Genomic DNA, 57,267 nt, shown 5'->3' on the forward strand with positions numbered 1-57,267 from the left:
GCGTCACCACGCAGGGCACCGGTGCCCGGTCAAGTTCGAAGAGCCATCAAAGGTGCTCACAACACACTGTTACGTCCAGATCTCGACCAGCGTCACTTCGCCGCTTGCGGACCGCCCGGACTAGAGGCGCCTGAGTAGTTCGGTCTTCTTATCCGAAAACTCCTCGTCCGTAAGGATGCCTTGGGCGTGCAGCGCAGCTAGTTTCGAGATCTGGTCGGTTACATCGTGAGGACGCGTTTCCTCAGGGGACGGCGACTGCCGGTCACCCTTCGAGAAGGCAGAGAGGGCGAAGTCGGCGATCCTCCCGCTTATGCCTGTCTGGGCGGAGGGCACCTCCGACACCATCTTGTCAGGGGCCTCGGTAGCTGCCTGGCGGTCCTTGAGGAGCACCGAGAACACCATGAATTGCTTCTCGGGCAACGCGATGATCGACTGCTTGCCATCGGCCCAGCTGATGCGCACCGTGTGCCCCGAGTTCATCGCTGCCCCCAGGCCAGCTCCGACGGCTTTGCCGACCCTTCCCGGAATCGCCGCGGTCGCCGCTGCCCGACCGATGGCCCCGCCGACGCCCTCCTTTGGGTCGAGTTCCTCCCACTCGGTGACTGTCTCAGCGTTGATCCTGTGCCGCTTGAACGGGTTAGAGGAATGTTGGATGGAAAGATCGCTGTTCCTGGAGAACCCGGTTGCTCCCCCAACAACGACAGTGCCGCTCGAGAGATGTCCGCCGACGACGCGTCCCTGGCCCGTCAGTTCCTGGAAGAGTGCCATGCGAGGACCTTAGGACACGCCCCCGACGAACCTACCGGCGGTCAGCGCATGTCGGTACTGCTACCCCTGAAGTGTCGTCGGGAACGTGCGCCACCATCAGGGTGTTCAGGTTCGGCCGTACCTGCACGGCGCATTAGAACGCAAGCCGGCCGCGACCGATCTGTGGAGTCCCGCGCCCGACGACCAACGTCAGTCATTCGTCGCGACCATGTAGGCGTCGTGATCGGACAATCGGCGCCCACTGACACTCGCGGATACCCGGCCGGCGCCGAGTACGTCCTAGGCCGTCGGAACGGCGATGTGGTCGATAGAACGATGACCCGGCGTGGCTTGGCGGCCTTCAGTCGTCCCAGGCATCGGCGGCGTGGCCATCGTGATGCATCCCGACGGATCGGGAGTCTCATCGCCGCCTATCGGCTCAGCGGGTTCTGCGGCCCAATGGTCGGCTTCGACCTGATGGTCCCCCGGACGGATGAGCAGATGTCGGTGCTTGCTCCCGGGGATAGGTTTCGTCTCCGAGGCTTGGCTCAGGTCAACGCCCAGGGCAACCCCGGGTGTGGGATGACGGCGCGCGATCGGAGAACTGATGAGCAGGGACGAGCCAAAGGTCGGCCGGGGTGAGCGGCGCTGGCCGATGGTCAGTGCGGCCCTCGCGGCGGGGGCGCTGCACCAGTTGCTGCCCGAGAGCTTCCGCGTCGAACCGCACTGGCTCTACCCGCTGTTCCTGGTGGTGTTCCTCGTGGTGCTCATTGTCGGGGATCCGGGCGTCATCGACCGCGACTACCGATGGCTGCGAGTGACCACCGGCCTGATGATTGGGCTGATCACCGCGGTCAACGGGGTGGCTGCCCTGCGCCTGGTGGTCAAGATTCTCACCGGCGAATCCTTCGGATCCGCTAGGGAACTGTTCGCCACGGGAGCCATTGTGTGGCTCATCAATGTGATCACGTTCGCGTTGTGGTTCTGGGATCTCGACGGGGGTGGCGCCGCCGCGAGGGCGTTGACGAAGGACGTGTCTAGACGGACCTTCGTCTTCCCCGAGATGACTCTAACCGGCTTCGTGTCCGACGACTGGTTCCCGCAGTTTGGTGACTACCTGGCGCTTTCCTTCAACACGGCGACAGCGTTCGGTCCAACCGATGTGTCGGCCGTCCGGAGGTGGGCGAAGATGATGATGATCTCGGAGTCGCTGATCTCATTGATCCTCGCCACCCTGGTCATAGCTCGGGCCGTGAACATCCTCTGAGTGCCCTTGCTACAGGCGTCGATGCAATCCCTCGGCCGCGACACGCGCACGCTGCCCGGCGGGGAAATGCCTGCCCGAGCACTCGGCCACGCCTGCCCGAGCGTCGAATCTCGTACCCCTCGCAAATGCGGTGCGTCTCTGCGGCCGCCTATCCGCCCTCCCGACCTGCGGCATGAGCGGCTGCATTTGGGAGGATGCCGACCATGGAGGTTGCGCGCCTGTCGACACGTCCCGCCGCCGACCGTGGGACCGCCGGGGTCGAAGCCGTGGCACGGCTGCGTGAGCAGCGCACCGTCCTGAGTGCTCGCGTCACGCGGCTCGCCGACGACATGGTGGGCCTGGTCGCGTCTGTTCGCGATTCCAATGCCGATGATGAGCACGACCCAGAGGGCCAGACGATCGCCTACGAGCGCTCCCAACTATCGGCGATCACCCGTCAGGCTCGGGAGCACCTGGCGGAGGTCGACGCCGCCCTCGAGCGCGTTGCGGCCGGAACCTACGGTGTCTGTGAGGTGTGCGGCGAGCAGATCAGTGAAGCACGGTTAGAAGCGAGGCCAACCGCAAGGACCTGCGTCCACCACGTACAGGATCAACGCTAGGCGTCGTCGGTCGGTCAACTCATCGAGAGGGGTTCGATCTCGTCCTGGGGCAGCATCCGAGAACGACCGGCCGCCGGCAGGTCCGGACGTTTCGCAGGGCGAGCATTGAGCCGTCGGGCTTGGGTCAATTCACGACCTCGATGTGAAAGCCCCCCTCGCCCCAGAAGGCGTTGAGCTCACCCTCGGTCGGGAGTTCGACCGCGGAGCACCTCCAGATCAGTCCTCCGGCAGGACCGGGCCAGTAACACACGGCGTACTCCCCGGGCGGCGCCTTGACCCGGAAGTCACCACCGCCGTCGATCGTGGCCACCTTGCCGCCGAGGCGGGTGACCTGTGCCTGGTTGAGTTGCAGGGTGAGGTGGGACCAGGCCAGTGGATGGGCGACCGGATCCTCGCCGGTCGCGTCCCAGAACGGACCATCCACGGCCTCGATAGGGACCAGCGCGAGCACGCCGCCAAAGAGGGCTGGGTCACCGGGCAGACCCGCCACGTCCGACGTACCGGACATGTGTCCGACCAACCCGCCGGAGCCGGCTGGGCTCGGCCCGCAGGCCGATAGGACACCATGGCCAGCGACAGGCCGGCCGCCATCAGGCGGCGCGCAAGCATGCCGTACAGACCAGCCGACCGCAGACTCAACCCGGCGACAGGCATCGAACGCACCCTCAGCAGCGTCCTCATCCCACCCTCCCGATCGGCGCTCAGTGTGACGCACAGAACGAGAATCCGGTTCACGTCGAACGACGTGCGTCGTCGGCAACGCCGTCATCGGCACGGTCGGCGGCAGGTCTGGACGTTCGTGCAGAAGCGCGGCGCTTGGCCACGGGCAGGGCTCAGAAGGTGCGGTCCGCGACCGACACGCGCGTAGCCGCCTCAAGTGCGGAGACCAGTCGAGCGGTCGACGCGGGAGCGGCAGGGGCCTCCATGATCTGGTCCGCGGGCGTGTTCGGGTCAGCGAGGTAGACCTGCGTGTAGGCGGCGGCTTCCGGCTCGAATCGCCAGCTGTCCACCAGTGGCCCCGCGTCCACGGAGTCGAAGCCGAGCCGGTCGAGCAGCCCTCTCACCACATCCTTCGCCTCGTGTCATCCCCGGCGACCGGGAGGCTGTGCGGTCCGTCGCCCCGGAGGACCGGGCCAGCAACGGAATGTGGTGGGCAAGGATGTTGCTAAACGCCTTGACCGATCGGGCACCTTGGAAGTGCCGCTGGACGAGTTCGCTCTGGATGTTCGCCGAGAAGGGTCGCCGCGCCTTCGGGCTGCGACAGGGGGAGCGCGCGAGTCGCGATTCGGTCGAACGTGACGCGCCATGGGGGGCCGCAACGCTTCAGCGCGACTTGAAGTGCATCAGGTCACGTCCGTGCTCGATGACTCTCATGGCCGGCGTACGATTCAAATGTGGCTGAATCAACACCTCTGCAACTGATCACCGCCACCCAGGCCGCGCAGGTGGAGGCATCACTCGCGCTGCTGTCCGCGGCGGCCGACCCGGTGCGGTGGACGGTGCTCCGCCACCTCGCGCAGAACGGCACCAGCTGCGTGTGCGACCTGCAGGACCGGGTGCCGGTGGCCGGCAACCTGCTCAGCTACCACCTGAAGGTGCTGCGCGACGCGGGCCTGGTCACGAGCGCCCGGCGTGGGCGGTGGATCGACTACACGTTGGCCGACGACGCCGCGAAGCGCCTGGCTGCAGCCCTACCGGTGAGCGAGGCGGGAGTCCGGGCATGAGCATCGCCACCCACCTGCCCACCACCCGGACCGGCCGCGGGGTGACCCTGGCGGGTGTGGCCGGGGCATGGGCCTTGGCGTACTGGGTGAACGGGTGGCTCTGGGACGTCCTCTTCTACGACGTGCTCGGCATGGACCCCGGCGCCCGCCTGACCGAGACCCTGCACTTCTTCTTCTACGACACGGTCAAGATCGCCCTGCTGCTGTCCGGGATCATCTTCGTCATCACGATCCTGCGCTCCTACATGAGCATCGAACGCACCCGGGCCCTGCTGGGCGGGCGACGCGAAGGCGTCGGCAACGTCATGGCGGCGGGTCTGGGCGTGGTCACCCCGTTCTGCTCGTGCAGCGCGGTGCCCGCGTTCATCGGGTTCGTCGCCGCGGGGGTGCCGCTGGGGGTGACGCTGAGCTTCCTGATCGCCAGCCCCTTGGTCAACGAGATCGCGATCGGCCTGCTGCTGACCCTGTTCGGGTGGCAGGTCACGCTGGCCTACGTCGTCGCCGGTGTCTCCATCGCGATCGTCGCCGGCTGGGTGCTGGGGCGCCTGAAGCTCGAGCGGTACGTCGAGCCCTTCGTGTTCGAGACCAAGCTCGGCGGGCAGGTCATCGACTCCACCGCCGGGCTGACCTTCGCCCAGCGGGTCCAGATGGGCACCGAGGAGGTCGGCACCATCCTGCGCAGGATCTGGCCCTACCTGCTCGTGGGCATCGGCCTCGGTGCGGTGATCCACGGCTGGGCCCCCGAGGACCTCTTCACCCAGTACGCCGGCGCTGACAATCCCCTCGGGGTCCTGGTCGCCGTCCTCATCGGGATCCCGCTGTACTCCAACGCCGCCGGCATCCTGCCGCTGGTGGAGGCCCTGCATGACAAGGGCCTGCCGATGGGCACCCTGCTCGCCTTCATGATGGCCGTCGTCGCGCTCTCCCTGCCCGAGATGGTCCTGCTGCGCCGGGTCCTGAAGCCCCAGCTGCTCGCCGTCTACGTCGCCATCGTCGGCGCCTCGATCGTCGCCGTCGGGTACCTGTTCAACATCCTGCTCGCCTGAGCACCACCGAAAGGAGGACCCGATGATCATCAAGATCCTCGGTCCCGGCTGCACCAACTGCAAGAACCTCGAACGCGCCACTCTGGATGCCGTCGAGCAGCTCGGCCTGGACGTCACCGTGGAGAAGGTCGAGGACTACCCGACCATCATGGGCTACGGCGTCATGTCCACCCCGGGGCTCGTCGTCGACGACAAGGTCCTCGTCTCCGGCCGCGTCCCCAAACCCGCCGAGATCAAGCAGCTCCTGACCACGGCGGCGGGCTGAACCATTGCCCATGTGACGTGGCAGGAGGCGGCAATGGACGCGCTCGTGGAGGGCCAGACCCACCGAACTCATCGCTTGGCGATGGCGTCAGGCGAAGATCCGGCCGATCTGCTCGAGGCGTTCGGGAACCAGGGCGAACCACGCCTGGTGCCCACGCCGTTCGCGGGTGAGCAGTCCTGCCTCCGTGAGCACCTTGAGGTGGTGGGACACCGTGGGCTGGGCAAGGCCCAGCGCTGGGGTGAGGTCGGCGACGCACGCGCAGCACTCATCAGCGGAGCGGATGATGCTCAGCAGCTGCAGCCGAGCCGGGTCCGAGACCGCCCTGAGCAGCCCAGCCACCTCCTGCGCCTCGGCACGGTCGAGCGGAGCGCGAACCGGCGCACCGCAACACTTGCCGATGGCCCCTTCCAAGAGGGTGGACACGCTCACCCCTCCGTCGGACATCAGTCGTCGACCTCCTGGTTGTCGGATGCGTCTCACAGCCCGGATCGACGCCCCTCAATATTGACACACATCGATTGCCGCTGACAGGCTGATCGGGGGACAACGATGACCAAGCGCCAACAGAATGAGACGGCGAGCACCATGAGCCACCACGCACAAGCCACCCAGCCAGGTGGCGCGAGCCCCGAGGACGACACCGCGCACGTCACGGCCAAGCTCTCCACCCTGGACCGGTTCCTCCCGGTGTGGATCGGTGCCGCCATGGTCGCGGGCCTGCTCCTCGGCCGCGCGATCCCGGGCCTGGACCAGGCCCTGAGCGCCGTCGAGGTGGACGGCGTCTCCCTGCCGATCGCCCTCGGCCTGCTCGTCATGATGTACCCCGTGCTGGCCAAGGTCCGCTACGACCGGCTCGACACCGTCACCGCCGACAAGCCGATGCTGGTCAGCTCGCTGGTGCTCAACTGGGTCGTCGGGCCGGCCCTGATGTTCACCCTGGCCTGGGTCTTCCTCTACGACCTGCCTGAGTACCGCACCGGGCTGATCATCGTCGGGCTGGCCCGCTGCATCGCCATGGTCATCATCTGGAACGACCTCGCCTGCGGAGACCGGGAGGCCGCGGCGGTGCTCGTCGCCCTCAACTCGGTCTTCCAGGTCGTCATGTTCGGCGTGCTCGGCTGGTTCTACCTCTCGCTGCTGCCCGGCTGGCTGGGCCTGCCCCAGGAGACCCTCGACGTCTCGCCGTGGCAGATCGCCAAGTCGGTGCTCGTCTTCCTGGGCATCCCGCTGCTGGCTGGCTACCTGTCGCGACGGATCGGCGAGAAGCGCTGGGGGCGAACGGCATACGAGCGATCCTACCTGCCGGTGATCGGCCCGTGGGCCCTGTACGGGCTGCTCTTCACCATCGTCATCCTGTTCGCCCTCCAGGGCGACCAAATCACCAACAACCCGTGGGACGTCGCCCGCATCGCCCTGCCGCTGCTCGCCTACTTCGCCCTGATGTGGGGTGGCGGGTTCATCCTGGGCAAGGCCCTCGGCATGACCTACGAGCGCACGACCACGCTCGCCTTCACCGCCGCCGGCAACAACTTCGAGCTCGCCATCGCGGTCGCGATCGCCACGTTCGGCGTCACCTCCGGGCAGGCCCTGGCCGGGGTCGTCGGCCCGCTCATCGAGGTGCCGGTGCTCGTCGGCCTCGTCTACGTCAGCCTGGCGCTGCGCAACAGGTTTCCACACCAACCACAGGCCGCGATCCTGCCCCCCAACCAGAGCCCCCATGCCTGAGATCCACGTCTACGAACCCGCCCTGTGCTGCACCACCGGCGTGTGCGGCCCCGAGCTCGACCAGGACCTCGTCCACTTCACCGCCGACGTCTCACACGTCAACGAGTCCGGCGGCCAGGTGGCTCGGCACAACCTCGCCAGCGACCCCCACGCGTTCGTCAACGACGACATGCTCCGCGACTTCATACGCCTCGCCGGTGGCGAGTGCTGCTGATGACCGCCCTGCCGTTCCTCGACAACCCGCCCCGGTTCCTGTTCTTCACCGGCAAGGGTGGGGTCGGCAAGACCTCGTTGGCGTGCGCCACCGCCGTGCGGCTCACGGGTGCAGGACGACGGGTGCTGCTGGTGAGCACCGACCCGGCATCCAACGTCGGGCAGGTCTTCGGTGCCACCATCGGCAACACCATCACCGCGATCCCCGACGTGCCGCTGCTGTCCGCCCTCGAGATCGACCCGCAGCAAGCGGCGGACGCCTACCGGGCCCAGATCATCGACCCGGTGCGTGGCCTGCTCCCCACGGCCGAGGTCGACGCGATGACCGAGCAGCTCTCCGGCGCGTGCACCACCGAGATCGCCTCCTTCAACGAGTTCACCTCCCTCCTGGCGGACCCGCAGGCCACCGCCGACTACGACCACGTCCTGTTCGACACCGCCCCCACGGGCCACACGATCCGCCTGTTGCAGCTGCCCGGTGAGTGGACGACGTACCTGTCCGACGGCAAGGGCGACGTGTCCTGCCTGGGCCCGGTCGCCGGCCTGGACCGCCTGCGCCACGACTACCGCGGCGCCCTGGAGGCCCTCACTGACCCCTCGCGCACCCGGCTCGTGCTCGTCGCCCGCCCCCAACGGTCCGCGCTCGGCGAGGCCGGCCGCACCTACGCCGAGCTGCTCGAGCTCGGGATGAGCGACGCCCACCTCGTCGTCAACGGCGGGATGCCGCACGACGCCGCCGGCGACCCTCTCGCCGCCGCCGTGGAGTCCCGCGAAGCCATTGCCCTGCAGGATCTGCCGGCCAACCTGCGCCCGCTGCCCCGCACGACGATCCCGCTGCTGCCGTTCAACACCGTCGGGCTGGGGGCATTGCGCTCGCTCCTCGACGCCGCCGCACCGCCCCCTCCCGACACCGGCTCAGCCACCTCGGCGACCGTGCCTGACGACTTTGCCGTCCTGCATTCCCTCGTCGACGGCATCGAGGCTGACGGCCCCTCATTGGTCATGTGCATGGGCAAGGGCGGGGTGGGCAAGACGACCGTGGCCGCCGCCGTGGCCCTCGAGCTCGCGCGCCGTGGACACGAGGTGCTCCTGTCCACGACGGACCCCGCGGCGCACCTCACCGAGACCTTGCAGGCCGACGTCGAGCACCTGACGGTCTCGCGCATCGACCCCGAGCACGCGATCACGCAGTACCGCGAACGCGTCATGGCCGGCAAGGGCAGCGCCCTGGACGACGCCGGCCGAGCCGTGCTCGCCGAAGACCTGAAGTCCCCGTGCACCGACGAGGTCGCCGTCTTCCAGCAGTTCTCGCACCTGGTGTTCCAGTCCCGCAGGAAGTTCGTCGTCCTGGACACCGCCCCCACCGGCCACACCCTGCTGCTCCTGGACGCGACGGGCTCCTACCACCGCGAGATCACCCGGCAGATGAGCGAGGGCACCCGCTACACCACCCCACTGATGCGGCTGCAGGACCCGCACCAGACCAAGGTTCTGCTCATCACCCTCGCGGAGACCACCCCGGTCCAGGAAGCCGAGGAGCTGCAGGGCGACCTCGCCCGCGCCGGCATCACCCCCTACGCCTGGGTCGTCAACAACAGCCTCGCCGCTGCCGCGCCCTCCTCTGCATTCCTGCAGGCCCGCGCCCGAGCCGAGCTCCCCTCCCTGGCCCGGGTCGCCGAGCTGTGCGGCAGGGTCGCCATCGTGCCGATGCTCGCCCGCGAACCCGTCGGCACGGCGGCACTGTCCGCGCTCACCCAGCAGAGCGCCACCGAAGCGCAGCTCGCTCATGCCCCCTGAGGTGGCCGTGCCACCACGGCCGGCAACCAGCGCCACCGCAGCGCGTCACCTCCGGACCCGACCTCACCCCCATCCGACCGCAACCCACAAGGAGCCCAACCCCGTGTCCGACAAGCCCTCCGTGCTGTTCGTGTGCATCCACAACGCCGGCCGCTCGCAGATGGCCGCGGCCTACCTGAACCACCTCTCCGGTGGTGCCGTCGAGGTGCGCTCCGCCGGGTCCGCCCCAGCCGATCAGGTCAACCCCTCCGCCGTGGAGGCGATGGCCGAGGAAGGCATCGACATCACCGCCGAGACCCCCAAGATCCTGACCACCGAAGCGGTCAAGGAGTCCGACGTCGTCATCACCATGGGCTGCGGCGACACCTGCCCGATCTTCCCCGGCAAGCGCTACGAGGACTGGGAGCTCGAGGACCCGGCCGGCAAGGGCGTGGACTCCGTGCGACCGATCCGCGACGACATCAAACAGCGGGTCCTGGCCCTGATCGCCTCCCTCGACGTACCCGCCGCAAGGTCCTGACCCGAAGGAGGCGCCACATGGCACCCGACGTCCGCCACGTCATCATCATCGGTTCCGGCCCGGCCGGGTGGACGGCTGCCGTCTACGCCGCCCGCGCCAACCTCGAGCCGCTGATGTTCGAGGGGTCGGTCACCGCTGGCGGGGCGCTGATGAACACGACCGAGGTCGAGAACTTCCCCGGCTTCCGCGACGGCATCATGGGCCCTGACCTCATGGACAACATGCGCGCCCAGGCCGAGCGGTTCGGCACGCAGATCATCACCGACGACGTGCAGTCGGTGCGCCTCGAGGACGACGTCAAGGTCGTCACCGACTCCGAGGGCACCGAGCACCGGGCCCGGGCTGTCATCCTCGCGATGGGCTCGGCCTACCGCGAGCTCGGGCTGCCCGACGAGAAGCGCCTCTCGGGCCACGGTGTCTCGTGGTGCGCCACGTGCGACGGGTTCTTCTTCCGCGACCAGGACATCGCCGTCGTCGGCGGGGGCGACTCGGCCGTCGAGGAGGCCACCTTCCTCACCAAGTTCGCCCGCTCGGTCACCATCGTGCACCGCCGCGACGAGCTGCGCGCGAGCGCCATCATGGCCGAACGAGCCCACGCCAACCCCAAGATCCGATTCGCGTGGAACAGCGTCGTCGACGCCATCCACGGCGCGGACAAGCTCACCGGCGTCACGCTGCGCGACACCATTACTGGCGCCACGCGCGAGCTCCCGGTGACCGGTCTGTTCGTCGCGATCGGGCACGACCCCCGCAACGAGCTCGTCAAGGGCGTCGTCGAGCTCGACGCCGAGGGCTACGTCCTCGTCGAGGGCCGCTCCACCCGCACCAACGTCCCCGGGGTCTTCGCCTGCGGCGACCTCGTCGACCACACCTACCGCCAGGCCATCACCGCCGCCGGGTCCGGCTGCGCCGCCGCCCTGGACGCCGAACGGTTCCTCGCCGCACGCGAGCAGCCCGGAAAAGGCGCGACCTCCGCGACCCCTGGGGTGGCCTGATGTCCGGTTCCATCGTGCGTGACAATGGCTCGGTCTCGGGGTCGGGCGGGGCACGACGCGGTGTGCTGTTCATCTGCGTCAAGAACGGTGGCAAGTCCCAGATGGCTGCGGCCCTCATGCGCCAGGTAGCCGGCCAGGACATCGAGGTGCACTCCGCCGGCACCAGGCCCGGCGCCGAGCTGAACGCGTTGTCCGTGCAGGTCCTGGACGAGGTCGACGCCCCCACGGCGGGCGAAGTGCCCAAGCCCATCGACCCGCACCTGCTCGCGCGCATGGATGTCGTGGTGACCCTCGGTGAGGAAGCCCAGGTCGACACGGTGCCCGGGCCACGCTTCGAGACGTGGGTCACCGACGAACCCAGCGAGCGCGGCATCGACGGCATCGAGCGGATGCGCCTCGTGCGGGACGACATCGCGGCCCGCGTCAAAGTCCTGGCTGTGGATCTCGCCGGCCTGCCCGCACGGGTTGGGGGTGCGCACGGGGACCCGTCACCCGGCGAGACCCAAGGAAGGTCGACATGACCCAGAACCCGCGCCCGGTCCAGGCGCCGCTGGAGTACCGCGTCAGTGCCGCCACGATGGGGAACGGCGGCGCCCAGGTCACGGCGGCCGGGGCAGCGATCCCGGTGGATGTCACCTGGGGCGGTGCGCCGGATGGCCCCGGGCCCGCCGAGCTGCTCGCGGCGGCATTGGCTGCTCGCCTGCTGAGGAACCTGTCGCGCTGCGGAGAACTGATCGACTTCCGGTACGACGGCGCAGAGGTAGACGTCGTGGCTCGGCGGCAGGACAGCCCACCCCGGTTCGTGGAGTTCACCTACGCGCTGCGCGTCTCCACCGACGAGCCGGAGCACCGCGTGAACCTGGCACACACCAACCTGCGCAAGTTCGGCACGGTGTTCAACACCCTTGCCGCCGTGTGCGAGGTGCACGGCACGCTGGAGGCGTTCCCGCGGATGGAGCACGACTGACCACCCGGAGGGTTCGGGCTCGGTTCTCACCCCGGTGAGCGGAGGCGCCGACCCGGCGACCAAGAAGAGAGGAACAGCTCATGAACGACACGAACCCGGAAGTCCGCGACGAGGTGCGGGCCCACTACGCCCGGGCCGCCACCGCCATGACCGCCGCGGACGGCCGGACCACCCTGACCGTGGTGGACACCGACCAGTGCTGCAGCCCATCACCCGGAGCGCAGACCTCCTGCTGTGGGGCCGACCAGGAGGTCGGGCCCGCCTTCGGCGCCGCCCTGTACTCAGCCGGCGAGCACGGCGAGCTGCCGGTCGAGGCGGTCGCCGCCAGCCTGGGGTGCGGCAACCCGATGCTCGTGGCCGAGCTGCGCCACGGGGAGAAGGTCCTCGACCTCGGCTCGGGCGGAGGGATCGACGTCCTGCTCTCAGCCCGACGCGTCGGGGACGGCGGCTTCGTCTACGGCGTCGACATGACCGACGAGATGCTCGACCTGGCCCGCGCCAACGCCGCCAAGGCGGGCGTGCAGAACGTGCAGTTCCTCAAGGGCGTCATCGAGGAGCTTCCGCTGCCCAACAGCGCGGTCGACGTCATCATCTCCAACTGCGTCATCAACCTGTCCACCGACAAGACCGCCGTGCTGTCCGAGATGTACCGGGTACTCCGGCCCGGAGGCCGCATCGGCATCTCCGACGTGGTCGCGCAGGACCACCTGAGTCCGACCGACCGGGCGCAGCGCGGCTCCTTCGCCGGGTGCTTCGCCGGGGCACTCTCCCGCCAGGAGTACCTCGACGGCCTCACCGCCGCCGGCTTCGTCGACCCGGACGTCACCTTCACCCACGAGGCGGCCGACGGCATGCACGGAGCGCTGATCCGGGCCACCAAACCGGAGGACAGGTCCACGCAGGCCTGACCACCGCCGCGACCACTATCGGTGCACGTTGGCCCTGTCGGGAGCGCTGGGCACCCGGGAGTCCCGCTTCGGCCCGGGTTCTGTTCACCCCGGCACCGGTGGGCGGTCTGCCTGCGCGGTGCGCCCGAGGTGATCAGCGCACGGCTTCTTGTGTGACCGATGCGGCCAGCCGGGTCGCACGAAGCAGACTGACCGTGGCGGCCGCGCACAGCATGAGTACTCCGACCAGCGCCGGTGAGTACGAGCCGGTCACGGTGCGCGCGAGGCCGGCGGCGAAGGGCCCAGTGGTGGTCGCGACCGTGGTGAGGACCGTCATCAGAGCGGCCAAGGTCGCGTACCGGGCGACGCCGAACCCGTGCGCCAGCAGGACCGGGCGCGCGATCGTACCGACGCCGAACCCCGCACCGAAGAGCAGCACGAACGTGGCCGCGCCCGCGACGGTCTCGCCCGCGGTCATCAGGACGAGGACGCCGGTTGCCTGCAGGGTGAACATCACTGCGGTCGCCACCCCGACCGGGATGCGGCGGGCCGCCCCGGTCAGGACCAGACGCCCCGAGACCGACAGGGCCCCCAGCGTGCCTGTCGCCGTCGCGGCGAAGGCTGCTGTGTGGCCGTGCTCGAGGAGGAACGGGACGAGGTGCACGGCCACGACGATGACGGCGCAGGCCTGGGCGGCGAATGCCGCCGCGTACCAGCGGAACAGCGGCTGGCGCAGTGCCCATCCGGCCGTGGCGCGCACGCTGCTGCCGTGGTCGGGCGGGCCCTCGACGAGGTGACGGGGCGGCGGATGTTCGGCGCCGTCGGGGTGCATTCCCAGGTCGGCCGGCTCGGCCCGCAGCACCAGCCAGTGCGGAAGGACGGTCAGGGCAGCCAGGGCACCAGCCAGGACCAGGAGCGCGCCTCGCCATCCCAGTGCCTCGATCAGGGCATGCGACGCGGGTAGGGCGATCGTCGAGGCGAACCCGGCGACGACGGTGACGGCGAGCAGCGCCGTGGACCGCTTGGCGTGGAACCACCGGATGACCACCGCGAATGCCGGGTCGTACAGCACGGCGGCCCGGGCCGCACCGATGCCGGCCATCACGAGGTAGAGCCCAGTTACCGAGGTCACCTGGGACCACGCCGCCACCAGCAGCGCACACACGATCGACCCGGTCGTCATCAGACCGCGCGGACCGCGGGCGTCCAACCATCGGCCTACCGGCACCGAAACCAGCCCGGTCAACAGCACCGCCAGCGAGAACGCCCCGCCCAGGACCGCCGGTGAGAAGCCGAGCTCGTCGCCCATCGGCACCTGGAAGACAACGAACGCGTAGTACAGGACGCCCCAGCTGACCGTCTCGGTGACCGCCAACACCGCGACGATGCGCCACCCGTGGAAGACCCGCACCGGCGCCGGCGGGCTCACTGAGGAGTCCGCAGGCGCCGGCGCTGGCGCCAGACGGGTCACCCGCAGCAGCCACCGGAGCGGCTCGCCGAGACGTCGGTGACGGCCACGGCCGGCGCGCCGAACGCCACGGTGCCGGGGTCCTGGACGACGCCACCGACGAGGTCACCGGCTCGCCCGTTGGGCACACCGGTGGCGAACCCGACCCGGAGCCGGTCCAGCGAGGCGACGACGTTCTGCTCGCTGGCAGGGGACGTCACGGCACTCGGGGTGTCACAGCATCCTCCGGCAGCCTCCGCCCCGGCTGCGACCTCGTCGTCGGCCAGGGCGTTGCTCGAGGAGCACACTCCGGTCTCGGGGAGGACGAGCTGCACCTCGTCTGCGGCGGTGTCGTCCCCGGCGAGGTGGGCGGCGATGGAGCGGACCTGCTCGTTGCCCGTGGTGATCAGGAACGTCGGTGCCCTTCCGTAGGACTTCATCCCGACGACGAACAGGCCGGGCTCGTCCTCATGGGCCAGCTCACGCCAGCCGTGCGGGGGCACCGACCCGCACGAGTGGAAGGCCGGGTCGACCAACGGCCCGATCGCGCGCGGCGCCTCCAGGCCCGGGTCGAGGTCGAGCCGGAGCTCGGAGAGCATCACGAGATCCGGCCGGAACCCCGTGGCGGCCGCGATGGCGTGCACCCCCTCGATGGCCCGCTCACCTTCGAACGTGTCACCGACCACGGTCACCGACCCACCCCCGGCGTCGACGTGGACCTGCCTGGTTGCGAAGCCCGCGATGTGCTCGAGCGCACCTGACTCGACGAGGTCCTGCAGGTCGGCGCCGAGGCGGCCGCGGTCGGGAAGCTGGTCGGCGGTCCCTCCACCGAACACGCGGCGGGTGTTCGTGCCGCGGGTCGCCCACACGATTCGCGTTCCCGGCACCTCCCGGGCCAGCTGGGCCAGGGCGACCAGGGTGTTGGCCGCGGAGTGGCCCATGCCCACCACGAGTGTGGTGCGACCGGCGAACCGGGCCCGGTCGCCACCCAGGACGTCCGGCAGGGGCCCCACCAGGAATCCCGCCGCCCGGGCAGCGGGCTCACCCAGGGCAGGCAGGCCGGAGGCGCCGAGCGGGTTGTGCTGTCCCCACGTGCCGGAGGCGTCGATGACGGCTCGGGCGCGCAGGTCCTGCATCGCCCCGTCGGCACCTTGGACCCGCACGAGGAACGGACGCGTCTCGCGCCCCACCGTGCGTGAACGGTCCAGCCCGTCCCGGGAGACGGCCACGACACGGGTCGTGGTCTTCACCGCATCGCCCAGGGCCGCCGCCAACGGCGTGAGGTACCGGTGGACGATCTCGGCGCCCGTCGGCGACCGACGCTCGGCCGGGCGGGTCCACCCGGTCGGTGCGAGGAGCTTCTCCGCAGCGGCGTCGACGATGAACTGCCATGGCGTGAAGGTGCGGATGTGGCCCCACTGCGCGACGGCAGACCCCACCGAGTCCCCAGCCTCGAGGACCAGGAACGGCAGCCCCCTCGCAGTGAGCTCCGCGGCAGCGGCCAAACCGACCGGACCGGCCCCGATGACGACGACGGGCAGGTCAGGGTCCGTGGTGCCGGGGTTGCTGGGTTCGAGGGTCTGTGCGGTCACGCTGGTCTCCTTCGACGACTGGCCCGCACGGGTGCCCTGCGGGCCATCTGCGAACCGATGCTTGATCTTCGACGTTCATCGAACCATAACTTCGATGCTCATGGAAGCATTCCTTCGAACGCTATCGAAACATGACCCTGTTGGAGGTAGCCTGTGGCCATGGCTTCGACCACGACCACTCCCCCCGAGGCAGACCCCATCACCGGCCTGACAGCTCTCGATGCGTGCTGCCAGCCGATCCGCTCGGGCGTGGCCGACGCGTCGGCCCAGGCCCTCGCAGAGATGTTCAAGGCCCTGGCCGACCCCGCACGCGTGAAGATCATGTCGATGCTGCTCAATGCCGACGAGGTCTGCGCCTGCGACATCTCCCAGGGCATCGGCAAGAGCGCCGCCACCGCGAGCCACCACCTGAAGATCCTCAAGGAGAGCGGTCTGGCGATCAGCGAGAGGCGCGGCACGTGGGTGTACTACCGCGCCGTGCCGCAGCGAGTCGCGGCCATCCGCGACGCCCTCGCCCTGGGCGGCTCAGGGCACCGCCTACAGCACCGGAGGACGACGGGTCGCGCCGGTACCTGATCGGCGGCGCGGCCGCCGCCTGCGCGGTCTGTTGCGCGCAACCGCTGATGGCGCTGCTCGGGATCGCCGCCACCGGAGCGGCAGCCACCGTGGCGAGCCTGCTCTTCGCCGGAGCCGTCTTCGCGGTCGTGGTCGCCGCGCTGAGCGTGGGCGGGTTCCTCGCCGGACGCCACGGCTGGCCCCGTCGTGTCCGGGTGCCAGAATCCCGCCATGACGGTGACCCGCTCCCTGACCCTGTTCGTCCTGGCGGCGATCGCTGAGATCGGTGGGGCCTGGCTGATCTGGCAGGGCGTGCGCGAGCACCGCGGCTGGGTCTGGATCGGGGCCGGGGTCATCGCCTTGGGCTTGTACGGCTTCGTCGCCACCCTGCAGCCGGACTCGAACTTCGGCCGGATCCTGGCTGCCTACGGCGGCGTGTTCGTCGCCGGGTCGCTGGCCTGGGGGATGATCCTCGACGGGTTCCGCCCGGACCGCTACGACGTCATCGGCGCCCTGATCTGCTTGGTCGGGGTCGGCGTCATCATGTACTCGCCCCGTACCGGCTAGGACCGGCCAGAGGGCTCACATCGGCCGATGGGTGAGTGGGGTCCCGACTCACATGGGGTTTTGTGCCTCGTTCAGCACGGGCCGTTCAGGGGCAGTTGCGTCCCCCTGAGTTCCAGCAAGAGGCGTCCCATCTACGGTGGCCGGCGGCGCTGCGGCGACGTGGCGTGGCGGAAGCATCTGCACCTGGTTGCTGCTGCGCGAACGAGGTCGTGGATCAGTCGTCGTCTTCCACGAGCTGGCCTTCCCACGCCTCGCGGCCCTCGTGGATGGCGAAAGCGGCGATCACGAACCCGGCCGCGGGATCCAGCCATGCGGCGCCGGTGAGGGCGAACAACCCGAGCCCGACGAGGGTGGAGATGCTGAGCATGACGCAGATTCTTGTCTCGGCTGCGTCAGCGAGGATGAGGCGGTCGCCGCCGAGGGCCTGCGCGACGCGGTGCTTCTCGCGGGCCAGGATCGGCATGACGACGACCGACGCGGCGAGCAGTACCAGCCCGACGACCGAGGTGTCAGGGGCTTCGCCGCTGAGCAGGTCGCGGATCCCCACGATGACGACGTACGCGGCCAACACGAAGAACGTCACGGCGACGGCTCGAAGCGTGCGCCGCTCCTTTGCCTCGTCAGCCTCGCCGTGTCGCAGCCGGGCGGCCAGTCGCAGCCCGACGAGGACGGCTGCGGCGGACTCGATTCCGCTGTCCAGGCCGAAGCCGACCAGGGAGACCAGCCCGGCCATGAGCCCGGCCGTCACGGCGACGACACCCTCGATGACGTTGTAGGCGACGGTGAACTGGGCCAGGCGGAGCCCGCGCCGGGTCAGCGCTTCGGTGCGGGCGTCGGTCAGGTCGGGCGAGGTGGCGGGGTTGGTCACGAGTCATCCTTGGTGACGAGGTTCCGTGTGTGGGGTTGAGCGCGACGGTCTCGTCAGTCAGCCCGGCTGAGTCCGTCGTGCGCTTGTCCTTCGCTACCAGTCGACACCCTGGCAGTGCTTGCTGTCGCTGGTCTCGACCTGCAGGGTGGCGTGGGCGATCCCGAACTGGTCGCGCAGCAGGGCTGTGGCTTGGGCCAGCACCTCGTCGGACTCGTCGCGGACGACGAGGTGGGCGGTGGCGACGTCCATCCCGGAGGTGAGGGTCCACAGGTGCAGGTCGTGAACCTCTTCGACACCGTCGACGGCGGTGAGGGCCTCCATGACGGTGTCCGGGACCATTCCGGCGGGGGCGTGCTGGCCGAGCACAGCCAGCACCTCGCGTCCCAGGCGCAGGGCGCGCAGCAGGACGAAGGCGCCGATGGCCAGGGCGATGACGGTGTCCCAGACCGCCTCCCCGGTGACTGTGATCAGGACGGCGGCAACGATGACACCGATGGACCCGAGGGTGTCGGCGACGACCTCGAGGTAGGCGCCCTTGACGTTCAGGCTCTCGCCGGCGCCGCCGCGCAGCAGCAGCAGCGCGATGACGTTGATCACCAGGCCGATCGCACCGACGACGAACATCGCCGTCGAGCCGACCTCCGGGGTGGACCCCATGCGCCCGATCGCGGCGATGACGATGTAGATCGAGACCGCGATCATCACCAGCACGGCCAAGCCCGACGCGAAGATCTCGGCCCGGTAGGACCCGAACGTGCGACGACCGGTGGTGTCGGGTCGGGCGGCGATCCTGGTGGCCAGCAGCGCCGCACCGAGGGTGACGACGTCGGCGGCCATGTGCCCGGCGTCGGAGAGCAGCGCGAGGGACTGCGACATGATCCCGGCGACGAGCTCGACGCCGAAGAAGGAGGCGACGAGGCCGAAGGAGACGGCCAGGCGCCACCGGTGGCGCCCACCGGCGTGCCCGGGAGGTGGGTGGGAGTGCCCGCCGCTCATCGGGACGTCACAGGTCCCTGGTCGGTCGCGGGCGTGGTGTGCACGACGTGCTCACGGGTGACGTCCAGCAGCATCCGGACGTGACCGTCGGAGAGGCGGTAGTACACGTTGCGGCCCTCGCGGCGGCCGGCCACGACACCGGAGGCGCGCAGCATCCGCAGGGCCTGGCTGACCGTGGACTCCGCGGTGGAGGTCGCGGCGGCCAGGTCGCACACGCACAGCTCACCGGCCTCGAGCAGGGCGTACAACAGGCGGGCACGGGTGGGGTCGCCCAGGAGCTTGAACACCCCGGTGACCGTCGCCAGCTCGTCGCGGCCGGGCGCGTTGTCCACGACCAGCGCCACCTTCTCCGGATGCACGCCGTTCACTGCGCACCCGTCGAGTCCCACCACGTGAGTCACCACGGTCAACCTCCATATCTGAACGATCGCTCAGATGTCAGGGTCGTCCGGTCGACCGGTGATGTCAAGTCGCCGTTTCCGTGCCCCGATTTCAGGACTGCCATCAAGTGCAACGCCGTCGTCGTGGCGGTCGGTATCGCGGCCGTCGTCGGCCTCACTCTCCTGGCCCGGCCTTCCGCGGAGCAGCCCGCGGCGGCCGACCCGCAACGGTCGCCCTCGTCCGCGTGCGCGGACGTCGTGGTCCGCGAGGACAGCCACGGACTGTCCGCCGCCCCGGCGGGGTCCCTGCTCCGTGGAACCGTGCACCCCTGCGTTGACAGGTGACCAATAGGTCACCTATTGTTCGTCGGGTGGATGCGGTGTTCAAGGCCCTCGCGGACCCGACCCGACGCGATCTGCTCGACGCGTTGTTCGTCGAGGACGGTCAGTCGCTGACAGCGCTGGAGCAACGGGTCCCGATGAGCCGGTTCGGGGTCATGAAGCACCTCAAGGTCCTCGAGGAGGCCGGTCTCGTGGTCACCCGTAGACAGGGCAGGGAGAAGCTGCACCACCTCAACCCCGTCCCCATCCGCCTCATCCACGACCGCTGGGTGAGCAAGTACGCCGAGCCGTGGGCCTCGGCCCTGGTCGAGCTCAAGTCACACCTGGAGGACACGCCATGACCAACCCCGACGTCCCCGTCTCGTTCGCACGCGGCACGGCCCCGGTCGCGGACACCGCGGTGTTCGAGATCTTCATCAAGACCACACCCAGCCGGCTCTGGGAGGCCATCACCGACCCGCAGACGCGCGCGAAGTACAGCTTCGGGGTCCAGACGCACTCGGACTGGACCGCCGGGTCGACGTACGAGTCCGGCATCCCCGGCGCCGTCGACATCGCGGGCGGGGAGAACCTCGTGGTCGACCCACCGCGGCTGCTGGTGCAGACGTTCCAGGCGCGGTGGAGCGAGGAGGTGCTGGCGCAGGGCACCACCCGGGTGACCTGGGAGATCGAGCAGGTCGGCGACTCCTGCCGACTCACCGTCGTTCACGACCAGCTGCCGGCCAGCGCCAACGCCGAGCTCTACGGAGGCTGGCCGATGATTCTCTCTGGCCTCAAGACCCTGCTCGAGACCGGCAAGCTGCTGACCACGCCCGGGTCCCTGATGTACAGCCCCGCGCAGGCATAGGCCGGGAAGGACCATCACGCCTTGGCGAACCGCGTGCTGCTCCACGGAGCGGTCGGCGGTGCTGGACGCGACTTCCCGACCGGCGACCGAAGACTGGCTTGAGGGGCCGGCCCGACCCGCGTCACCGAGCTGTTCGGGTGGCAGCGCTGACACAGTGCATCGCGCGGATCTGCCACGGGCAGCGCCCACGCTCAGACCGCGAGCGCCGATCCGAGACCACGGCCGATGGGTCCAACGCGCGATGCCGGCTCCCCAGCCACCGCGCCGACGCGCCGGAGCCGTCAAGCTGCAGCGCCCGACCGGACGAACGACCTCGACGGCAAACAGGCGCCGGCGCACACTCCAAGACGCCGACCCCGACCCCTTGGCAACAGAACGGGAGCCGCAGTGACGCAACTGTCACCAGCATTCAACGATTCGCCGAGGGCCAGTCAGCCGTCTGACCTATGTCTGATGCTTCGGTCCCTTGGGGCCGTGGTGGCCCGGGGCTGCCGGGTCCACCTGAACGTGCGCGGCGATGTCCTGCCGCTCCGTGACGAAGTAGAACTGTCCACCGGTGTCGTTCAACACGACTTGTCCGCCGTCACGGAACATGTGGGCCAGCGCCGTCAGTTCCTGCGCCGTGACGAAGATCTGGTGGGCTGAGCTGTCACCCTCCAGGCCGTAGTAGAGAAACCCCTGCTTGTCCACGATGTTGAATCCGAGCGAGTACCAGGTGATGTTGGTGGTCGGCATGACGCCTCCTTCAGGGGTACATCCGGATTACCCTCACGCTAGACCCGCCCAGCGAAGTCGGCATCCGGCGGCGGGCCGGCCGGCAACGTCTGCTCGGCATGGCGTCGGGCCGCATGCGGCGCAGTGAGTCCGACTGTGGTCAGGCCCCGCCCGCTGGCGGCTTGTGACGCGGATGGGTTCGACGGCGCTCCCTCCGCCGCCACCACCGGCAGCGGCGGTGTGCCTTCCACGCGCCTGTCTGCCGGGGAGCCAGCCGACGCACTTGGCCCGTACCGATCGCGTCCAGGAAGACCAATCCTTCTTACGCTGGACGGATGGACTTTGGGGTGGTGGTGATCACCGGCGGTATCCTGATCGGCGGCTTCGCACTTGGCATGCTGTTGAGCGTGCTGCGACCGTGCGACGACGAGGCAGCGGCGGCGCACCGTCACCTGGCAAGGCGGGCCCTAGTGTGGCTCCCGGACGGACCCCAGTCGAACCAGGTCCCCGAACAGCCGAAATCCGGCTCCGGCTTGCCCCGGTAGTGGTGAACCCGCAAGGGCCGTCACCGGGACTCGTGGGTGGCGCAGACCCGGTTCGAGGTCGCCGTCGACCGCATCGATACCCAGTAGGCGTCGATCACACGCCCGTCGAGACAACTTCCTGCCCAAGGTACTGGCCAACCACACCTTCGATGCCAACACCGTGCTGGTCGGCCACTCCGGCGGGGCAGCGCTGCTGCTGGCGCTCCTTGAGCACATCGACACCAGGGTGGGTCAGGCCATCCTCGTCGCCGGGTAGTGCACCCCGCCCACCACCACTGAGGACGAACCCGTGCTCCAGCAGGACTACGACTGGGCGGCGATCCGGGCCCATGTGCGTGACCTGTACTTCATCAACCCGCGAGGACCCGTACGGCTGCGACGACATGCAAGGTCGGGCCATGTTCGACCGGCTCGGCGGCACCCAGATCGTCCGCGACGACGGCCACTTCGGAGACATCGACCAGCCCTATGAGTCGTCCGAACTCCTCGACCGGCTGATCGACTGACCCCTGCGCGCCTGTGGCGGGAAGGCCCGCGTTGACCGGGCCTTTCCGTCATGGGCCGTTCAGCTTGTGGTTGTCACGTGCCCACTGGCTGGAAGTAGTTCGCGGCCCCGTAGTTGGCCACGTTCCGGCCGAGCAACTGGCCGGCGACGTCCCCACTGCGGTAGTGCAGGCCAGCCCAGATCCGTGCCTCGATGAGCTCGGACAGCGGCTGCGAGAACGTGTCGAACGTACGCACAGCAGGTCCTCCGGGGTTCGCGAAGGTGCTCGTGACCTCGAACGGCCCACCCACCGGGTCATCGCCGAAGAACATCCGCAGCACGGTGATGTGTGCGGCGTCGAGGCAGTTGTGGCCTGAGGTCCACTCGGGATACGGGGCAGTGATCAGCGCCGTCCAGTCCCCGTCGGGTTCCGTGTCGGGGTTGTCGTCCGCCAGCGCTCGTGGAATCGCGTTCCACGGCCGCCAGAAGTCGAAGTGGTACTTGTCGTTCCAGCAGTTGATCGCCGCGTCCGCGCCGCTGAGGCTCTGCAGCGCTAGGAGCCTGGCGCTGTCGGCGGCGTCGAGACCGGTGCGTGCGATCAGCTGCCGGGCGACCTCGTTCCAGCTGTGAACCGGGGCGCTCTGCCACCACTTGGCCCTGTACGTCTGCTCCTCAGTGCGGGTGGAGCCGGTGGCCCGGCCCAGGGCCTTGACCTCGTTGAACTCCGCCGCCCACTGGGCGCTGTCGAGCGCCGGCGGTGGCGCCGAGCGGAACTGCGAGGAGCTCTGGATCAGGAACGGCCTCACGTTGCCCGCCCACGGGGTCGGGTCAAGAGCCGGCACGCCGCCAGGCGCGAGCGGCTGCCAGTGCCCGGGTGCGGGGTCCGACACCCACGCAGACGGCCCGAACCGCCCATCGCCCTCCCTCGCCTCGAGCATTGCCCTCGCCGCTGCGTGCCCCACCGTGATGCCCTGCCTCCTGAACGAGCTGTCGTCGATCGCATCGAGCGAGGCTGCGTACGCGGTGGCCAGGGCGCTCAGCAGCCCGGCGCGACCGGGGAAGGGTGCCCTTTCCGGTGCCGTCGTGACGAGCCCGGCGAGCACGTCGTAGGCGGCTGTTGCGACGGCGGCGTCGATGGACGCCCTGGCGCCGGTGCGCGTGTCGAGCAGGTACGGGCGGTGCTCCTTCGGCCCGATCGCGTTGACCGCGTCGTACACCGCGCCTTGGACCATGCCCATGTTGATCGAGAACGCCGGCGGGGCGCCTCCGTTGGGTCCCGGGACGGCGCCGAGCGTCGTCGCCGCAACCTGGTTCCAATGAGTCACCTCGCTGGCATCGGTCCCCACGGGTGGGGCCGCCGTCGCGCTGGACACACCGAGTGCGCCCAAGAGCGCGCCCACGGCCACCGTGATGACCGCGACAGATCGACTACGTAACATGGTTCTCTCCTTGCCTGGGATCGGCCCGGAGCTCGTTGGTCACGTCGTGTCGTGTCGTGTCGCGTCGCGTCGAATCGTCAGGAGGACCATCGGTGCGGCCCGACTGCCGAGCAGCAGCCGCATCCATCCAGTGGGGCACTCGGCCGGCGGCCCGTCCATAGCCCAACTGAGCCATTGCGCCAGGCGGGTCCACCCCCTCGTCACCACAGCGAACGACCCCGCGCCCGACATCCACACCACAGGACGACCCCGAGCTCACCTCGCCAAACCCCGCGGCGACAGGCGGCTGCTAGTGACGAAGGTCGGGGGGTCGCCCTCGAGCCGATGCGCGCGCGATCCGGTGGTGACAGGGGAGCCGACCACGAAGCAGGCAACAAGCATTGAACGCCCGGGGTTGAGTTCTCCTGTCCCGGTTCGGGACCTGGTCAAGCAGGGCGGCAAACCAGGAGCCGGAAGGGGGCGGAGCCCTGCATGGTGCGTTGCTCGACCGAAAGGCCGGCCGTCGCGAGTGCAGCCACGACGTCGCTCACGGGCCGCACCGTGAAGGTGTACTTGGTGAACGCCTGCCGTGACATCCATTCCGGGTCGGCGATCCCCAGGACCCCTCTCCCTGAGGGTGCAAGCACTCGGCGCAGCTCGGCGAAGGCCGATGGCAGGTCCTGGACGAAATAGACGGTGTTGACGCTGATCCACCCATCCAGGGCACCATCCGTGAAGGGCAGCGACTCCATCCCCGCCTCGTGCAATGCCAGGCGCCCGGCTGCTACCTGCTCGCGGTGCGCCTTACGTGCCCGGTCCAGCATGTCCTTCGACGGCTCGATGCCGTGGACCCGCCCGCCGTCGCGGGTTTGGTCGAGCAACAGGTCGAGCCCAAGGCCGCCGCCGAAGCCGATGTCCGCGACCTCCTCCGATCCGGTCAGGTCCAAGGCCCCGACGGCGGCCGTGATCTCCGTCCCGTTTCCCTTGTCGAGCATCCGCGCCACCAGTGGGCTCAGCGGACCCGACGGCCCGCCGAGCTGGCGACTGAGCGTGCGGAGCAGGACGTCAGGTACGGGGAGCCTCGGCATGGTCCGAACTATCGCAGGAGCGCCTCGGCGGGACCAGGCGGCGGGACCAACCTGCACCTGTCACCGACGACGCACGACGTCCCGCTTGTTCGGCACCTCGCAGGGAGCCGCGGACCTGGTCCGGTAGATGCTCAGTCGTTCACGTATCCATTGCAGTTGGCGAGGTCACCTGCCGTCCCCTGGACGAAGATGACCGCCTCCCCCTGTCGGGTTCCAGGCTGGCCAAGGTGGACATTGACGTGCAGCGGGTGCCGGCGGTTCTCCGGGAACCCGTCGGCATGGGGCAGCTGGACATACTTCTCGCCGCCGTTGGCAGCGAGCACGACACACTTGCCGTTGCCGAGGACCCTGACGTGCGTGTGGTCAGCGTGGGCGGCGCTGGCGCCGACGACCATCACAAGCGCGGAGAGAGCGACGCTGGCACAGATGCGGGGGATACTCATAGCGGTCCTTTCGCGGACCAGGTCGCCCGAGGGGCCAGATGGTGCCCGGCGCCTGGATTCTTGATGGTCCACCCGCGCAGGACCGACCACAAGCCTTCGCGGAAGCGGCTCCCGGGACTCGCCTGGAGCGACGCCGGGTGAGGCTGCGCCCTCGCGCCACACGTCGAGTTGGCGTAACACGCAACAATCCAGCGCGCTCCACGCCCAGCTGCCCGCGCTGTGACGCACCGCGGCGGCGTCGCGGTTCATGGGGCTCGGGCGGTTGGATCGCGGGAGGCGCTGCGCGCCCGCCGTGACCGCTCGGCCGTCAGGCTGCTTGGGTCGGAGTCCACACCATGGTCTGCTGGTGCACCCGCTGGCCCTTGTAGCGCACGCCCGGAACGAGCGGGGTGGGGCCGTGCGCGATGAAGCCGGACTTCTCGAAGAACCGTGTTGCGCGGGTGTTCTCGACCAGGGTCTGGAGGTGGCAGCCGGGCGAGCCAGCACGGGTGAGCCACTGTTGCCAGCTGGCCATCAGGTCGTGGGCGGCGCCCGTCCCACGGGCTTGGAGAGCAAGGTTGATGTGCAGGTGCGCGGGCCAGCGGCGGTCCACAGCCTCACCTGAGGCGACCTCACCGCCGCGCACCTTGGCCTGGAGCACGTCGACCGTGGACCGGAGGAAGAACGGCGCGGACCGGGGCCGGAGCATGACTTTGTGACGGGTGATTGCCTGGGTGATCCGCTCGTCCTCACTGCCCAGCAGTGCGGTGTCGGGGCACCCGGTGAGGTATCCGACCAGCTCCCCGTCGGCCTCGGCGAGGAAGAGGGTGTCCGGGCAGCTGTCGATGTACGGGTCGAGGTACACCATGCGCTCGGATGCCGCGTGCCGCCACAACTCGCCCGTGGGCGAGTCGGCGCCGGCCCTCGTGAACAGGTCCACGAGGGCGTCCCGGTCGGCCGGCGTGTAGGTCCGGATCATCGTGTGCACCCTACGACCAGACAGGCCCGCGCTCCCACAGGTCAAGGCCGGCGAGGCCGGCGGTCAGGCTGCGCCCCAGGATGACCTTGTGGGGCGGACCGACGTGGTGGCCTGTCGGGCCACTGCGGCCACGCTCTCGGGCATGGGCAGGTAGTGAGCTGCCGTGTAGCGGTGCTCGTCGCCGGTGAGCACCCACACCGACCCGCGTCGGCTGCCGACCCCCGGGTGGAGCCTGATGCGGTCGCGATCCATGAGGTGTCGCAGCACGGCGCTGATGACGTCTTCGTGGGTGCACACGACGCTGCCCGTGCCGCGAGCCCGTTCGATGACGTCGAGAGCCTCCAGGGGGCTGTCGTCGGTCAGGCGCGGCGAGACCTCGACGGAGAGGGACTGTCGCTCGGCGAGGGGAACGACGGCGTCCACGCAGCGCCGCGAGGGGGCGGAGAGCACCCGGTCGACCTCGAACAGGGAGGCTAGGCCAGCCAGGGACCGAGCGACGCGTTCGCCCTCGGCGGTCAGGGGCCGCGTGGCGTCGTGGTGCGCCCATCGTTCCCGCGGGGTCGCCGAGGCCCCTCGAACGAGCAGGACCGGCCGGAGCCGGGGGCCGGAAGGCACCCCGAGCTCGCTGTGCAACCTCGCGGCGAGGGCGAGGGGGACGGCCCGTTCGCGAGGCTTGGTGAGGGTGAGGGCGGCTTCGGCCAGGCCCAACCACCGAACCGCGTCGACCTCACTGTCGGACCGGAAGGTGTGCGACGTCGGCGTCGCAGCCCAGAAGTGCGCGGTCTTGGCTTCGCCGGAACGGGTCAGGTAGTGCAGGCTGGGCAGTGCCCAGCTCAACTGGCAGCTGATCCCGGTCTCCTCGCGCAGCTCCCGCACGGCGCAGGCGCGAGCCGACTCGCCAGGCTGCGTGTTGCCCTTGGCGATGGCCCAGTCCTGTTGCTTGCGACGGTGCACGAGCAGCACCTCGGGGTTGTCGTCGCACCCGAGCCGCCACGGCAGCACGCCGGCGCTGACCCTGGGGAACGAGGCAATCATGCGCTGGCCTCCCTGCCGGTGGGAAGCACCCTCAGCGAGGAGCGGGCTTCGTTCGGGGTGACGTGCTGGAGGTAGTCGAGGCGGCTGTAGAGCCCACCAGCACGGATGAGGTCCGCATGGCGCCCGGACTCGACGATGCGGCCGTGGTCGACGACGTAGATCCTGTCGGCACGGCGCAGCGTGGCCAGCCGGTGCGCGATGACGAAGACCGTGCGCCCGGCCATGAGCCGGTCCAGGCCGCGCATGACGTACTGCTCGGAGATGGCGTCCAGGCCCGAGGTGGGTTCGTCGAGGATGACGATCGGGGTGTCTCGCACGAGTGCGCGCGCGATCGCGATCCGCTGTCGCTGGCCACCGGACAGGCTCACGCCGCGCTCGGCCACAGGGGTGTCGTAGCCCAGGGGGAGAGCGCGCACGAACTCGTCGACGTGGGCGGCGCGGGCGGCAGCGATGACCTGTTGACGGGTCGCACCGTCCGCCCCGTACGCGATGTTGTCGAAGATGGTGCCGCCGAAGAGGACGGCATCCTGCAGCACGAGAGAGACCTGACTGCGAACGGTGGCGAGCTGCAGGTCCCGGACATCCACGCCGTCGAGCAGGACGGCGCCCTGGGTGACGTCGTAGAGGCGGGGGATCAGGCTGATGATGGAGGACTTCCCGGCGCCGGTCGGTCCGGTGATGGCCACCATCTCTCCGGGTGCGGCGTACAGGTCGATACCGCTGAGCACGGTGCTGTCCGGGGAGTAGCCGAAGCCGACACCCCGGAGCTCGACGGCGCCGGTGAGCGCCGGCGCCGGGCGAGCCGACGGACGATCCACGACCAAGGGCGCCGTGTCGAGGATCTCGCTGAGCCGTTCGGCGCTGGCCTGCCCCCGGCTGATGATGGTGGTCAGCTTGGCCAGGGCCTTCATCGGGTCGTACAGGGCCTTGAGGTAGGCCAGGAACACCAGCATCAGCCCCAGGCTCATGGTTCCGGCGAGCACGCGCTGCGCGCCGACCCACAGCACCAGCACGGTGCCCCCGGCGATGATCACGTCGACCAGCGGCGAGAGCGCGGACTGGAGCCGGACGACTCGAAGGCCGGCATCCATGCGAGCGAGGTTCCGATGGCGGAACCCCGCCTCGTGACGGCTCTCCGTGTTGTAGCTCTGCATGACCCGAACCGAGGAGAACGTCTCGCTCACCGTGGAGGCGATGTCGCTGTCCATGGACCGCGCGGCCCGAGAGGCCGCCTTGATCCGACGCCGGTAGAAGACGACGGTGGCGAAGAGCAGGGGCGCAACGGCCAAGGCGATGAAGGCGAACGCCGGATCCACGACGAAGCAGATCGTCGTGATGAACCCGAGGACAAGGGCGTTGGGAACCAGCACCGACAGCACGGACACGAGCAGGCCCTGGACGTAGTCCACGTCCGTCGTGGTGCGGGTCAGCAGGTCACCGAGTCGCTGCCGGTCATGAAAGGACAGCGACAGGCGCTGCAGGTGGGTGAAGACCTCAGCCCTGATGGCGGCCGTCACCCGCTCGCCGACACCGCCCAGGAACCGACTGCCCCAGTAGGCCGCCGCGGCATTGAGCAGGGTGAACGCGACCAGTGCAGCCAGGCACGCAGCCAGCAGCGTCGGGCGGTCCAGGGTCGTCAGTCCGAGGCGGGCCAGCAGTGAGTCACCCTCGAGGACCGCCGGCCGTTTGAGGACGTCGTCCACGATCACCTTCAGCGGCCACGGAAGGGCGACCTGCATCGCTGCGACGAGCGCGACGAGCGCCGAGCCGGCGACCAGCGCACGGAGGTGCGGAGACGTGGCCCGCCGGAATCTCCAACACGTTCGCAGCACGTAGCCTCCCCACCCAGCCGTCACACGGTCAGGGCGCCACCCGCACCAGGCACCGGCCCGACCATCCATGCGAGAACCTACTCAGCAGGCCGGTCGACGGACATTCCTGCGGCAATCAGCAGCCGTTCGGCCATCAGCGGCTCGTCCGTTCGGCCACGCGCGCCCCCGCGCGTCGTGGGTCGCTAAGCTGGCCGCGGGCGACCCCGGGGATGCTGAGGGCTCCCACCACCTGCTGGATCGTGACGCCACGGGTCACTGCACCGCAGGGCGAGCCGCACTGACGCCTCCTGACCGTCAGTCGCATGCGCTGACGCGCCAGAGCGAGGCCGAACCCCCCCGCGCCACCTCGGTGAAGCCGTCGTGACCCGCGACCGCGAGGCCGCGGTAGCGCGCACGCCTGGGGTCGTCCGCCCAGAACGAACCGGGCCCGACGAGCACGTGCGTCACCCGAAGGCGACCCAGCGCCGCGCACACCGCCGGGGTCCTCGCCACCGCCGACAGCGAGGTGGCCAGCAGGGTGCGGTCGGCGCCCCAGTCGCCGACGAGGTGGGGAAAGACGGGCTCGCGTCCGCCGAGCGCCCCGGTGAGGGCCGCACCGTCCCACGGGCTGCCGACGACCCGCTCCCCCTCCGGCACGAGCCTCGGCAGGCTCTCGACGAGCCCTCGCTCCGATGGGCCGAGCATGGCGTCGGGGGCGTACCACCAGTGCACCACCCGGGTGGTGTCGGCGGTGGACAGCCCTCCGGTCGCGACCACGGTCACCACGAGCAGGGCCGTCGCGGCCGCACCGACGTGCGCCGAGCGGCCCGGCCAGCGCACGACCGTGGCCACCCGCCGTGCGAGCGCCTCGAGACCCACTGCGGCGAGCGGCACCCCGGCCACGCCGGCGAGCGCCGCGAGACGGAAAGGGTCGTCCCACCATGCCCCGCTCACCAGGCGTGAGAGCCTGCCGTCGCTGCCGGCGACGAGCACGAAGAGGGCCCCGGCGGTGACGTGCACGGCGAGCAGCCAGCGCAGGCCCGCTCGTCGCCAGGCGACGACGCACCCGAGCAGCGCCAGGGCGGCGACGACCAGCGGCACCGGTACCCGCTGCGGGGCGAGCGCCAGCCACTCCCCCACCGCCTGCGGCAGCCGCTGGCGGGCCGGCCACGAGGTGTCGCGCTGCGCGTCGAACACCGCCGACAGCAGGACGAGCCAGACGATGCTCGCCGAGGCCGCGAGCGTCATCAGCCGCCAGCGCGGGCCGCGCCACCAGGTGCCGACCACGAGCGCCGGTGTGGTGAGCACGAGCAGCGACACCACGGCATTCGGATGGGCCAGTGCCAGACCCGCCACCGCCCCCGCGAGGAGCAGGGTGCCCCCGACCACCGGGGCCGACCGCTGCGGGCCGAGCCCGCCGAGGTCGGCGACGAGCGCGAGCACCGCCGGCAGCAGTGCCGTCGCGAGGGCGTTGGGCCAGAGCGTGCCGTAGGCCGTGAGCAGCACCGGGGACGCGGCCACCCCCGCCGCCAGCACCCCGGCACCCGCCACCACGACCGGGCGCGGGCCGGCGGCGACCCGGGCCAGGCCGACGCAGCCCAGCGGCCAGGCGACCGCGACCGTGACGAGGGCGACGGCGTTGGCGGCCACGGGGACCGGCGTCCCCGTCATCGACACGACGAGGGCGACCAGGTCGTGCCACGCCGCCGGGTAGAACCCGTGGCTGCGCTCCGGGGCGACGAGCACCCCGAGGGTCAGCGCGGACCCGTCGCCGGTGCGCAGGACGTGGTCGACGGCCGCGAGGTGGAAGACCGCGTCGAAGGTCTGCGGCCACCGGTCGGGCGCGCCCATGCCCCCGGCGACCCCGACGGCCAGCGCGACGGCGCCCACCGCCGCGCCGGCGAGACCAGCGACCACGGCACCGTGCTCCACCGCACCGTGTTCCACCGCACCGTGTTCCGCGGCACCGTGACCCATGGCGGGGGGCGGGACGCGCGGGGATGCCGCGAGGTGCCGGCCGAGCAGGCGCCCGCCGAGAACCACGGCCGCCGCCGTCAGGGTGGCCGCCGCGAGCGGCACGGGGCCGAACGGCATCCCGAGGGTCGAGGCGCCGACCGCGGCCCCGGCGGCGGCCGCGACGGACAGGACCGGCGCCAGGGCCACCCTGAGCAGGCCGCGCACCCCCGCCGCGGCGACGACCAGCCCGCCGGGCACGAGCAGCACGACGAGGGCGGCACCCAAAGGGGGCGCCGCATCGGCCCAGGTCACAGGGTGACCCGGAGGTGGGCCACGGCCTCCGTCACCGGTGCGTCGGCGACCACCCGACCCCCCTGGAGCACGACGCCGCGGCTGCACAACCGCTCCATGAGGGGCAGGTCGTGGCTCACGACGACGAGGGTGCGCCCCTCGGCCGACAGCTGCTCGACGCGGCGCAGGCACTTGTCGCGGAAGGCCTCGTCTCCGACGGCGAGGATCTCGTCGACGAGGAAGACGTCCGGCTCGGTGTGCACGGCCACGGCGAAGGCGAGCCGCAGGAACATGCCCGAGGAGTAGAAGCGCACCTGGGTGTCCAGGAAGGGGCCGATGTCCGCGAAGTCGACGATCTCGTCGAAGCGCTCGGCGACCTGCGCCGGGCGCATGCCGAGGATGGAGGCGTTGAGGTGGACGTTCTCCCGCCCGGTGAGGTCGGGGTGGAAGCCGGCACCCACCTCGAGCAGGCCCGCCAGCCGGCCGCGCACGCGCACCCGGCCGGTGTCGGGGGCCATGACGCCCGCGACGAGCTTGAGCAGCGTCGACTTGCCCGAGCCGTTGCGCCCGAGGAGCGCGACCGACTCTCCCTGCCGGATCTCGAGGTCGAGCGGGGACAGCGCGGCGAAGTCCTCGTGCCGGGCCCGGCCCTGCACGGCCCACACGACCGACTCCTTGAGGGAGTGGGTGTGGCGCAGCCGGAAGTGCTTCGAGGCGTTCTCCAGGGAGACGGCTGTGCAGCGGTCGGCCACCTGGCTCAGAGCTCCTGCGCGAAGCGGCCGGACATCCGCCGGAACACGCGCTGGCCGACGAGGACGAGCAGGGCCGCGACCGCGAAGGCGAAGACCGTCCGCGCCGCGAGGTCCGGGGCCGTCCGTGCGAGGTTGCCCGGTGACGCCGTGGCCCACGTGCCCCGGTGGACGAGCTCGACCGCGACGGTGAGCGGGTTGAGCTGGTAGGCCGTGAACAGCCACGAGTCCGCGCCGAGGAGGTCGGCGACGAGCTGCCACGGGTAGAGCACCGGGCTCGTCCACACGAGCACGGTCAGGACGAGGTCGACGACGTTCTCCACGTCGCGGTACAGCACGTCGAGCGCCGAGAGCAGCAGCCCGAGACCGAGCGCGAGCACCCCGACGAGAAGGAGGCCGGCGGCGAGCGCGAGGAGGCCCACGGCATCCGGCCGCCACCCCGCGACCAGCGTCCCGACGACGAGCACGACGAGCTGCGGCACGAGGTGCACCGCGGCGACGCACCCGCTCGCGACGGGGAAGAGCTCACGCGGGAGGAAGATCTTGCGCACCAGCTCGCCGTTGGCGACGACCGAGCGGGTGGCGTTGCCCACCGCCTCCGAGAACGTCGTGACGACGACGAGGCCGCCGAACAGGTAGACCGCGTAGTCGCCGATCGCGGTCTGCCGCAGGACGAGACCCAGCCCGACGAAGTAGACGGCGAACTGCACGGCCGGCTTGACGTAGGACCAGCCCAGCCCGAGCACCGACGCGCGGTAGCGCACGCGCAGCTCCTTGCGCACGAGCATGGCGAGCAGGTGCCGACGGTCGACCACCTCCCGCAGGCCACCACCCGTGCCCTGGACGACGAGCCCGTCGTCGATGTCCGTCGTCGTCACGCCGAGCGGTCCCCGCCGAGCCCGAGGGTGCGGCGCCACGCGTCCTCCCCCACGAGGGCGGGGGCGGCGTCCCGGTACGCGGCCGACAGCTCGGGCCAGCGGCGCAGCAGCTCGCGGTGGGCGCGCACGGCATCCGCCAGGGCCCGAGCGGCCACGGTCCGGTCGCGACGCAGCCACGCCAGCCCACCCCCGTCAGCGGTCGCGACGAGGGCCGAGTCGAGGCGCGAGAGGGTCCACCAGCCCGCGTCCACCGACGCCACCTCCCGCTCGGGGCCGTCCGCGCAGCCGGCAGGGACCGGCAGCAGCTGGTGCACGACGCCGGATGCCGTGGCACGCAGCGTCGCGATCCGGCTCACCGGCCGCTCGGCGTGCGGTTCCCTCCTGCGGGGCCGACCGGGGCGGACGGGCGCGAAGTCGCCGACGTCGGCGCGCACGTGCGCGTCGCCGTGCTGGGCACGAAGCGCACGCAGCTCCCCGAGCCGGTTCGCGAGCGAGGGGTGCAGGTCGTCCGGACCGGCGAGAACGTCGTCGACGGCCCGCACCCGCAGTGCGGCGGCGGAGTACTGCATCGCGAGGACGTGCTTGACCGAGATCGCCAGGCTCTCCGGCACGAGGCGACCACCACGCTCGAAGCGGGAGTGCACGAGGGCGGCGACGAGGCGGTTGCGGGCGTGGAAGTACGCCTGCCAGTCGACGCTGTCGTCCTTGTCCGTCCACGGCACGTGCCACACGGGGGCGCCGGGCAGCGAGACCGTGGGGTGGCCGGCCGCCGCGGCGCGCAGGCCGAACTCGGCGTCGTCCCACTTGATGAAGAACGGCATCGACAGCCCGACGTCGCGCAGCACCGCGGTGGGGATCAGGCACATCCACCACCCGGTGTAGTCCGCGTGGATGCGCCGGTGCATCCACGGCGTCGAGCGCAGGTTCCACCGGCCGAGGTCGTGGTCGTGCACCGACGGGGTCGCCGGCGCCCACCGGAACTGCCAGGGCCGCACGACCTCGGAGAACGCGTGCAGCACCGATCGCTCGTGCATCGAGAACATGTGCCCGCCCACGACGGTCGGCCGCGTCGTGTGCCGGGCGAAGGCCACCGCACGGGCGATGCCCTCCGGCTCGGCCACGACGTCGTCGTCGAGGAGCAGGACGTGGTCGGAGCGACCACCGTCGAGGGCCTCGAGCATGGCCCGCGAGAACCCGCCGGACCCGCCGAGGTTGGGCTGGCGCAGGACCCGCATCCGGTCGCCCAGGGCTGACCTGGCCGCGGCGAACCCGGGGTCGTCGGTGACGAGCTGGGTGCCCTGGTCGACGACGACGACCTCGTCGAGCACGTCGTCGAGCTCGGGGGCGCTGCCGAGCTGCGCAAGGAGCGACGAGCAGGATGCCGGCCGGTTGAAGGTGGTGACCCCGACCGTCACACCGCGCGCCGTGCCGCCACCGGCATCCGGGCGTGCGGGGACACACCACTGCGCCGCCTCGAGGACGAGGGCCTCGGCCCCGGCGACGAGGTCGAACCAGTACCACCCCCCGTCGACGAAGGTCGTGAGCGGCAGCACCACCTCGTGGCTCGTGGCGTCGTCGAGCCGGCAACTCGTGACCCGGGCCGAGGCGCCGCGCGCGGACGACCGGTAGACGACGAGGGTGCCCGGGCCGCTCGTGCGCACCCGCAGGGTCACCTCCCGCACGGGGGTGAACCGTCGCCAGTACGACGCAGGGAAGGCGTTGACGTAGGTGGCGAAGGACGAGCGGCCACCGGCGTCCAGCCGGTAGGACGAGCGGCCGAGGACCTGGTCGGGGTGCTGGTCCGACGGCAGGGTCAGGGTCGGGAGGTCATCGTCGACCCGCGGCTCGGGGACATGCGCCCCGTCGACGTAGAGGGGCAGGACGTCCGGGTCCTTCGCGACCGGGAGCACGACGCGGGCGACGACCTCGAGCGCGGTGAGGTCTCCTCCGGCGCCCTCCGCCGGGCCGAGCGCCGGGCGCTCGTCGAGGGCCGTCATCGGGCGCCCACGCCGCTCGGGTGGCCCGCGGCGAGGAGGCCGTCGAGGTCGTTGTCGACGAAGGTCAGCGCCGACGCGATCGCCATGTGCATGTCGAGGTACTGGTACGTGCCGAGACGGCCCCCGAAGGCCACCCCGAGGCCCCCTTCGAGCCGGGCGAGCTCGCGGTACGCCCCGAGCCGCGTGCGGTCGGCCGGCGCGTTCACCGGGTAGTACGGCTCGTCACCCGCGTCGGCGAAGCGACTGCGCTCGCGGACCACGACGGTGCGGTCGCTCGGGTAGTCGCGCTCGGGGTGGAAGTGGCGGAACTCGAGCACCCGGGTGTGGGGCACGTCCTCGTCGGCAAGGTTGAGCACCGCCGTGCCCTGGTGGTCCCCCACGTCGAGGACCTCCTGCTCGAAGTCGAGGGTGCGCCAGCCGAGCGCCCCGTGCGCCTCGTCGAAGTAGCGGTCGACCGGCCCGGTGTAGACCACGGGCGCCTGCCCCACGACGGCGCCGCGCGACAGCTCGTGCCCGTCGTCGAGGAAGTCGGTCCCGAGCCGCACCGTGATCCGCGGGTGGTCGGCCATCCGGGTCAGCCAGGCCGCGTACCCGTCGACCGGCAGGCCCTCCCACCGGTCGCTGAAGTAGCGGTTGTCGTAGGTGTAGCGCACCGGGAGCCGGGTGATCACCTCGGCCGGCAGCTCGGTCGGGTCGGTCTGCCACTGCTTGGCGGTGTACCCCCGCACGAACGCCTCGTAGAGCGGCCGGCCGATGAGCGAGATGGCCTTCTGCTCCAGGTTCGCCGGGTCCCCGGTGAGCTCGGCGGCGTGGGCGGCGACGAGCGCGCGCGCCTCGCCGGGACCCATGGCCGAGCGGAAGAACTGGTTGACCGTGCCGAGGTTGATGGGCATCGGGTAGACCTCGCCGCGGTGCACCGTCCAGACCCGGTGGACGTAGTCGGTGAACGCGGTGAACCGGTTGACGTACCCCCACACCCGCTCGTTGCTCGTGTGGAACAGATGGGCGCCGTAGCGGTGCACCTCGATGCCGGTCGTCGGCTCGACCTCGCTCCAGGCGTTGCCGCCGATGTGGTCGCGCCGGTCGAGCACGACGACGTCGAGGCCGCGCGCGGCGGCGCGCTCGGCGACGGTGAGCCCGAAGAGCCCGGACCCGACGACGACGAGGTCGGCCCGCATCACGCCTCCTCCCGGTCGACCGAGCGGGTCACCGGCGCCGACGGCGCCACGTGGTCCGTCGGCGCGACCTGGGCGGCTGGCGTCACGGGCGGACCAGCCCGTCCCGCCGACGGGTGCCGGTGCCACGGTGGCGCGACCGGGACGTTCACCGTGGCGTCGACGGGGACGCTCACGGTGAACGTGCGGCGGTACGCCCGGCGGCGCAGCGCCGACGGCACGAGCCGGTAGCCACCGCGCACCGTGACGTTGCGCAGGCCCTGACCCACCGTGGTGAACCCCTCGGCGTGCAGCCTGCGCTGGAGTCGCACCTCCGACCGCAGCTGCCGCAGACCGCCCTTGCGCTCGTAGGCGCCGGCGTCGGTCCGGTAGCGCACGAGGGGGTCGGAGAGGTTCACGACCCGGGCGCCGTTCGCGATCATCCGGGTGAACACCCAGTAGTCCTCCATGAACGGCAGCTCGCGGTAGCCCCCCGCGGAGAGCACCGCGGCACGCCGGTAGACGACCGTCGGGTGGTTGAACGGGTTGCGCCAGCGGGCGGTCGCGGAGATCTCGTCGGCCCCGGTGGGGGGCACGCGCAGCACCCCGGCGTGCTGACGCCCGTCCCCCTCGAACTCGAGGACGGCCGCTCCCACGAGGTCCGCACCGGCCTCGATCTCGGGCAGCTGGACGAGGAACCGGTGGGGCAGGCTGATGTCGTCGGCGTCCATCCGGGCGATGACGTCGTGCGAGCAGGCGGCGAGCCCGCACTGGAGCGCCTGCGCGAGGCCCACGTTGTGCGACAGGCGAAGTCGGCGCACCGGCACCGGTGAGCCGGACTCGAGGCGTTCCAGCGCCGAGGCGAGGTCCGGGCCGACGTGCCCGTCCTGGACCACGACCACCTCGTCCGGGCGCCGTAGCTGCTCGTCGACGGTGCTGCGGAAGGCGGTCTCGAGGTGACCCGGGTCGTCGCCCCGGTACACGGGGAGCAGGAGGGAGAAGCGGGTGCTCACGTCGAGGACGCTAGGGACACGGCACGACCTGGTGGTGAACGCGCCGCGTCCCTCACGTGACGCCCTGGTGAGGCCCCCACGACGCGCCACCCGGCCCGCCACCGGTCGGCTCCCGCCCGTTCACCCGTGGGATGCCGACCCGCCCGCCGGCGACCGTAACGTCGTCGGCGTGACCCCTTCCTCGTCTCGTGTCGTGTGCGTCGTCGTCACCCGCGACCGCCCCGAGACCCTCGCCCGCTGCCTCGCCGCCCTCGCCGGGCAGTCGCGGCGGCCCGACCACCTCGTCCTCGTCGACAACGGGCCCGACGACCGCACCCGCGCGCTCCTGCGCTCGACCCCGATCCCCCACACCTACCTGCCCTCGAGCACCAACCTGGGGGGCGCTGGGGGGTTCGCGTACGGCATCCTCACGGCCCGCGCCATGGGCGCGGACTGGGTCTGGCTCGCCGACGACGACGGGCTGCCGGGCAGCGACCGCACCCTCGTCACGCTGCTGCGCTGCGCCGAGGACAAGGCGCTCGACGAGGTGTCACCGCTCGTCCTCGACCTCGCGGACCCGCAGCGCCTCGCCTTCCCCCTCCGGCGCGGTCTCACCTGGGCCCGGACCCGGGCCGACCTCGGTGGGCGGCGCTTCGTGCCGGGAGTCGCTCAGCTCTTCAACGGCGCCCTGTTCTCGGCCCGGGCCCTGGACACCGTGGGGGTCCCGGACCCTCGGCTGTTCGTCCGGGGCGACGAGGTGGAGGTGCACCGGCGGATGGTGCGCAGCGGGCTGAGGTTCGGCACCTGCGTCCTCGCGTCGTACCGGCACCCGTCCGGAGCGGCCGACTTCGTGCCGATCCTCGCCGGCAGGGTGCCGGTCTACGCGCCGGTCGACCGCGCCCGCGCGGCCACGGCGTACCGGAACCAGGGCTACCTCACAGGACAACCGGGGATGCGGTGGCGCCGCTGGCCGGACGAGGCCCGGTACGCGTGGTACTTCCTCGCCCAGCAACGCGACGTCGCCGGCTGGCTCCACTGGCAGAGCCGCACCGCCGAGGGCCGCCGGGAACGGTTCACCGCCTGACCTGGCCGCCGGGCCCACCTGCAACGCCGAGGTGCCCGGCGACGACCGGCGGTCCCGGATCGGGTTCCGGCCACGCCCCGGCTGCCATGAGCCGATCGCTGAGCGCCGACGACAAGGTCGCGCCGAACGATCGCGTCAGGTGGTTGTCGTCGAGGTAGACCCACACGTTCCCGACCGACGGCACGCACACGCCCTCGGGACAGATGAGGTCGGTCAGGTCGATCGAGGTGAAGCCGTCCACCCCCACCAGGGCGTCCGCAGGGCTGGACGGGGCGAGCTTCTGCGCGACCCGTGGCGAACAGTCCCGATCGCCGTTCTCGAGCACACAGGCGGCCACCGCATACGTGAACCGCGGGTTGTCGCGCAGGCCCACGACGGGGACGCCGTGCATGGTCAGCTCCCGGACCACCTCGGCGTAGCCCGGTACCAACCGCTCGCCCGTCGTCGTGGGGTGGGCGGCGGTGGACACCGTGACGACGAGGTCGACGGGGCGCTGACGCAGGTAGGCCGTTGCGGCGAGGTTGAAGTCCGCGCAGCCCCCGGTCCTCGTGGACGCGGCCCCGAACGAACAGCCGCCCTCGAGCAGGGCGACGACCCGCCAGCCGTGTTCCTCCGCGATGGGCCGCACGGCCGCGAGCCACTGCTCGGCGTGGGAGTCACCGACGACGACGACCGACGCGGTGGGCGTGCCAGCGGGCTCGAGCTGGGTGCAGGCGGAGCCGAGCCGGGCGTCGGACCAGTCTCCTCGGCACGGCCCTGGCAGCGACGCCCACTCACGACGCAGGGCCGTGACGGCCGGCAACCGATCCTCGGGGGCCACGGCCGCGACCTGCAGGCCCTCGTGGACCGCCCGCGCCCCGGGGTAGCCCGGCACCTCGGCTCCGGCCGAGAGCTCGGCACCGCGGCGGGCCTGCCCGTCGAGCCGCACGATGCCGGCGACGGACACCGTCGCGACGGCCGCGGCCGTCCCGAGGACGAGTCCTGCCGAGCGCCACGGCGCGTCCCGCAGCCAGGGCAGCGCCCGCACCGGCCGCTCGACCGCTCGAGACAGCAGCCACGCGAGAGCCAGCGACGCGACGACGACCACCGCTCCGTCGAGCATCCCCGCGCGTTCCCGACCCGACGTGGCCAGCCACAGCACGAGCACGGGCCAGTGCACGAGGTAGAGCGCGTAGGAGATGCCACCCAGGGTCACCAACGGGCTCGTGGCCAGCACCCGGCCGACGCCCCATCGCCCGGGCGCCGTTCCCGCGAGAATGATGGCCGAGGCACTGAGCAGTGGCCACAGGGCGGCCCATCCCGGGAAGGTGCCGGTGACGTCGAGCAGGAGCCCGCACGACACCAGTCCGGCTGCCCCGAGCCATCCGAGTGGGACGGCCACGGCCGCTGGCACCTGCACCCGGTGGACCACCAGGGCCAGCAGCCCGCCGAGCGCGAGCTCCCAGACTCGCGCGGCCCCGTCGAAGTAGGCGAAGGCCTGCCGGGTGGCGGTGCTGTGCACCGCCCACGCGAACGAGGTCAGCGCCACGGCACCCAGGCCCAGCCCGGCGAGCCCCCGCACCGTCAGCCACCCGGTGCGCCGGGCCAGCGCCGCGAGCGCCACGAGGAGCACCGGCCACAGGAGGAACGCCTGACCTTGCAGCGACAGCGACCACATGTGCTGAAGCGGGCTCGCCGACCCCTTGTCAGCGGCGTAGTAGTCGACCGCCCGAAGCGCCAGAACCCAGTTCTCGGTGTAGGTCATCGACCCCACCGCGTCGACGAGCAGCCCTCGCCACCGGACCGCCGGCAGCAGCACCACCCCGGCAAGGACCGTAGCAGCCACGACCACGCCCGCCGTCGGCACGAGGCGGTGGAACACCCTCAGCCAGTGGCGCGCCACACTGACCCGCTCCCCGGCATCCAGGCGTCGCACGAGTCCCCCGGTCAGGAAGAAGGCCGACACCAGGAGGAACACGTCGACCCCACCCGAGACCCGGCCGAGCCACACGTGGTAGGTCACGACGAGCAGGACGGCGACGGCCCTCAGGCCCTCGACGTCACCGCGTCGGGCAGTGGGCGGCTCACGCACCGGAGCAGTACAGGGCACGGAGGTGGCCGGAACCCCACCATCACATGACCCCAGGGTGAGCATCCAGGTCGACCCGCCACCCATGACGCCGTCGGGAGGCCGGTGGCCCGCGTCGCTGCGGCGGATGTCAGGTCCCGATGACCCCGCCGTCGTCCTTGGTGACGATCACGGTGGCGGAGCGGGGGGTGCTGATGCCGTCGAGGCGCGGCCACGTGCTGCCGCCCCCGTCGCCGGGGTGCTGGATGTTGACGAACATCGTCCGCTGGTCGGGGGTGGTGACCACGCCGGTGACCTCACAGTTGACGACCCCGGTCAGGAAGCGGCGGATCTCCGGCACGTCGGCCGCGTCGGTGCGGTGGGGGTTCGCGGCGAGCATCTGGTCGTTGGCCCCGGTCGGCTGGGTGCCGTCGGTCTGGATCCACACCCGCCCGTCCGGGTCGGCCCAGAGCCCGTCGGGCGAGCCGAAGGCGTCCTCGTCGGCGAGGGTGGAGCCGTCGCCGCTGCTGCGGCCCTGGCCCGCGAGGAGGAAGAGGTCCCACTCGAAGGTCGTGGCGGCGTGGTCGCCACCAGCCTCCTGCCAACGGATGATGTGACCCCACGGGTTGGGCTTCCGCGGGTTCGCCGCGTTCTCGACCTTGGCGCTGCTGGTGTTGTTGGTCAGGGTCAGGTAGACCATCCCGGTGGTGGGGTCGACGGTGGCCCACTCGGGCCGGTCCATCCGGGTGGCGCCCAGCGCCGAGGCGGCCAGGCGGGTCCTGACGAGCACGTCACCCTGGTCGGTGAAGCCGTTGGCCTCGGTGAGCGGGCCCTGGCCGTGGACCAGCGGCAGCCAGTGCCCGGAGCCGTCGTCGTCGAACCTCGCGACGTAGAGGGTGCCCTCATCCAGGGGGCTGCGTCCGCGGGCCCGGAGCGACTGCCAGCTGCCGGAGCTGACGAACTTGTACATGTACTCGTTCACCTGGTCGTCGCCGGTGTAGACCACCACGCGGCCGCCCTTGGTGACATGGACGAAGGCGCCCTCGTGCTTGACCCGCCCCAGAGCGGTGCGCTTGACCGGGGTGGAGCCCGGGTCGAACGGGTCGATCTCGACGACCCACCCGAACCGGTTGGGCTCGTTCGCCTCGTCCGGCGTGACGACGAAGCGCTCGTCGTTGGTGGCCCAGAGGTTGCGGTCCCCGCCGACGCCGTACCGGCTGCTGAGCGCCGCCTGCTCCGGGCTGTACGCACCCGGCTCGACCCGGAAGTACCCGTTGAAGTTCTCCTCGCACGTCAGGTAGGTGCCCCAGGGCGTGACGCCGTGCGAGCAGTTGTTGACCGTCCCCAGCGGCCGGATCCCGTCCGGGTCCGCCGTGGTGCGCAGGAGGGCGTGCCCGGCGGCCGGCCCGGCGAAGGACATCGGGGTGGTGGCAGTGATGCGACGGTTCAGGCGCGATCGGGCGACCGCCCACCGGCCGCCCTCGCCCCGGTGGATCTCCACGACGGAGACGCCGTGGGCGGCCTGGGACCTGCGGACCATCTCCAGCGTCCAGTCCGCCGCCGGCGGCATGGTCGCGGTGCCGGTCTGCAGGTAGGCCTCGTCGGTGTACTCGTGGTTCAGGACCAGCAGGCCACGCTCGTTGCCTCCCGGTCCCCGCTCGAGCGGAAAGTAGTGCATCCCGTCGTGGTGCATGCCGACCTGCTGCTCCTGCTCGGCAGCGGTGTTGCCGCCCGGGACGAACTGGGGGAACGAGCCGGTGATCGGCGTCCCCCAGGGGAGGAATGCCGTCGCGGTGTACCCCACCGGAACGCGGATCTCGTCGGCCGTGCTGAGTGGCACCGGCGTGAAACCGAGCAGATCTGCGGCGCGCGGCACCGCGCGACCGGGTGCCGCGGAGGCTGCCGGGGCTTCGGCGAGGCTCGTGGTGAGGAACCCGGCCGCGACGGCCATGCCACCGGTCAGCGCCGCCCTGCGCGACAACCGGCTCTGCACCACCTCGGCGAAGGAGGTAGCGGTGGACGGGTTGCTGCTGACGTCGGCGGGGTCGAGGTCCATGGGTGCTCCAAGGTCGGGGTCTGTCGAGGGACAGTGGGGATGATCGGTCGTGACGCACGCTAGGTCTCGGCACCGGACGCCCCGGCAAAGCCCACATGAACAACGGTCGACGACAAGGCCATCCTCCGGCGTCGTCGGGGCCAGTGGGGCAGCGCACCTGCTGCACGGGATCCAGGTGAAGCGAGACGGAACACTCGGTGAACTCGGCCTCGTCGCGCTTGTGGCCATCCGGGGTCCCGGCGAGGCTGACCGGGGTGACGCCGATTCCTGCCGACCGGCACGACCGGTCCGTGAACGCACCGCCGGACCCGATGTCGACCCAGCACACGTCGGAGCCCGGCGCCGTGATCCAGGCACGCAGGGTGAGTGTGTGGACCGGCCGGTACGACATCACCGTCGAGGGGCACCACGTGGCGACCTGGGAGAAGTCGGGGTTCACGACGGGCGGAACGCTGGACTGGGACTACCGGCGCTACCAGGTACGGGCCAGCCTGACCGGCGGGACAGCCAGCATGACCGCGCCCGGCGGACACAGCGTCGCCACGGCGCACGACGTGGGCCGCCGCTCCTGGACCGTCGAAGCGGACGGGAGCACGTACGAGTTCAGGCGCGCCGGGCCTGGAGGAGAGGTTGCGCGTCAACGGCCGGCGCGTCGGCTCCGTCAAGCGCACCAGCGTCCTGCGCGGCGATGCCGAGGCGGACCTGCCCGGCCTCCCGATGCCCGTTCAGCTCTTCGCCCTCGTGCTGGTCCTCACCATGTGGGACGCCACGGCCGCCTGGTGAGGATGTGGTGGATCGAGTCCGCTCCCGACCTCGACCTGGCATGGTCGCGGCAAGGCTCCAGGCGCTGGTGGCCGGCCTGCGATGATGCCGACATGAGCGAGCTCGTGCGCGGTACGCGGCGTTCTCGGATCGCCCCGATGGTGGCAACCCCGCCGGGGTCGTGCTCGATGCGGCCGGGCTGAGTGACGAACGGATGCTCGCGATCGCTGCCGAGCTGGGCTACAGCGAGACTGCCTTTCTGGTCGGCACCGGCATCCGCTACTTCTCGCCGCTGGCCGAGGTCCCGTTCTGTGGGCACGCCACGATCGCCACCGCGGTGGCGCTGGCCGAGCGCGACGGCCCCGGCGAGGTCGTCCTGGACACGGCCAGCGGTCCGGTGCCGATCGCCACCCGGCGGGATGCTGATGGGCGCATCCTGGCAACGCTCACGAGCGTGCCGGCGCGGATCTCGCAGATCGCACCGGGGGACCTCGCGGAGCTGGTCGCGTCACTTCGCTGGAGCGCCACCGACCTCGACCCCGCGCTGCCGCCCCGCGTCGGCTACGCCGGTGCCCGGCATCCCGTGATCGCCGCGGCCACCCGCCAGCGCCTGGCCGCACTCGACTACGACTACGACCGCCTGGCGACACTGATGGCCGCGCGGGCCTGGACGACGATCCAGCTGGTCTGGCGCGAGACCGAGACACTCTTCCACTCCCGCAACCCCTTCCCGCCCGGTGGTGTCGTCGAGGACCCCGCGACCGGCGCCGCCGCCGCTGCGCTCGGCGCCTACCTGCGCGATCTCGAGCTCGTGCCACTCCCCGCCACCGTCACCGTCCACCAGGGGGACGATCTCGGACGACCCGGACGCATCGACGTGTACATCCGGGCTGACAGAGCCGAGATCGAGGTCACCGGCACCGCCGTCGCGATCGGATGAACCGCAGCCCGGGTGCGGCGCTCGACCTCCACAGCATGCGTCACCTGCACTGACTCGGGTGGCCCTGCACGGCCAGGGTGGCGCGGGCACCCGCTCGAAGGACTAGTCCTCGCCGTCCGCGTCGTCCTGCTGGGTCGCCTTCCTCCGCTCGAGGCGCCAGTGGGTCTCGCCCGTCGTCGGGTGACGCCACTCACGAATCCGGTACTCGAACCCCGGGAGCAGCACGATCGGGATCGGCTCCGGCGACGCCGGGGCCACCGCCCCCACGACGATCCTGGTGTCCGCAGGGATGAACGGGGACTGCGCCGGAATCGGTGCCGTCCTGATCTCCACCGGGTCTCCATAGGGCCGTGCCACGCCGCGACTGTACCAATGCCGCACACCGTCGAGAATAGAAACGATTTGGTCTCCCTATAGAAGCCTTATACAATCCCTATAGCACCGCCCCGGCGGGCGCCAACGCTTCCCCCATCCACGTCGGCCTGCCTCCACGATGCGCACGCAACCCGAGGACCCTGTTGAACGCCACCATCCGCGCCCTGCTCTCGAGCGGTGCGCTCGTCGCGAGCCTGAGCGCGTGCGCCACCGCGACCGAGGCAGCCAACGCGCTCACCACTGACACCTCGAGCAGGCCCACGGCGACCAGGGGCTCCGATGCCGACGGGTCGGCCGAGCCCGAGGTGGAGACCAGGACCTCCTTCGAGGTCGGGGAGGCCGCCGAGGTCGGGGACTGGGTCGTCACCGTCACGAAGGTCACCCGACTGACCCCCGGGCAGGTCAAGGCGTGGGACTCGTCGAACGACAGGCCCCGGGGGCAGTACGTCATGGCGCGCTATGCCGCCCAGTACGTCGGCCCCGAGCACACGGCCGACGTATCGAGCGAGCTCTCGTGGGCGTTCATCGGCTCCGACGGGCAGGTGCACGAGCCGGCACCGGTCAGGACGGCGGCCCATCCCGTGGATGCGCCCAGCGGGGTGGCCCCCGGTGGCACGGTCCAGCGGAAGGTGGTCTTCGACGTGCCGGTCGCGGCGGTCGAGGGCGGCGTGGTGACCGTCGAGGGTTACGACGAGCAATTCAACACCCTGTTCGCCGAGTTCGCCTTCTGAGGCTCGGCACCCTGGCAGCGCACGAGACCGGTCTCCGCGCCGCGTCACCGGGTGCCAGTGCGGGCGGACAGCCGGAAGCGGCCGTGGCTCGTACCGCGAGCCACGACCGCCGCCGACCGCGTCAGCGTCCCACGCCGGCCAGGGGGACCGTCCGAGGACTGTTGGACGCGTTGGTGGTGACCGTCAGGCTGCCGGTCACCGGTCCCGTTCCCTCGGGCCGGAAGCTCACCGACAGGCTGCAGGACCTACCGGCTGCGAGCGTCGCGGGGCAGTTGCCCAAGGTGGCGGTGAATGGCCCGGCCGTCGCCAACCCTGCAAGTGTCAACGTGAGAGCTCCGGGACCGTTGTTGGTGACCCTGACGTTCTGGGTCCGGGTCGAGCCGACGGCGCGACGACCGAAGTCGACGGTGGCCGGCAGGGTCATGGTCGGTCGGACGACCGGGGTCTGACCCTGGCCCGTCAGGGCGATCGCAGTCGGGGGCCCGCCTGCGTTGTGGGTGATCGTGAGGCTACCGGTGACCCCCGTGAGGGCCGTCGGGGTGAAGCCCACCTCGATGGTGCAGGTCCCGCCCGGTTCGACAGCCGCGCCGCAGCCGTTGGTGCCGATGGTGAACGGGGCCCCGGAGACCGCGACGTTGGTGACGTCGAGGTTCGCGCTCCCGGTGTTGCTCACGACGACGGGCATGGTGGCCGTCGCCCCGGTGTCCCTCAGCCCGAAGGCCAGGGTGGTCGCCGGCGAGAAGGAGGCCACGGGCGCGGGAGCGGTGATGGAGGACGTGGGCACCTCGGCGCCGCCGGAGAACCGGAGAGTCTCCACGTTGCTCACCGTGTCGACGCCGTCGGCCTGGGTACCACCGGTGTGGGCCACGGTGACCGTGTCGTCGTCGACCCGAGTGATCGTGTAGTTCGTGCGCACGTCGGAGAAGAGCGCCACGTCGACCGCGCCGGCGTTGTCCGGGGTCTGGATCTCCCGGACGATGCGCAGCTGACCCGGGTTGATCGTTCCGTTGATCATCCGGGCGGCAACGCCGGACAGCGTCTCGACGGTGTCGATTTGCGTGGTCGGCTCGGCCACGCCGCTGCGCACGCTGATGCGCACGTTGAGCTGCGCGTCACCGTCGATGACGTCGTCGCCACCGCGGCCCTCGATGAGGTCGGTGCCGCCACCACCCATGAGGACGTTGCCGCCGGTGAAGGTGGTCTCGCCACCCAGGACGGCGCTGAGACCCGTCACGCGTGCCGTGCCGTCGGCCGTGAGCTCGTGGCCCACCATCGCCGCGGCGTCACGGTCGTCACCGCGAAGGGTGTCGTTGAGGTTCCAGCCGGACAGCGCCTCGATGAGGTCGAACCTGTCCTTGTTCGTCTCGACACTCGGCGGGAGCAGACCGGTGAGGTCCAGGTCGGAGTCCGCCGCGACGGGGTCGCCGTCGTGCGTGGCGTAGTCGAACCCGAGCATGCCCTCGTTGCGCTGGATCCCAGGCCCGTTGAGCATGACGTCGTCGCCACCCTCGGCGTCGTTGTCGTTCTCGCCGCCGTACCCGATGAGGACGTCGTGGCCGGGCTCGTTCGGGTCGTCCTGGAACGGGGCGCCGTTGTCGCCCTGCAGCAGGTTGAACGCGCCGCCACCGGTGCCGTTGGTGTTCGCACCGTTCTCGAGCCAGTCGTCGCCGTCGTCGCCGAAGACGGTGTCGTCCTCCGGACCGCCGAGGACGTAGTCGTCGCCAGGTCCTGCGAACGCCTCTGCGAGGTCGTCGTGGTCGATGAAGTCGTTGCCACGACCGCCCTGGTTCAGGTCGCCCGCGAAACCCTGCCCGGAGGACAGCGTGTCGTTGCCGTCGCCGCCCTTGAGCGTGTCGTCACCGTTGGTGTCGAGCAGGATGTCGTCGCCGAGACCGCCGATGTGGTTGTCGTTGCCGTCTCCGCCCTGCATCCAGTCGTTGCCGTCGTTGCCGCGAATGGTGTCGTCACCCTCGCTCGACCAGACCCGGTTGTTCCCGGCCGTGCCGTTGAAGACGACGTGCTCCGCGCCGGGGTACCGGATGGTGCCGTCCGGCATCCGGGTGAGCATGGCCGCCTCGTCCCACGCCGTCGTCGTGTCGTCGGGGACGGGGCCTGAGGTTCCCAGGTTCGCCAGGTTGAAGACGAACGCGGGCCGCGAGAACGAGTCGGCCGGCAGGCCTTCGACGTCCGTGTTGCGCTGGATCAGCTCGGCGAACGAGTTGCCCTCGAGCTGCGTCAGCATGTTCAGGCCGGCGGTACGGGACAGGTAGTAGAACCGGTCGCCGAACTGCAGGTCCTCCATCTGCGACTCGAACACGTAGTTGAACGTCGTTCCGAGCAGGCCACCGAAGACGAACTGCTTCTCGGCCAGCCCACCGACCCAGAGGTCGATGCGGTCCACACCGGTGTTGGTCGTGTTGCCCGGGTCGACCCACGTGGTGTTGGCCACCGTGATCTCACCAGTGACGGGGTTGGTGACCTCGTGCGGCGCGCTGTTGAGGAACGCGTAGCTGTCGGCGGGACCGTTGTCCACGGTCTCGTCTCCCGGCGTGTTCGTGTCGTTGACGAGGACGCCGTCGGCGCCTGCCGGTCCGGCGAGGATCTTGGCCGCAGCCGCTCGCTTGGCGGCCAGGGTGGTCGCCCCCGTGATCGACGGGTGCGTGCCGTACGCGGCGATGAAGTTGTTCAGTGACTCCGGGTGCTTGATGCCGAAGCCGAAGTCGGCCCAGCTCTGGTATGGCGCCAGCGCGGAGTTGTTCGACGCCGCGTAGAACGAGCGCCGAGCAGCGTTGAGCGTCGGGATGCCGGTGTCACGGGCGCGGGCCATGTTCAGCGACGCGAGGTCGAGCGGCAGGCCGAGGAGCCGGTTGCGCAACGCCTCGGTGACGAACTCGTCGAGCTCGTTGCCGACCTGACGGGTCATGCCGCGCACGACGTCGCCGGCCGCCTGATCCGGTGTCCGGCCGTCCTCCATGAAGGACGGCGGGTTGAGGAAGGCGTCCAACAGGTCGATGTCGTCCCGGGTGCCGCCGGCGCTGACGCGGTCGACCGACTCGGTCAGCATCGAGTGCCCGAAGCGGTAGACCGCGTGGGCGAACTCGGCCTTGATGGCCGGCCTGATGCTGGTGTTGTAGCCGGTGCCACCTTCACCGAACAGCGCAACCATCGGCTGGACCTTGCGGATGAACTCCTCGAAGGCCAGGTGCTGGTACTGCATCTCGGTGACGAAGCGGGCGGCCTGGAACAGACGCTCGCCGTAGTCGTAGCCGCCGTCCCGGGCGGTGTAGCGGTTCGTCGCCTTCCAGTCCGCCTCCTCGGCGTCCGTGATGCCGCCGGCCACGTTGTCGGCGTTGGCGATCATCGAGTCGATCTCTGCGACGAGGCGGTTGTGCTCGGAGTGGAACACGTGGTGCACGGTGGTGAGGCCGATGTTCTCGTTGACCCGACCGTCGCCGGCGATGAAGTGCGCGTCGAGCATCTCGTCGTCGTACTCGTTGACGCACCCCGTCGGGAAGTCGGGCGCTTCGCACACGACCAGTCCGGGCGTCACGACGTCGTCCCCATCAGGCGTCGAGCCTGCCTTCGGAACAGCGTTGTGGGCGATGTCGTCGAGGAATGCGTGACCGGTCCTGGTCGCGCCCGTCGTCGGCACCGGCGTCGTGAGGTTGCCCTCGACCAGCCCATTGTCCGCGCTCTCGTCGACCGGAGTGTCCCCGTCGTCGACGAGGATGCCGTCGGCGCCCGGTGACCCCGGCACCACGAGCTGCGGAAGGCCGTTGCCCCCCCGCACGAAGCGGCCGTAGGGGTCGGTGAGGAGCAGCGGGATGCTCAGCGCGTCGGCGTCCGTGAGCGCGATGCCGAGCATGTCGTCGGCCTGGGTCTTCACGTCGGCCCAGGTCGCCATGCCGCCGCCGGGACCGGTGATAAGGCGACCGGTTGCGCGCGGCTGCACGATGTCCGGGTCGGCGTTCCCGTCCTCGTACGCCCGCAGGAAGACCTGGTGCGACGGGTGGGAGGTGTAGGTCTGGCTCTGGTCGACCCACGGGGAGGTCTGGTTGTTCGCCTCGTGGTCGCCGTCGTGGGTGGCGCGGGTCAGCACCATGAAGTTCGTCGGCGAACCCGCCTCGAACAGCGGGTCGTCTTCCTGGAGGGGCATGACGACAGTGCCGTTGCCGCCCTTGTTCACCAGGTCGAGGCCGTGGTCGAAGAACTGGCCGAACAGCGTGAACCAGGAGTTGTACGGCGCCGAGAGGCCGACGTCGGGCGCCACGTTCGGGATGAAGAACGCTCCGGACTCGGTGACCTCCGGGACCTCGCCGGCCGCGGCGACGGCCGCGGGGTTGGTCGCCTTCTGGTCGACGATGAGGTTGCTGATCACGCGCGGCTGGCTGTCGGTGACCGTGCCACCGTTGGAGTCGTAGGTGCTGCCGTTCTCCGCCGACTGGAGTGCCTTGGGCACCAGCCGCGGGAAGTTCTGGTCGGCGGAGCCGACCGTGACGTTGCCGGGGACGATGTTGTTGCACGTGCCGTCGATGAGGCGCAGCCCCCAGGGGAGCGTGTCGCCCACCTCGCCGCTCGGGATCTGGTCGGCACCGGTCCCTCGCATGGTTCCGCAGGGGTTCGCCGCCGTGTAGGTGTCGGCGTGCCGCTCTGCGATCTTGATCTGCTTGAGGATGAACCGTAGGTCGGACGCATTGAGGTTGAACCCCTGACCCACCGGCGCGACAGCCGCCGAGGCCGCCGTGAAGGACATCATGCCCAGCGAGGCCGCGGTGACCACCGCGGTGCCGGCTGCCAGCGCTCGAGTGCGCGCGCGCCTCCGGCGCCTTGCCCCCGGTCCTGTCCTGGAGCTACCGCTCACGGTGTCCTCGTGGCTGCGCCTGGCGAACGTTCTACTCATGGTGAAACCCCTGTCTGCACGGTGGTGTAGGTCACAGTGGCGGGCCGGTCTTCGACATACCTTTTGGATTCCTGCGACGCCGACCGTTGTCGGCATCGCCCTCCGGGCAGCGCCGGGTTCAGAACGTCAGGAGCACGCGGCCGATGAGCTCGTCGAGGCGGATGGCTCCGTACCTTCGCGAGTCGACCGACTCGGAACGGTTGTCCCCCAGCAAGAACGCGGCATCCGGTGGCACCGTGACCGGGCCGAAGTACGTCGAGTCGATCCTCGTGAGGTCGACCTGCGGCTCGTGCCGGACGATCCCGTCGACGACGAGTACGGCGTCCTCCAGAGCCACGGTCTGGCCGCCGAGCGCGACGACGCGCTTCACGACCAGCTCACGGTGCTCCGGGTCACGGAAGACGACGAGGTCACCGACCTCCGGCATCCGCCAGCGACCGGAGAGCTTGTCGACGAGCACGTGGTCACCTGCGGTGAGCGTGGGCTCCATGCTGACCGACGCGACCCGCAACGGTTCCAGCCCGACGAGGAGGAGCACGACGCCGGCGATGAGGACGGGGATCGCGATGCGCGCCCAGGGGCGCGGGCGGCGGGACGTCCGTTCGCCGGGCCCTGCCGGCGTGACCACTAGCCCAGTGCGCCGCTGAGCCGCAGGGCCCACAGGCCCGCGCCGGTGACGAGCAGCACGTTGACGGTCGTCCGCCGCAGTCGTGGCGGCAGCAGGGTCACGAGGAGGCAGACGACGACCAGCTCGGCGCCGGTGGCGGCAAGGTCGGCGGGCCCCACGCCCTCGGTGTGGGACCAGACATGGGACGTGATGTCCTCCGGCGGCTCGACCGGGAGCCCGGTGGTGCGGCTCACCACCCAGACGAGGACCACAGAAAGGTTGACGACGATTCCGGTGAGCGCGACGGGCCACGTGGGACGTCGCAGCACGAGGGCCGCAAGTGCCAGCTGGAAGCACCCGACGACGACGAAGAACGCCCCGTAGACCCACCACTCCTCGAGGTGCTCCGGCGTGACCGCGAGGTGGATGCCGCCGGCGAGGACCGAGGCAAGCGCGGCCCACTGCTGGACGCCGACGCCCACGGGACGGGTGGCCGTCCCCGGCCGGGGGGCGTCGGTCCGCGATGTGGTCGTCATGGCGACTCAGAACGCCGGGGCCGGGAGGGGCCTCGCCGGCGCTGTCGTGATCGGGTCGTAGCCACCCTCGCCCACGGAGAACTGGCCCATCATGTCGTGGTCCTCGTGCACGAGGTTGTGGCAGTGGATCATGTACCGGCCGGGGTGCGGACCGAACTGGGTGATGAGGCGGACGCGTTCGTTCTCTCCGACGTGGACGACGTCCTTGGCGCCGCGCTCGTGGGCGCGGGGAGCCACCCGCACCCCGTTCCGGTCGAACTCGCGGTCGAGGATCTTGAAGTCGATGAGGTGGATGTGCAATGGGTGGTGCCACCCCCCCGAGTCGTTGTGGATCTCCCACACCTCCACGGCGTTGAGCGCCGGGTTCGCGAGGGCCCGCGTGTAGGCACTGGCCTCGACGTCGGCCCAGGTCTCGCCGTTGATGGTCCACTGGCCGCCCTGGCGGACCAGGGCCATCGTCCTCGTGGGGGTGTCCGCCGTCGGGGTCAGCGCCATGATCGCGTTGTAGGGGCTCAGCACACTGGGAACCGAGTTCTTCGAGGTGGTGCTCGCCTTGGCGACGACGTCGAAGGCCATGACCTTGTCGGTGTGGGTGTAGTCGACGTTGTTCTTCGGGCTGATGTTGCGCAGGGTCACCCGGCGGCCGATCTTGTACTTCGCGAAGTCGATGACCACCTCGTACCGCTCGGCGTTGCCGTGCAGCAGGGTCGTCACCGGCTGTGGTGCCGCCATCAGGCCGGCGTCGGTGCCGATGACGACGAGCGGCTCACCACTGTCGAGCTGCCACCGGTAGGTCCGCGAGACGGACGCGTTGAGGATGCGGAAGCGGTACTTGCGCCGCTCGACCTTCATCACCGGCCACGGGCGGCCGTTGACGAGGACGACGTCGCCGAAGAACCCCGAGTGGTCGTCGTCGTCGTAGAGCAGCTGACCGTCGACGTCGAACATGGCGTCGGTGACGACGAGCGGCACGTCGTAGTACCCCTGGGGGATCGGGAGCCCCTGCTCGACCGCGTCGTGCATCCGGTACATCCCCGCCAGGCCCATGTAGACGTTCGGCGCGGTGTGGTGCACCCCGTGGTCGTGGTACCAGAGGGTCCGCGACCCCTGGAAGTTCGGGTAGCGGTAGTCCTTCCAGCTTCCGGGGTAGGTGACGTCGCTGGCGTACCCGTCGAACTGGGGCAGGGAGGCCGACCCGTGGAGGTGGGTCGAGGTGAAGGGTGTGTACCCCAGCGTCGGGTGGGAGGCAGGGAGCCGGTTGATCTGCCGGAGCACCACCTCCCGGCCCTGCTGGACGTCGATCGTGGGGCCCGGGAAGACACCGTCGTAGCCCCAGATCCGGGTCTGGCGGCCGGGGAGGATCTCGGCCGCCTGCTCGCGCATCGTCATCGAGTAGTAGTCCGTCGTGCCGACGGACGTGACCTTCGTGGCGACGGGGGGCTTCGAGAAGGGCGTGCTGAAGGGCGCCGGCAGGGCGGACTCGGCGATCCTGCTCTGGCCCGCCGCCAGCACGCTGCGCTCGAGCGGGATGAGCATCGCTCCCCCGGTGAGCATCCCGAACGTGAGCATCTCTCGCCTCGTCAGTGACATGGCCTCGCCTTTCCGTCGTCCGACGAGGCGAACGGTAGGAGGGCCTTCTTTGGAACTCCTTTTGGTCCCGGGGTCACCGACACCGGCATCCGCCGTTCGGCCCCCCCGACATCCCCCGTTCGGTCCCCCCCATTCTCGGCCCCCCCATTTCGGGATGGTCGGCCCGTCGGCACCGTGGTTCCCTGACGGGCAGACGCGAACCGGTGCAGGACGGGACAGGGGCAGTCGCATGGAGATCTCGATGTTCGGGCCGCTACTCGTGCGTGACGGGGAGCGGGTGCTCGGCCCTCGTGACCTCGGCGGCGCCAAGCCCCGCCAGGTCCTCGAGCTGCTGCTGCTCGCGCGCGGCCACCTGGTGTGCACCGAGATGATCGCGACGGCCCTGTGGCCCGAGGGTGAGGAGCCCCGGCACGTCGTCGCCACCCTCAACACCTACGTGTGCGTCCTGCGGCACAGCATGTTCGCCGACCAGACCCAGGCGCGACGGGTCATCGTCACCGAGCCCGGCGCCTACCGGCTCGCCCTCCACGAGGTCAGCCTCGACCTCGACCGCTTCGACGACCTCCTGCTCCGCGCCGACCGGGCGCCCCGACAGGAGCGGCTCGAGCTGCTCACCGCGGCGGTCGGGCTGGCCGGCGGACCGCTCCTCGAGCACGCCCGCTACGACGAGTGGGTCCAGGAGGACCGCCTCGTCTACGAGGACCGCACGACCCGCGCCCACCTCGACCTGGCCATCGACTGGCTCGCCGAGGGTGAGCGCACCACCAGCCTTCGCCACGCGGAGCTCGCCCTCGGCCGCGACCGGTACTCGGAGGAGGCGTACCGCCTCGTCATGCTGGCGAACCACGGCCTCGGACGCCACGACGCGGTGCGCCGGGCACTCAGCCGCTGCAGGGCCGTGCTCGACCGCGACCTGGGCGTCGGCTGCGGGCCCGAGACCGAGCTCATGGCTGCGGCGATCGACTCCCGCACACCGGAGGCGGACATCCTCGAGGCCTTCTATCCCGCACCTCCCTCGCGCCTCGCGGCAGCACCCGAGCGCTCCGTGGCCTGATCCCGCCGCCCCGACCCCGGTCCGACGAAGGCTCCGGGCTGCCCGTTCGGACTATGGACGAGCGCCCCCCGGCCCCCCCACAGTGGGTGTCACCGGGCAGGGAAGGTGTTGGTGGCGATGGTCTGCAGGGGCCTCAGGTCATTTGGTTGTTCTCGTCCAGGACGCCGTATGCGCAGCGCCGCGACCCACACGGGCCGCGGCTCATGATGAGCACCCTGCTCACGAACGGCAGCCTGCTCGCCGTCGAGGACGCGCCGCGGTCGTCGGAGCGTGCGAGGGTGCTCGTGGTCGACGACCACAGGACGTTCGCCGAGCTGCTGTCCCGGGCCCTGGACGCGGAACCCGACCTCGAGTGCGTCGGCCACGCCCAGACCTCCGGCGAGGCGTGCGACGCGGTGGCCCACCTGAACCCCGACCTGGTGCTCATGGACGTCCACCTTCCCGACCAGGACGGGATCGAGACCACTGCGAAGCTGGTCACCGCGCACCCCGACCTCCGGGTCCTCATCCTCACCGCACACGCGAGCGTCGCGGACATCCATCGCGCCGCGATCGCGGGTGCGTCGGGGTTCCTCGCGAAGGACGGTTCCCTGTCGGACCTGCTCGACGCGCTCCGGACGGCGCGCAGCGGAAGCCTCGTGCTCCCGGAGGACCTCATGGCCCGGCTGTCGGAGGTCGGGGCCGGTCCCCGGACGACGAGACAGTGGCACCTGACCCCACGGGAGCTGGAGGTGCTCAGGCTGCTCGGCCTGGGTCACGACCCCCGGGCGATCGCGAAGGAGCTCGGTGTCAGCCTGCACACGTGCCGCGACCACGTGAAGCGCGTGCTGGCGAAGCTCGGCGCGCACTCCCAGCTCGAGGCCGTCGTCGTCGCCGCGCGGACCGGTCTCATCCGGCTGGACGAATGACGACGTCCGGGGGCGGGTCGTGACGCGCTGGCCGCCCGGGCGTCGTGCGAGGGCCACCGGACCACCCCCTCCCCCTCGGGAGGCATTGCGCCGGGCACTGCAGTGGTACCTCGTGTGGAACCTCGTCGCACTCGTGTTCGTGGTGACGGGGGTGGTCCTCGTCAGCTGGGTCATCGCCCGCAACGAGACACTGCGGGATGCGGAGGTCACCGCGCGTGCCGTGGCCGAGTCGATCGTGGCGCCGCTGGCCGACAACGACTTCCACGCCCATGCCCCGGCTGCCATGGCCCGGATGAACGAGGCGCTCGAGAACCGCGCCCGCGACGGGTCGCTGAGCCACGTCAAGGTGTGGGCGGATGCCGGGAACGGGTTCGGCACCGTCCTCTGGTCCGACGAGCAACCGCTCATCGGGCGGACCTTCGAGCTCTCGGCCGCGGAGTACGCCGTCTTCGGTACCCGGGACACGGTGTCGGAGATCTCCGACCTCGAGAAGGAGGAGAACGAGCTGGAGCGCGGAGAGGGCCGGCTCGTCGAGGTCTACACCGGCACGAGGGACGCCTCGGGCGCCCCTCTTCTCTTCGAGGTCTACATCTCCGCCGCGCAGCTGCCGGAGGACGTGCGCGCCATGGTCGGCGTCATCCTCCCGCTGCCGATCGCCGCCGTCGTCACCCTGTCGCTGGCGACGCTGCCGCTCGCGATGTCGCTCGCGCACCGCGTCGACCGTGGGCAGCAGCAGATGCGAGCCATGCTCGTGAACGCCGCCGAGTCGTCCGACCTCGAGCGGCGGCGGATCGCCCAGGACCTGCACGACGGGGTCGTCCAGGACCTGGCGGGGATCGGCTACGCCCTGGACTCCGACGCCCGACACCTGCCCGAGGGAGGGGCGCTGCGCAGGCACCTGGAGCACACCGGAGAGATCCTGCGACGGGACCTGGCGGCCCTGCGCACGCTCATGACCGACATCTACCCTCCGGACCTGAGCACCAAGGGGCTGGCGGAGTCGGTCCGCGAGCTGGCGCACAGGGAGGACCTGCCTGCCGGCCTCGTCCGGGTCGAGGTGGAGGAGCCGCTGGACTCGAACCCTGTCACCGACCGGCTGGCCTTCCGGGCCATCCGGGAAGCCCTGCGCAATGCCGTCGAGCACGCCGACGCCTCGTCCGTCCTCATCCGCATGTGGCAGACCGACTCGTCGGTGGTCTTCGAGGTCGTGGACGACGGCGTCGGCTTCGACCCGACGCTCCCCGGCCCGGAGGGGCACTTCGGGATGCGCCTCATCTCGGAGATGGTGGGCAACGCCGGAGGCACGCTGCTCATCGACTCGTCGGTCGGAGGCGGCACCCGCGTGCGTGGCGAGCTGCCGCTCTGACGCTGCTGCCGGCGGGAGACCTGCGGCCGGGTCCGGACTCAGGCCTTCTCTGCCACCACGGCGAACTTGCGGACCCGTCGGTCCCGCAACCAGCAGCTCCAGAGGCGGTGGCTGGTGAGCAGGCCGTCCACGGCACTCGTCCCCTCCCCCCTCCCCACCAGGGGTCCGGCCGCGGCATACGTGCCGACCAGGGAGTCGACGCGGGCGTGGTGGGCGCTCGTGCAGTCGCCGTACCACCGGACGCGAAGGCCCGCGCTCTCCACGTCGGCCAGGAAGGCCGGCAGGGGCGTGAGCCAGACGGTCTCGGCGGCGGGCATGAGGTGCCGTTCCGCCTCGGTCAGGGGGAGCCCCTCCTCCACCGTGCAGGCGAACCGCCCACCCGTGGCGAGCGCCGAAGCGATCCCTCGCAGGAGGGCGCGCTTGTCACGGAACGCGAGCATCGTCTCCAGGAGGAGGACCACGTCGAACGGCCCCGGAGGGACCGGCGGGATCGTCCCGACGTCGAGGCGAGCCTCGATCCCCTCGCGTGCGGCCTGTCGACGCGCCCGGGCAATGGCCCGAGCGCTGGCGTCCACGCCGCGGTAGGTGCAGCCGAGGGAGCGGGTGACGAACAGCCCGGGACCGGCCTCGCCACAGCACAGGTCGAGGACGCGGGTGCCGGGACCGACAGCAGCGCGCCCGGCCAACGAGAGCACCTCACTGGCGCTCACGAAGCTCTCCTGCCCCACGAACTCGCCGGGAGGGAAGGCGACCCTGCGGGCCCGCCGGAGCACGCGGTCGACATGCTCGCGTTCGTCGACCGTCACGGCTCACCCGCTGCCGAGGCTCCCGGCCCGCGGGTGCCGAACGCCGTGAGGAAGCGGTCGCGGAAGGCGGCCATCGGCCAGACGACGGAGTCCTCGGCCGGCCTCAGGCCCGTCCGCCACCCCCACCCGGACGTGGCCGCGAGGACGTCGCGGTCCCTGGTCACGATGCTGACGGGCACGTCGCGGTTCCCGCCGAACCCGCTCACGACGGTCGACGGCTGGTGGTCACCGAGCACGATGAGGACGAGGTCGTCGTCGCCGTGCTGCTCGACGAAGGACAGCAGGCTCGTCAGGGAGTACGTGATGGACGTGCCGTACGCCGTCGGCACGGCGGCCCGGTCGCTCCAGAGCTCCGGCGCCGTCAGGGCCCCCGCACGAACGTCATCGAACACCGTCCCGTCGCCCAGTGCGGCCGGGTCGACCATCGTCGGCAGCGGGGCCCACGGGCCGTGGCTCGACGTGAGCACGATCTCGGCCATGACGCGAGGCCGGTCGCGCCGGGCCAGCTCCCGTTGCCCGAACGCCGCGAGCGCGAACTGGTCCGGAACGCGGGAGAACCCGAACCGCGGCCCGGAGTACCCGAGGGACGTCCCGTCGTACACCTCGTCGAACCGGTAGAAGTCACGTCCTTCCGGCCAGCTCCCCA

54 protein-coding genes and 2 pseudogenes (1 of these 56 only partly in view) are annotated in these 57,267 nt (G+C 70.8%); 24 read left to right on the top strand and 32 right to left on the bottom strand.

The genetic code is table 11. The features are described from left to right. Positions 1–120: 120 nt before the first annotated feature. Positions 121–768, bottom strand: coding sequence for an SHOCT domain-containing protein (locus ABD899_RS17710; RefSeq protein ID WP_345208471.1), 648 nt, complete (start codon positions 766–768; stop codon positions 121–123). A 586-nt stretch (positions 769–1,354) separates the two neighbouring features. On the opposite strand from ABD899_RS17710, the gene ABD899_RS17715 reads away from it, so the two are divergent. Together ABD899_RS17715 and ABD899_RS17720 are read left to right on the top strand one after the other, a co-directional pair. After that, complete coding sequence (locus tag ABD899_RS17715) at positions 1,355–2,014, top strand: hypothetical protein (protein WP_345208473.1); 660 nt, start codon at positions 1,355–1,357, stop codon at positions 2,012–2,014. A gap of 203 nt (positions 2,015–2,217) precedes the next feature. Further along, complete coding sequence (locus tag ABD899_RS17720; protein ID WP_345208475.1) at positions 2,218–2,613, top strand: TraR/DksA family transcriptional regulator; 396 nt, start codon at positions 2,218–2,220, stop codon at positions 2,611–2,613. A gap of 124 nt (positions 2,614–2,737) precedes the next feature. On the opposite strand, the gene ABD899_RS17725 is transcribed toward ABD899_RS17720, so the two are convergent. Then, a complete protein-coding gene (locus ABD899_RS17725) occupies positions 2,738–3,121 on the bottom strand; it encodes a hypothetical protein (protein WP_345208477.1) in 384 nt (127 codons plus the stop codon). Between the two features lie 325 nt (positions 3,122–3,446). Continuing rightward, entirely contained in the window at positions 3,447–3,677 is a 231-nt protein-coding gene (locus tag ABD899_RS17730; protein ID WP_345208479.1) for a hypothetical protein, read from the bottom strand. Positions 3,678–4,007: 330 nt separating this feature from the next. Here ABD899_RS17730 and ABD899_RS17735 point away from each other — a divergent pair, with 330 nt between their 5' ends. The 3 genes from ABD899_RS17735 to ABD899_RS17745 are packed head-to-tail and all read left to right on the top strand — an operon-like array spanning position 4,008 to position 5,648. Then, the gene (locus tag ABD899_RS17735) at positions 4,008–4,337 is read left to right on the top strand and encodes an ArsR/SmtB family transcription factor (protein WP_345208481.1); all 330 of its coding nucleotides are present in this window, start codon (positions 4,008–4,010) and stop codon (positions 4,335–4,337) included. Continuing rightward, a complete protein-coding gene (locus ABD899_RS17740; RefSeq protein WP_345208483.1) occupies positions 4,334–5,383 on the top strand; it encodes a permease in 1,050 nt (349 codons plus the stop codon). The genes ABD899_RS17735 and ABD899_RS17740 overlap by 4 nt, the downstream gene beginning before the upstream one ends. A gap of 22 nt (positions 5,384–5,405) precedes the next feature. Further along, the gene (locus tag ABD899_RS17745) at positions 5,406–5,648 is read left to right on the top strand and encodes a thioredoxin family protein (protein ID WP_345208485.1); all 243 of its coding nucleotides are present in this window, start codon (positions 5,406–5,408) and stop codon (positions 5,646–5,648) included. A gap of 87 nt (positions 5,649–5,735) precedes the next feature. Here ABD899_RS17745 and ABD899_RS17750 read toward each other — a convergent pair whose 3' ends face one another. After that, positions 5,736–6,071: an ArsR/SmtB family transcription factor gene (locus ABD899_RS17750; RefSeq protein ID WP_345208487.1), complete on the bottom strand. Its 336-nt coding sequence runs from the start codon at positions 6,069–6,071 to the stop codon at positions 5,736–5,738. 162 nt (positions 6,072–6,233) lie between these two features. Between ABD899_RS17750 and arsB the strand changes: the two genes are divergently transcribed. The 8 genes from arsB to arsM all read left to right on the top strand — a co-directional run bounded on the left by arsB (position 6,234) and on the right by arsM (position 12,773). Continuing rightward, a complete protein-coding gene (arsB, locus tag ABD899_RS17755; protein ID WP_345208489.1) occupies positions 6,234–7,373 on the top strand; it encodes an ACR3 family arsenite efflux transporter in 1,140 nt (379 codons plus the stop codon). Then, on the top strand, positions 7,366–7,587 hold the full coding sequence (locus tag ABD899_RS17760) for an arsenic metallochaperone ArsD family protein (RefSeq protein WP_345208491.1): 222 nt from the start codon (positions 7,366–7,368) through the stop codon (positions 7,585–7,587). The genes arsB and ABD899_RS17760 overlap by 8 nt, the downstream gene beginning before the upstream one ends. Then, positions 7,587–9,383, top strand: coding sequence for an arsenical pump-driving ATPase (arsA, locus tag ABD899_RS17765; RefSeq protein WP_345208493.1), 1,797 nt, complete (start codon positions 7,587–7,589; stop codon positions 9,381–9,383). The genes ABD899_RS17760 and arsA overlap by 1 nt, the downstream gene beginning before the upstream one ends. A 103-nt stretch (positions 9,384–9,486) precedes the next feature. After that, a complete protein-coding gene (locus ABD899_RS17770) occupies positions 9,487–9,903 on the top strand; it encodes an arsenate reductase ArsC (protein ID WP_345208495.1) in 417 nt (138 codons plus the stop codon). 17 nt (positions 9,904–9,920) lie between these two features. Continuing rightward, a complete protein-coding gene (gene trxB, locus ABD899_RS17775) occupies positions 9,921–10,898 on the top strand; it encodes a thioredoxin-disulfide reductase (RefSeq protein ID WP_345208500.1) in 978 nt (325 codons plus the stop codon). Continuing rightward, positions 10,898–11,419, top strand: coding sequence for an arsenate-mycothiol transferase ArsC (locus tag ABD899_RS17780; RefSeq protein WP_345208503.1), 522 nt, complete (start codon positions 10,898–10,900; stop codon positions 11,417–11,419). Before trxB ends, ABD899_RS17780 begins: the two co-directional genes overlap by 1 nt. Further along, complete coding sequence (locus ABD899_RS17785) at positions 11,416–11,865, top strand: OsmC family protein (protein WP_345208507.1); 450 nt, start codon at positions 11,416–11,418, stop codon at positions 11,863–11,865. Before ABD899_RS17780 ends, ABD899_RS17785 begins: the two co-directional genes overlap by 4 nt. 80 nt (positions 11,866–11,945) lie before the next feature. Further along, positions 11,946–12,773 (top strand): arsenite methyltransferase, encoded by an 828-nt coding sequence (gene arsM / locus ABD899_RS17790; RefSeq protein WP_345208512.1) that lies wholly within the window; start codon positions 11,946–11,948, stop codon positions 12,771–12,773. Positions 12,774–12,906: 133 nt separating this feature from the next. Here the strand turns inward: arsM and ABD899_RS17795 are convergent, their stop codons facing one another. Further along, positions 12,907–14,181, bottom strand: coding sequence for an MFS transporter (locus ABD899_RS17795; protein ID WP_345208516.1), 1,275 nt, complete (start codon positions 14,179–14,181; stop codon positions 12,907–12,909). Between the two features lie 38 nt (positions 14,182–14,219). Continuing rightward, on the bottom strand, positions 14,220–15,791 hold the full coding sequence (locus ABD899_RS17800) for an NAD(P)-binding domain-containing protein (RefSeq protein WP_345208518.1): 1,572 nt from the start codon (positions 15,789–15,791) through the stop codon (positions 14,220–14,222). A gap of 159 nt (positions 15,792–15,950) precedes the next feature. Here ABD899_RS17800 and ABD899_RS17805 point away from each other — a divergent pair, with 159 nt between their 5' ends. After that, positions 15,951–16,367 (top strand): ArsR/SmtB family transcription factor, encoded by a 417-nt coding sequence (locus ABD899_RS17805; protein ID WP_345208522.1) that lies wholly within the window; start codon positions 15,951–15,953, stop codon positions 16,365–16,367. A 210-nt stretch (positions 16,368–16,577) separates the two neighbouring features. Next, positions 16,578–16,913 (top strand): YnfA family protein, encoded by a 336-nt coding sequence (locus ABD899_RS17810; protein WP_345208527.1) that lies wholly within the window; start codon positions 16,578–16,580, stop codon positions 16,911–16,913. 214 nt (positions 16,914–17,127) lie between these two features. Here ABD899_RS17810 and ABD899_RS17815 read toward each other — a convergent pair whose 3' ends face one another. The 3 genes from ABD899_RS17815 to ABD899_RS17825 all read right to left on the bottom strand — a co-directional run bounded on the left by ABD899_RS17815 (position 17,128) and on the right by ABD899_RS17825 (position 19,145). Continuing rightward, a complete protein-coding gene (locus ABD899_RS17815) occupies positions 17,128–17,781 on the bottom strand; it encodes a cation efflux transmembrane domain-containing protein (RefSeq protein WP_345208531.1) in 654 nt (217 codons plus the stop codon). A 93-nt stretch (positions 17,782–17,874) separates the two neighbouring features. Beyond that, positions 17,875–18,777 carry a cation diffusion facilitator family transporter gene (locus ABD899_RS17820; RefSeq protein ID WP_345208536.1) on the bottom strand — a complete coding sequence of 301 codons (903 nt, stop codon included), beginning with the start codon at positions 18,775–18,777 and terminating at the stop codon, positions 17,875–17,877. Next, positions 18,774–19,145, bottom strand: coding sequence for an ArsR/SmtB family transcription factor (locus ABD899_RS17825; RefSeq protein ID WP_345208540.1), 372 nt, complete (start codon positions 19,143–19,145; stop codon positions 18,774–18,776). The genes ABD899_RS17820 and ABD899_RS17825 overlap by 4 nt, the downstream gene beginning before the upstream one ends. 383 nt (positions 19,146–19,528) lie before the next feature. Here ABD899_RS17825 and ABD899_RS17830 point away from each other — a divergent pair. After that, positions 19,529–20,346, top strand: a pseudogene (locus ABD899_RS17830) (ArsR/SmtB family transcription factor). A 444-nt stretch (positions 20,347–20,790) separates the two neighbouring features. Here ABD899_RS17830 and ABD899_RS17835 read toward each other — a convergent pair. Further along, a complete protein-coding gene (locus ABD899_RS17835; protein ID WP_345208545.1) occupies positions 20,791–21,081 on the bottom strand; it encodes a hypothetical protein in 291 nt (96 codons plus the stop codon). Positions 21,082–21,395: 314 nt separating this feature from the next. Between ABD899_RS17835 and ABD899_RS17840 the strand changes: the two genes are divergently transcribed. After that, the gene (locus ABD899_RS17840; protein WP_345208547.1) at positions 21,396–21,605 is read left to right on the top strand and encodes a hypothetical protein; all 210 of its coding nucleotides are present in this window, start codon (positions 21,396–21,398) and stop codon (positions 21,603–21,605) included. Between the two features lie 94 nt (positions 21,606–21,699). Here the strand turns inward: ABD899_RS17840 and ABD899_RS17845 are convergent, their stop codons facing one another. The 13 genes from ABD899_RS17845 to ABD899_RS17905 all read right to left on the bottom strand — a co-directional run bounded on the left by ABD899_RS17845 (position 21,700) and on the right by ABD899_RS17905 (position 36,880). Continuing rightward, positions 21,700–21,990 (bottom strand): hypothetical protein, encoded by a 291-nt coding sequence (locus ABD899_RS17845; RefSeq protein ID WP_345208549.1) that lies wholly within the window; start codon positions 21,988–21,990, stop codon positions 21,700–21,702. Between the two features lie 194 nt (positions 21,991–22,184). Then, positions 22,185–23,528, bottom strand: a complete 1,344-nt coding sequence (locus tag ABD899_RS17850; protein ID WP_345208551.1) for a vanadium-dependent haloperoxidase — start codon at positions 23,526–23,528, stop codon at positions 22,185–22,187. 425 nt (positions 23,529–23,953) lie between these two features. Next, positions 23,954–24,595, bottom strand: coding sequence for a class I SAM-dependent methyltransferase (locus tag ABD899_RS17855; RefSeq protein ID WP_345208553.1), 642 nt, complete (start codon positions 24,593–24,595; stop codon positions 23,954–23,956). 131 nt (positions 24,596–24,726) lie between these two features. After that, a complete protein-coding gene (locus tag ABD899_RS17860; protein ID WP_345208555.1) occupies positions 24,727–25,038 on the bottom strand; it encodes a hypothetical protein in 312 nt (103 codons plus the stop codon). Positions 25,039–25,345: 307 nt separating this feature from the next. Further along, on the bottom strand, positions 25,346–25,996 hold the full coding sequence (locus ABD899_RS17865) for a GNAT family N-acetyltransferase (protein WP_345208557.1): 651 nt from the start codon (positions 25,994–25,996) through the stop codon (positions 25,346–25,348). A gap of 63 nt (positions 25,997–26,059) precedes the next feature. Then, positions 26,060–27,031, bottom strand: a complete 972-nt coding sequence (locus tag ABD899_RS17870) for an NUDIX hydrolase (RefSeq protein ID WP_345208559.1) — start codon at positions 27,029–27,031, stop codon at positions 26,060–26,062. After that, entirely contained in the window at positions 27,028–28,932 is a 1,905-nt protein-coding gene (locus ABD899_RS17875) for an ABC transporter ATP-binding protein (protein WP_345208561.1), read from the bottom strand. Before ABD899_RS17875 ends, ABD899_RS17870 begins: the two co-directional genes overlap by 4 nt. A 225-nt stretch (positions 28,933–29,157) precedes the next feature. Further along, positions 29,158–31,110, bottom strand: a complete 1,953-nt coding sequence (locus ABD899_RS17880; protein ID WP_345208563.1) for a DUF6541 family protein — start codon at positions 31,108–31,110, stop codon at positions 29,158–29,160. Continuing rightward, a complete protein-coding gene (locus ABD899_RS17885; RefSeq protein WP_345208565.1) occupies positions 31,107–31,841 on the bottom strand; it encodes an ABC transporter ATP-binding protein in 735 nt (244 codons plus the stop codon). Before ABD899_RS17885 ends, ABD899_RS17880 begins: the two co-directional genes overlap by 4 nt. A 5-nt stretch (positions 31,842–31,846) precedes the next feature. After that, positions 31,847–32,716, bottom strand: coding sequence for an ABC transporter permease (locus tag ABD899_RS17890; RefSeq protein WP_345208566.1), 870 nt, complete (start codon positions 32,714–32,716; stop codon positions 31,847–31,849). Then, on the bottom strand, positions 32,713–34,713 hold the full coding sequence (locus tag ABD899_RS17895; RefSeq protein WP_345208568.1) for a glycosyltransferase: 2,001 nt from the start codon (positions 34,711–34,713) through the stop codon (positions 32,713–32,715). Before ABD899_RS17895 ends, ABD899_RS17890 begins: the two co-directional genes overlap by 4 nt. Next, positions 34,710–35,891, bottom strand: a complete 1,182-nt coding sequence (glf, locus tag ABD899_RS17900; RefSeq protein ID WP_345208570.1) for a UDP-galactopyranose mutase — start codon at positions 35,889–35,891, stop codon at positions 34,710–34,712. Before glf ends, ABD899_RS17895 begins: the two co-directional genes overlap by 4 nt. Then, positions 35,891–36,880 carry a glycosyltransferase gene (locus tag ABD899_RS17905; protein WP_345208572.1) on the bottom strand — a complete coding sequence of 330 codons (990 nt, stop codon included), beginning with the start codon at positions 36,878–36,880 and terminating at the stop codon, positions 35,891–35,893. Before ABD899_RS17905 ends, glf begins: the two co-directional genes overlap by 1 nt. A gap of 169 nt (positions 36,881–37,049) precedes the next feature. Here ABD899_RS17905 and glfT1 point away from each other — a divergent pair, with 169 nt between their 5' ends. After that, positions 37,050–37,943 (top strand): galactofuranosyltransferase GlfT1, encoded by an 894-nt coding sequence (glfT1, locus tag ABD899_RS17910; RefSeq protein ID WP_345208574.1) that lies wholly within the window; start codon positions 37,050–37,052, stop codon positions 37,941–37,943. Here the strand turns inward: glfT1 and ABD899_RS17915 are convergent. Together ABD899_RS17915 and ABD899_RS17920 are read right to left on the bottom strand one after the other, a co-directional pair. Next, positions 37,933–40,014: an acyltransferase family protein gene (locus ABD899_RS17915; RefSeq protein WP_345208576.1), complete on the bottom strand. Its 2,082-nt coding sequence runs from the start codon at positions 40,012–40,014 to the stop codon at positions 37,933–37,935. The two genes, glfT1 and ABD899_RS17915, sit on opposite strands and share 11 nt — an antisense overlap. A gap of 127 nt (positions 40,015–40,141) precedes the next feature. After that, positions 40,142–42,046 (bottom strand): PhoX family protein, encoded by a 1,905-nt coding sequence (locus tag ABD899_RS17920; protein ID WP_345208578.1) that lies wholly within the window; start codon positions 42,044–42,046, stop codon positions 40,142–40,144. A gap of 630 nt (positions 42,047–42,676) precedes the next feature. On the opposite strand from ABD899_RS17920, the gene ABD899_RS17925 reads away from it, so the two are divergent. Beyond that, on the top strand, positions 42,677–42,829 hold the full coding sequence (locus tag ABD899_RS17925; RefSeq protein ID WP_345208580.1) for a hypothetical protein: 153 nt from the start codon (positions 42,677–42,679) through the stop codon (positions 42,827–42,829). Between the two features lie 121 nt (positions 42,830–42,950). Then, positions 42,951–43,748 (top strand): annotated as a pseudogene (locus tag ABD899_RS17930) (PhzF family phenazine biosynthesis protein); the annotation flags it as partial. A gap of 102 nt (positions 43,749–43,850) precedes the next feature. On the opposite strand, the gene ABD899_RS17935 reads toward ABD899_RS17930, so the two are convergent. Next, the gene (locus tag ABD899_RS17935; protein ID WP_345208581.1) at positions 43,851–44,105 is read right to left on the bottom strand and encodes a hypothetical protein; all 255 of its coding nucleotides are present in this window, start codon (positions 44,103–44,105) and stop codon (positions 43,851–43,853) included. Positions 44,106–44,266: 161 nt separating this feature from the next. Between ABD899_RS17935 and ABD899_RS17940 the strand changes: the two genes are divergently transcribed. After that, positions 44,267–44,854 (top strand): DUF4352 domain-containing protein, encoded by a 588-nt coding sequence (locus tag ABD899_RS17940; protein ID WP_345208583.1) that lies wholly within the window; start codon positions 44,267–44,269, stop codon positions 44,852–44,854. A 121-nt stretch (positions 44,855–44,975) separates the two neighbouring features. Here the strand turns inward: ABD899_RS17940 and ABD899_RS17945 are convergent, their stop codons facing one another. From ABD899_RS17945 to ABD899_RS17960, 4 genes are all read right to left on the bottom strand, one after another. Continuing rightward, a complete protein-coding gene (locus ABD899_RS17945; protein WP_345208585.1) occupies positions 44,976–49,607 on the bottom strand; it encodes a peroxidase family protein in 4,632 nt (1,543 codons plus the stop codon). Positions 49,608–49,872: 265 nt separating this feature from the next. Further along, positions 49,873–50,382 carry a signal peptidase I gene (lepB, locus tag ABD899_RS17950; RefSeq protein WP_345208587.1) on the bottom strand — a complete coding sequence of 170 codons (510 nt, stop codon included), beginning with the start codon at positions 50,380–50,382 and terminating at the stop codon, positions 49,873–49,875. Continuing rightward, positions 50,382–50,897, bottom strand: a complete 516-nt coding sequence (locus ABD899_RS17955) for a hypothetical protein (RefSeq protein ID WP_345208589.1) — start codon at positions 50,895–50,897, stop codon at positions 50,382–50,384. The genes lepB and ABD899_RS17955 overlap by 1 nt, the downstream gene beginning before the upstream one ends. Before the next feature lie 6 nt (positions 50,898–50,903). Next, positions 50,904–52,487 carry a multicopper oxidase family protein gene (locus ABD899_RS17960; RefSeq protein ID WP_345208591.1) on the bottom strand — a complete coding sequence of 528 codons (1,584 nt, stop codon included), beginning with the start codon at positions 52,485–52,487 and terminating at the stop codon, positions 50,904–50,906. Positions 52,488–52,716: 229 nt separating this feature from the next. On the opposite strand from ABD899_RS17960, the gene ABD899_RS17965 reads away from it, so the two are divergent. The 3 genes from ABD899_RS17965 (at position 52,717) to ABD899_RS17975 (ending at position 55,815) form a co-directional block, all read left to right on the top strand. Beyond that, complete coding sequence (locus ABD899_RS17965; RefSeq protein ID WP_345208593.1) at positions 52,717–53,541, top strand: AfsR/SARP family transcriptional regulator; 825 nt, start codon at positions 52,717–52,719, stop codon at positions 53,539–53,541. A gap of 206 nt (positions 53,542–53,747) precedes the next feature. Then, on the top strand, positions 53,748–54,449 hold the full coding sequence (locus tag ABD899_RS17970; RefSeq protein ID WP_345208595.1) for a response regulator: 702 nt from the start codon (positions 53,748–53,750) through the stop codon (positions 54,447–54,449). 112 nt (positions 54,450–54,561) lie between these two features. Further along, positions 54,562–55,815 carry a sensor histidine kinase gene (locus ABD899_RS17975; protein ID WP_345208597.1) on the top strand — a complete coding sequence of 418 codons (1,254 nt, stop codon included), beginning with the start codon at positions 54,562–54,564 and terminating at the stop codon, positions 55,813–55,815. 38 nt (positions 55,816–55,853) lie between these two features. On the opposite strand, the gene ABD899_RS17980 is transcribed toward ABD899_RS17975, so the two are convergent. After that, positions 55,854–56,525 carry a class I SAM-dependent methyltransferase gene (locus ABD899_RS17980; RefSeq protein WP_345208599.1) on the bottom strand — a complete coding sequence of 224 codons (672 nt, stop codon included), beginning with the start codon at positions 56,523–56,525 and terminating at the stop codon, positions 55,854–55,856. A gap of 92 nt (positions 56,526–56,617) precedes the next feature. After that, positions 56,618–57,267, bottom strand: the final stretch of a protein-coding gene (locus ABD899_RS17985; RefSeq protein WP_345208601.1) for a CDP-alcohol phosphatidyltransferase family protein. It continues 1,765 nt past the right edge of the window; 650 of the gene's 2,415 nt are visible here — the last part of the coding sequence; its start codon lies beyond the right edge, outside the window; it ends in the stop codon at positions 56,618–56,620.

This window comes from Fodinibacter luteus (genome assembly GCF_039541575.1).
Classification (GTDB): domain Bacteria; phylum Actinomycetota; class Actinomycetes; order Actinomycetales; family Dermatophilaceae; genus Fodinibacter; species Fodinibacter luteus.

Coding starts and splice junctions, on each gene's coding strand:
- ABD899_RS17710 (WP_345208471.1), bottom strand. CDS start 768: ATGGCACTCTTCCAGGAACTGACGGGCCAGGGACGCGTCGTCGGCGGA.
- ABD899_RS17715 (WP_345208473.1), top strand. CDS start 1,355: ATGAGCAGGGACGAGCCAAAGGTCGGCCGGGGTGAGCGGCGCTGGCCG.
- ABD899_RS17720 (WP_345208475.1), top strand. CDS start 2,218: ATGGAGGTTGCGCGCCTGTCGACACGTCCCGCCGCCGACCGTGGGACC.
- ABD899_RS17725 (WP_345208477.1), bottom strand. CDS start 3,121: ATGTCCGGTACGTCGGACGTGGCGGGTCTGCCCGGTGACCCAGCCCTC.
- ABD899_RS17740 (WP_345208483.1), top strand. CDS start 4,334: ATGAGCATCGCCACCCACCTGCCCACCACCCGGACCGGCCGCGGGGTG.
- ABD899_RS17745 (WP_345208485.1), top strand. CDS start 5,406: ATGATCATCAAGATCCTCGGTCCCGGCTGCACCAACTGCAAGAACCTC.
- arsB (WP_345208489.1), top strand. CDS start 6,234: ATGAGCCACCACGCACAAGCCACCCAGCCAGGTGGCGCGAGCCCCGAG.
- ABD899_RS17760 (WP_345208491.1), top strand. CDS start 7,366: ATGCCTGAGATCCACGTCTACGAACCCGCCCTGTGCTGCACCACCGGC.
- arsA (WP_345208493.1), top strand. CDS start 7,587: ATGACCGCCCTGCCGTTCCTCGACAACCCGCCCCGGTTCCTGTTCTTC.
- trxB (WP_345208500.1), top strand. CDS start 9,921: ATGGCACCCGACGTCCGCCACGTCATCATCATCGGTTCCGGCCCGGCC.
- ABD899_RS17780 (WP_345208503.1), top strand. CDS start 10,898: ATGTCCGGTTCCATCGTGCGTGACAATGGCTCGGTCTCGGGGTCGGGC.
- ABD899_RS17785 (WP_345208507.1), top strand. CDS start 11,416: ATGACCCAGAACCCGCGCCCGGTCCAGGCGCCGCTGGAGTACCGCGTC.
- arsM (WP_345208512.1), top strand. CDS start 11,946: ATGAACGACACGAACCCGGAAGTCCGCGACGAGGTGCGGGCCCACTAC.
- ABD899_RS17805 (WP_345208522.1), top strand. CDS start 15,951: ATGGCTTCGACCACGACCACTCCCCCCGAGGCAGACCCCATCACCGGC.
- ABD899_RS17810 (WP_345208527.1), top strand. CDS start 16,578: ATGACGGTGACCCGCTCCCTGACCCTGTTCGTCCTGGCGGCGATCGCT.
- ABD899_RS17820 (WP_345208536.1), bottom strand. CDS start 18,777: ATGAGCGGCGGGCACTCCCACCCACCTCCCGGGCACGCCGGTGGGCGC.
- ABD899_RS17835 (WP_345208545.1), bottom strand. CDS start 21,081: ATGCCGACCACCAACATCACCTGGTACTCGCTCGGATTCAACATCGTG.
- ABD899_RS17840 (WP_345208547.1), top strand. CDS start 21,396: ATGGACTTTGGGGTGGTGGTGATCACCGGCGGTATCCTGATCGGCGGC.
- ABD899_RS17845 (WP_345208549.1), bottom strand. CDS start 21,990: ATGTCGTCGCAGCCGTACGGGTCCTCGCGGGTTGATGAAGTACAGGTC.
- ABD899_RS17850 (WP_345208551.1), bottom strand. CDS start 23,528: ATGTTACGTAGTCGATCTGTCGCGGTCATCACGGTGGCCGTGGGCGCG.
- ABD899_RS17855 (WP_345208553.1), bottom strand. CDS start 24,595: ATGCCGAGGCTCCCCGTACCTGACGTCCTGCTCCGCACGCTCAGTCGC.
- ABD899_RS17860 (WP_345208555.1), bottom strand. CDS start 25,038: ATGAGTATCCCCCGCATCTGTGCCAGCGTCGCTCTCTCCGCGCTTGTG.
- ABD899_RS17865 (WP_345208557.1), bottom strand. CDS start 25,996: ATGATCCGGACCTACACGCCGGCCGACCGGGACGCCCTCGTGGACCTG.
- ABD899_RS17870 (WP_345208559.1), bottom strand. CDS start 27,031: ATGATTGCCTCGTTCCCCAGGGTCAGCGCCGGCGTGCTGCCGTGGCGG.
- ABD899_RS17875 (WP_345208561.1), bottom strand. CDS start 28,932: ATGGATGGTCGGGCCGGTGCCTGGTGCGGGTGGCGCCCTGACCGTGTG.
- ABD899_RS17895 (WP_345208568.1), bottom strand. CDS start 34,713: ATGACGGCCCTCGACGAGCGCCCGGCGCTCGGCCCGGCGGAGGGCGCC.
- glf (WP_345208570.1), bottom strand. CDS start 35,891: ATGCGGGCCGACCTCGTCGTCGTCGGGTCCGGGCTCTTCGGGCTCACC.
- ABD899_RS17920 (WP_345208578.1), bottom strand. CDS start 42,046: ATGGACCTCGACCCCGCCGACGTCAGCAGCAACCCGTCCACCGCTACC.
- ABD899_RS17945 (WP_345208585.1), bottom strand. CDS start 49,607: ATGTCCTTCACGGCGGCCTCGGCGGCTGTCGCGCCGGTGGGTCAGGGG.
- ABD899_RS17955 (WP_345208589.1), bottom strand. CDS start 50,897: ATGACGACCACATCGCGGACCGACGCCCCCCGGCCGGGGACGGCCACC.
- ABD899_RS17960 (WP_345208591.1), bottom strand. CDS start 52,487: ATGTCACTGACGAGGCGAGAGATGCTCACGTTCGGGATGCTCACCGGG.
- ABD899_RS17965 (WP_345208593.1), top strand. CDS start 52,717: ATGGAGATCTCGATGTTCGGGCCGCTACTCGTGCGTGACGGGGAGCGG.
- ABD899_RS17970 (WP_345208595.1), top strand. CDS start 53,748: ATGAGCACCCTGCTCACGAACGGCAGCCTGCTCGCCGTCGAGGACGCG.